Here is a 57,297-nt window from a genome sequence, read left to right as displayed (position 1 = left end):
CCATCAGGAACAGCTCGATGCAGAGGAACAGCGCCACGCCGTAGGCCGAGCCCTGGGTCAGCAGGGGTTCCATGGTGAATCCGGAGAGGATCGCCAGTAGCGTGCCGCCGATCAGCACCGGCTTGCGCCCGAAACGATCGCTGAGCCAGGCGGATATCGGCGTCGCGAGGGCCATGAAGAGCACTGCAAAGCAGAGCAGGGCGAGGAAGGTCTCGCGGCTGTAGCCCAGGGTGGACACCCCGTAGCTCAGGGAGAAGACCGTGGAGATGTAGAACAGTGCGTAGCACACCACCATGGCCAGGGCGCCGAGAAGCACGGGCCGCCAGTGTCCGGAGAAGGTGTCCAGCAGTGGCACGCGGGATTTCTCCTGGCGGGCCATGGCTTGGGCGAAGACCGGCGTTTCTTCCAGCTTCAGCCGCACATAGAGGCCGACTACTACCAGCACGGCGCTGAGCAGGAAGGGAATGCGCCAGCCCCAGCTGCGGAACTGCTCGTCATCGAGCCCCATGGCCAGACCGAGGAACAGACCGTTGGCGGCGAGGAAGCCGATGGATGGGCCGAGTTGTGGGAACATGCCATACCAGGCTCGTTTCCCGGGCGGAGCGTTTTCCGTGGCGAGTAACGCCGCACCACCCCATTCGCCACCCAGCCCGAGGCCTTGGCCGAAACGCAGCAGGCACAACAGGATGGGCGCCCAGGCACCGATGCTCTCGTAACCGGGTAGTACGCCGATCAGGGTGGTGGACACGCCCATCAGCAGCAGTGAGGCGACCAGGGTGGACTTGCGCCCGATGCGATCGCCGAAATGGCCGAACAGCGCCGAGCCCAGCGGGCGGGCGAGGAAGGCTATGCCGAAGGTGAGGAAGGCCGAAAGCATCTGCGCGGTGCTGGAGGTCTGCGGAAAGAACACCGGACCAATCACCAGCGCGGCGGCGGTGGCATAGACATAGAAATCATAGAACTCGATGGCGGTGCCGATGAAGCTGGCGGTCGCTACCCGCACCGGGGAGTTGGCCGGTTGGGTGCCCGGGGTGTCGCTCAGGGCGGCGCTGGTCATCTGTGGATATCCCTTTGCATGGGCCGGACGTGCTCCTTGCGGGATGCCCGGCGGGTCTCTGGAGCTGGCGATCGCTGAGGGATGGGCTGATGGCGCTGTGTCGCCATCGAATCCCGGGCTGCAGGCGGGTGGCCGCGGCGGATGGTTCTCAGGTGGTCGCAGAGTGCGGCCGGTGGCGCGGCGTCGCGGGTGGCGACTGTGGCCGGAGGAGGGCGGGTAAGCCCGGGTCGATTATAGGAAGGGGCCCCGGCCGGGACTACTAGGCCTTTGGCGTAAGTCCGGCGCGCCAGGCGAGCACACGCTGTACGCGGTTGTCGCCGGACTGGAGGATTTCCAGGCGGTACGGGCCGACCTTCAGGCACACGCTTGAGTCGGGAATCTGCTCCAAGGCTTCGGTGATCAGGCCGTTGAGGGTCTTCGGCCCGTCGCAAGGGAGGTGCCAGCCGAGCACCCGATTCAGTTCGCGCAGATGAAGCGCACCGTCGAGCTCGTAGTGGCCGTCATCGCGCGATTGGATGCCGGGATTGGGAGCGAAGTCTTCCAGGCTGCCGAACTCGCCCACCAGCTCCTGGAAGATGTCTTCCAGGCTGACCAGGCCCACCACATCGCCGTACTCGTCGACCACGATGCCGAGGCGGCGCTTCTGCTTCTGGAAGTTCACCAGCTGCGTCAGCAATGGCGTGCTTTCCGGCACGAAGTAGGTTTCCCGGCTGACTGCCAGCAGCGATTCGGCGCTGGGCCTGCCCTCCGCCAGCAGGCGCGGTAGCTGGCGCAGGTGGAGGATGCCTTCGATCTGGTTGATGTCTTCGCGATACAGCGGCAGGCGAGTGTGGGTGGCGTTCTGCAGTTGGGCGATGAGCTCGTCTTGCGACGTGTCCAGGTCGATCCCCTGGATTTCGCTTCGGGGAATCATGATGGAACTGATACTGACCCGTTGCAGAGCATCGGTCACAGCAACCGGCAACCGCGATTGCGGCTGGATCTCCACGCCATGGCGGCGGCGTGTCGTCAGCCATGCGACCAGCGCGCCGGCTACCAGGGAGAGAGTGATTCCGAGGAGGAGGCCGGCGAGCAGTCCGTGCATGGGATAGTCAGACGTGAAGGATGAATTCGCGGACCAGCTTGCTGCCGAAATACGCCAGCATCAGCAGGCAGAAGCCCGCAAGGGTCCACCGTATGGCCTTGTGCCCGCGCCAGCCGAGCTGGTGGCGGCCCCACAGCAACACCCCGAACACGACCCAGGCGATGCAGGAAAGGATGGTCTTGTGCGCCAGGTGCTGGGCGAACAGGTTGTCCACGAACACCCAACCGGAGATCAGCGACAGCGACAGCAGGCACCAGCCGGCCCACAGGAAGCCGAACAGCAGGCTTTCCATGGTTTGCAGGGCAGGGAAGTTCTTTATCAGTCCGGAAGGATGCTTGTGCTTGAGCTGGTGGTCCTGCAGCAGCAACAGCAGCGCCTGGAACACCGCCATGGTCAGAAGGCCGTAGGCCAGGATGGACAGCAGGATATGCGCAAGGATGCCCGGCTCTTCATTGATGGCCTGGGACGTGCCGCCCGGCACCAGTACCGCCGCCAGCACCGTCAGGGTGCCAAGAGGCAGCAGCAGGAGCAGCAGGTTCTCGATGGGAATCCGCGCGACCGCCACGATGGTCAGCAGAATCACCGCTGCGGCGATCAGGCTGGCGGCATTGAAGAAGTCCAGGTAGAGCCCGGCAGGGGTTATCAACTGGAGGAAAAGTGCAGTGCAATGGGCGAGCAGGGCCAGGCCGCTGCCGAGGATCAGCAGACGTTTGTCCGGCGTAGTGCGCTGGCTGAGGCGAAAGCCGTGGTAGCCAGTGGTGCCCATATAGAGGAATGCAGCCAGGAGGCTGGGCAGCAGAGGGTGCATAAGTCCTTGTAAGGCAAGCCCGAAAGGCAGTGAGTGTGGCATACAAGGCTTGACGGTGAAAGACCGCTGGCGGTGTCGGCGGCGCCGACTCTTCGTTATACTCCGCCGCCTGCAGCAAGCTCAGCCGGGGCCCATGAGAGCCCGAAAGGAACGCGCATGTTTGAAAACCTAACCGACCGCCTCTCACAGACGCTGCGCCATGTCACCGGCAAGGCCAAGCTGACCGAGGACAACATCAAGGACACCCTGCGTGAAGTGCGCATGGCCCTGCTCGAGGCCGACGTCGCCCTCCCGGTGGTGAAGGACTTCGTCGCCAAGATCAAGGATCGGGCGGTCGGTACCGAGGTTTCCAAGAGCCTGACCCCGGGCCAGGCCTTCGTGAAGATCGTCCAGGCTGAACTGGTGGAGCTGATGGGCGCCGCCAACGAAGACCTGGCGCTTAACGCCGCGCCGCCGGCGGTGATCCTGATGGCCGGCCTGCAGGGCGCGGGCAAGACCACCACGGTCGGCAAGCTGGCGCGCTTCCTCAAAGAGCGCAAGAAGAAGTCGGTGCTGGTGGTTTCCGCGGACGTCTACCGCCCGGCGGCCATCAAGCAGCTGGAAACCCTGGCCAACGACATTGGCGTCACCTTCTTCCCGTCCGAAACCAGCCAGAAGCCGGTGGCCATCGCGCAAGCGGCAATTCAGGAAGCGAAGCTGAAGTTCATCGACGTCGTCATCGTCGACACCGCGGGTCGTCTGCACGTCGATACCGAGATGATGGATGAGATCAAGCAGGTCCATGCCGCCATCAAACCGGTGGAAACCCTGTTCGTCGTTGACGCCATGACTGGTCAGGATGCCGCCAATACTGCCAAGGCCTTCAACGATGCCCTGCCGCTGACCGGCGTGGTACTGACCAAGGTCGACGGCGACGCCCGTGGTGGTGCCGCGCTTTCCGTGCGCGCGATCACTGGCAAGCCAATCAAATTCCTCGGCATGGGCGAGAAGACCGAAGCCCTTGACCCCTTCCACCCGGATCGTGTCGCTTCGCGCATCCTCGGCATGGGTGACGTGCTTAGCCTGATCGAGCAGGCCGAGCAGAACATGGATCGCGAGAAGGCCGAGAAGCTCGCGAAGAAGATCAAGAAGGGCAAGGGCTTCGACCTCGAAGACTTCCGAGACCAACTGCAACAGATGAAGAACATGGGCGGTCTCGGCGGTCTGATGGACAAGCTGCCCATGCTCGGTGGCGTCAACCTGGCGCAGATGGGCAACGCGCAGAACGCCGCAGAAAAGCAGTTCAAGCAGATGGAAGCGATCATCAATTCCATGACCCCTGCAGAGCGTCGCGATCCCGATGTGATCAGCGGCTCGCGCAAGCGCCGCATTGCGCTGGGCTCCGGCACCCAGGTGCAGGACGTCGGTCGCCTCATCAAACAGCACAAGCAGATGCAGAAAATGATGAAGAAGGTCACCGCCAAAGGCGGCATGGCCAAGATGATGCGCGGCATGGGCAGCATGTTCCCCGGTGGCATGCCGAAGATGTGAGCCCTGGCCGCCGATCGGTGGCCGCCAAAAAGAGATTTGCAATCGGCCGCATAATCCTTAGAATATGCGGCCTTTCGGGCCCATGGCCCATGTGTGTGCACAGCTTGAAAAGCACCGACTATAGGAACGAAGTTCAATGGTAACCATCCGTCTTGCCCGTGGCGGCTCCAAGAAGCGCCCCTTCTACCACCTGACCGTGACCAACAGCCGCAATGCGCGCGACGGTCGCTTCGTTGAGCGCGTTGGCTTCTTCAACCCGGTTGCCCAGGGTGCAGAAGTCAAGCTCTCCGTAAATCAGGAGCGCGTCAGCTACTGGCTGAGCCAGGGCGCCCAGCCGTCTGAGCGTGTTGCTCAGCTGCTGAAGGAAGCTGCCAAGGCTGCTGCCTAAGCATCTTTATGAGCACGACGCCGGCTCCCGCCGATGAACTGATCGTTCTCGGCAAGATTTTCTCGGTGCATGGCGTACGTGGCGAGGTGAAGGTCTACTCCTTCACCGATCCGCTGGATAACGTGCTCGATTACCGCCGTTGGACGCTCAAGCGTGACAACGAGGTAAAGCAGGTCGAAGTCGCCAGCGGACGTGTGCACGGCAAGGTCCTGGTAGTAAGGCTGAAAGGGTTGGACGACCGCGAGGTTGCACGAACCTACGCAGGTTTCGAAGTCTGCGTTCCCGTCAGCGAACTGCCGGAACTCGACGATGACGAGTTCTACTGGCACCAGTTGGAAGGTCTCAATGTGATCAACCAGGACGAGCAACTGCTCGGCCGAATCGATCACCTCCTCGAGACCGGTGCCAACGATGTGATGGTGGTCAAGCCCTGTGCTGGCAGCCTCGATGATCGTGAACGCCTGCTGCCCTATACGGACCAGTGCGTGCTCTCGATTGATCTGGACGCCGGCGAGATGCGGGTGGATTGGGACGTTGATTTCTGAGGGCCTGACATGAAAAGCATGCAGGTCGAAGTCATCAGCATCTTTCCCGAGATGTTCGCTGCCATCAGCGAGTACGGCATTACCAGCCGTGCGGTGAAGCAAGGGCTGCTCAAGCTCAATTGCTGGAATCCGCGGAGCTTCACCGAAGACCGCCACCAGACGGTGGATGATCGGCCGTTCGGCGGTGGCCCCGGCATGGTGATGAAGATACAGCCCCTGGAACGGGCCCTGGCAGCAGCCAAGGCCGCGACGGGGGAGAAGGCGAAGGTGATCTACCTCTCGCCGCAAGGGCGTCAGCTGAAGCAGGCGGCCGTGCGCGAGCTGGCGAACGAGGAAGCATTGATCCTCATCGCCGGTCGTTACGAAGGCATCGACGAACGCTTCATTGAAGAGCACGTCGATGAGGAATGGTCGATTGGCGACTACGTCCTGTCCGGCGGTGAGCTGCCGGCCATGGTGCTGATCGATGCGGTGACGCGGTTGCTGCCCGGTGCGTTGGGCCACGCGGACTCCGCCGAGGAGGACTCGTTTACGGACGGCCTGCTCGATTGCCCGCATTACACCCGACCGGAGATGTATGCAGGCAAGCGTGTTCCCGAGGTGCTGCTCAGCGGCAACCACGAACACATCCGGCGATGGCGTTTGCAGCAGGCGCTTGGGCGCACCTGGGAACGTCGGGCCGATCTTCTGGATTGCCGCTCGCTTTCTGGAGAAGAGAAAAAGCTGCTGGAGGAATATGTCCGCCAGCGGAACGATAGTTAACGTATCGATGGCACGCCCAGAAGGCCTGCCTTAGGAGCATAGCGATGACCAACAAAATCATTCAGCAGATCGAAGCTGAACAAATGAACAAAGAGATTCCGGCTTTCGCCCCGGGCGACACCGTAATCGTTCAAGTGAAAGTGAAGGAAGGCGACCGTGCGCGTCTGCAGGCCTTCGAAGGTGTGGTCATCGCCAAGCGTAACCGCGGCCTGAACAGCGCTTTCACCGTACGCAAGATCTCCAACGGCGTAGGCGTTGAGCGTACCTTCCAGACCTACTCCCCGCTGGTCGACAGCCTGAGCGTCAAGCGCCGCGGTGACGTGCGCAAGGCCAAGCTGTACTACCTCCGCGACCTGTCCGGCAAGGCAGCTCGTATCAAGGAGAAGCTGGTCTAATCGCCAGAGTTTCTCGAAAAACCCGCCCAGGTTCGCCTCGGCGGGTTTTTTCTTGCCTGTGTGCAAGGGATAATCCGTGCCCCGCTGGCAGCGCCAGCCAGGAAGATTCCTGCCTACCAGGTAGCGCATAGAAGAATCACAAGAGTCGCCGCACGAGTGGCAGCCACATGGGTTCGATTCAGGTAGTAGTGGCATGACCCCGAGAGAGCAAGAGATAGCCCGCCGGACCGAACTGTCCGAGAGCCGGGTGACCAAGGCGGTGTTTCCGCCCAGCACCAACCATCACAACACCCTGTTCGGCGGTACCGCCCTGGCCTGGATGGACGAAGTTTCCTTCATCACCGCCACGCGCTTTTGCCGCCTGCCGCTGGTGACGGTGTCCAGCGACCGCATCGACTTCAAGCACCCGATCCCGGCAGGTTCCATCGTCGAACTGGTGGGACGCGTCGTGAAGGTGGGCAATACCAGTCTCAAGGTGGAGGTCGAGGTGTTCGTCGAGGACATGTACTGCGCCACTCGCGAGAAGGCCATCACCGGCCTGTTCAGCTTCGTCGCCATCGACGGGGAGAAGCGACCGGTGCAGGTTCTGCCGGACCATCCGCGGACCGCCAGCGCCGCATGAATGCAAAAGGCACCCGTCGGGTGCCTTTCTCGTATCCCGCCTGGTTCAGTTCCGCATGCTGATCTTCAGGGATGCCTGCGACAGATCGATGTTGTTCAGGGTCAGGCTGCCGAAACTCTGGTCCCGTGGTGCGCCGGCCACACGGATATTCTCGAAGCGCAACTCGCCGATCGAACTGGGCAGGCGCAGGTTCACCGAACCATCCGGGTTGACCACCGAGGTCATCTTGCTGGTGTCGTAGGCCACATCCTTCATCGAGGTCTCTGCGTCCAGGCCGTCCAGCACTGGCATCACCAGCCGCGCCAATTGCTTCACTGCACCCAACCCATCGCCCTGCTCCGCTTGCAGGAAAAGGCCCTGCAGAACGTCGTCCAGGCCCTGGGCGCTGACATTGCTCATCTCCAGGTCGCTCAGCGGACGCAGGCCCTGCGGGGTCTCCTGGCGGCTGATACTGGCCGGCGGCTGCAGGCGCTGGATATCGGCGCTGGCCATCTGGAAGGGGCTCATCAACGCAGCCACAAGGGTAGCTGCCAGACGCAGATTGCTCTGTTTCTTCAGGGCCTTGGTCAGTTGCTTCTGGGTTAGCAGGCCTTGCGCTATCAGTACTTCACCCAGCCGCATCTTGCAGGTGAGTTGCATCTTGATTGCGGCATCCAGCTGCTGGGAGTTGATCAGACCCTTGTTGATGAGGATCTGCCCCAGGCGGGAGTTCATTTGGTTGGCCATGGTCCGGTACCGGCGGTGGGTGATAGCAAGATGAAATCATCCACGGCCAGCCCAATCCTGTCACCAGACTAAGGATAGGCTGGCCGTGCCGCCCGTCAGTGTGTTTGCGCCAGAGTGCGATCAGCGGTAACACCGGGTTGCGCTTCGGTTTCGATCAGGGACACGAGGGTCCAGTCCTTCTCGGGTACGAAGTCCGTCGGGTTGCCGATCAGGTGCACCCAGCCCCGTGGGTCTTGTGCCAGCAGCAGGGTCGCGCGGTTACCGTGCAATGCCTGGTATTCCTCCCAGCCGAAGGCGGCGGTCAGCGTAGTGGTCCGAACGTCGGCGCCCTTGGCCAAGTAGCTGGCGAATTGCGGAAAGGTCAGCGGCTGGTTGCCCAGCGGTCGGCCCCGGACCGTTTCACCGGCACGGTGCTTCTCGCTGCGTCGACTTTCATGGCCGCTGGGCAGGGTGAAGCGACGCTGGGCACTGAAGTCATGACGGAAATGCATGCAGGCCAGGGCATTGAGTTCACTGGAAGGTGATAGGGCCAGCAGATGGCCGAGGCCCACCAAGTCGAGGTGCGCTTCGGCGTGTTGCGATGTGGGATTGCCGAAGTAGGTGGGCAGGTTGTCCATGCGCGCGGCACGAATGTTTTCCCAGCTGGAGTCGGTTAGCAGCACACGGCTGCCCAGGTTCTGCAGCGCCTTGCCGACCTCCCGGGCCACAGGATTGGCGCCGATGATGAGAAAGCCCGAGGGGGCAGGTTCGGCAACCTTCAGGAGTCGAGCCAGCGGACGCGCGGTGGCGCTTTGCAGTACCACGGTGCCGATGATCACCAGGAAGGTCAGAGGGACCAGCAGTTGCGCTTGCTCGTGGCCAGCCTCGATCAGACGTAGGGAGAAAATCGCCGACACCGCCGCCGCGACTATCCCGCGCGGAGCGATCCACGCCAGCAGCGCCCGCTCGCGCCAATTGAGGCTGGATCCCCAAGTACTGACTGCGACGTTCAGCGGTCGTGCGATGAACTGGATCACTGCCAGTAACAGCAGAGTCGCCGGCCCCATGGCGATAAGGGCGGCGAAGTCCATGCGCGCGGCAAGGAGGATGAACAGTCCTGAAATCAGCAGCACGCTGAGGTTTTCCTTGAAGTGCAGGATCTGCCGTACATCCACGCCACGCATGTTGGCCAGCCCCATGCCCATCACGGTCACCGCCAGCAGCCCGGACTCATGCACCAGTAGGTTGGCAATGATGAACACCCCGAGTACCGCCGCCAGGGCTGCAAGGTTCTGCAGGTACTCCGGCAGCCAATGGCGCCGCATGACCACGCCGAACAGCCAGCCTCCAACAGCCCCCAGCAGGCAGCCACAGGCGATAACACTGGTAAAAGTAGAGAGGCTCGCGATCCAGCCGCCGTCGTCGCGGCTGACGATGAAGCTGAACACCACTACCGCCAGCAGCGCTCCGATGGGGTCGATGACGATGCCTTCCCAGCGCAGGATGTTGGCGATCGACGAGCGCGGTCGCACGACGCGCAGCATCGGAACAATCACAGTGGGACCGGTGACCAGGGTCAGGGTGCCGAACAGCAGCGCCAGTTCCCAGGAGAAATCCAGCAGCCAGTGCGTGGCGATCGCGATCACCGCCCATGTCAGAAGCGCGCCGACAGTCACCATTCGCCGCACCACGCTGCCGATTTCGCGCCATTCGGAGACGTGCAGGGTGAGGCTGCCCTCGAAGAGGATCAGTGCCACCGACAGGGAAATCAGCGGGAACAACAGCGGGCCGAACAGCGCCTCGGGGTCCAGTAGGCCGGTCACCGGTCCGCTGAGTATGCCGGCCACCAATAGGAAGAGGATCGCCGGCAGACGCAGGCGCCATGCCAGCCACTGGCTGAACAGCGCAGCCGCGCCTATACCGCCCAGGCCCAGCAAGATGTGGTGTTCGCTCATTGGAAGTCCTTGTCGGGGATGAATCGTATACAGCGCTATGAAAGACTAGCGTTTCGTACAGTCAAGGCCGCCATTCATGCCCGCGCTAGACCATCCCCTGATCGACCGTTTCCTCGATGCCCTCTGGCTGGAGAAGGGACTTTCCGAACACACCCGCTCGGCTTATCGCAGCGACCTCGCGCACTTCAACAGCTGGCTGGACGATCGCGGTCTGGCGCTGGATAAAGCCGGACGCGATCTCATCCTCGATCACCTCGCCTGGCGTTTGGAACAGGGCTACAAGGCACGCTCCACCGCTCGGTTTCTCTCCGGCCTGCGCGGTTTCTACCGTTTCCTGCTGCGGGAGAACCTGATCATCGAGGACCCGACCCTGCAGATAGACTTGCCACAGCTGGGGCGACCGTTGCCCAAGTCGCTTTCCGAGGCCGATGTGGAGGCGCTGCTGGAGGCGCCGGAGCTCGACGATCCCATCGGCATGCGCGACCGCGCCATGCTCGAAGTGCTCTACGCCTGCGGCCTACGCGTGACCGAACTGGTTAGCCTGACCCTGGAGCAGGTCAACCTGCGCCAAGGCGTACTCAAGGTCTTCGGCAAGGGCAGCAAGGAGCGTCTGGTGCCCCTGGGCGAAGAAGCAATTGCCTGGATCGAACGCTACCAGCGCGAAGCGCGGCCCTTCCTGCTCGACGGCAAGCCCAGCGACGTGCTCTTCCCCAGCCTGCGTGGCGAGCAGATGACCCGCCAGACTTTCTGGCACCGCATCAAGCACCAGGCCCGGGTGGCCGGTATCGGCAAGTCGTTGTCGCCGCACACCTTGCGCCATGCCTTCGCCACTCACTTGCTCAATCACGGCGCTGACCTGCGCGTGGTGCAGATGCTACTTGGCCACAGCGACCTGTCCACCACCCAGATCTATACCCACATCGCCCGTGCCCGACTGCAGGAACTGCACGCCCGCCACCACCCGAGGGGGTGAGCCGGATCAAGCGACGCATGCGTCGCCCCGGCGAACGACCGGCCATGGATGGCCGGGCCGGGGTTGAACCGGGCAAAAGGGCGACGACAGGGATGTCATGTACAAGCGCTGGACCTCGCGCATGCGTCGCCCCGGCGAACGACCGGCCTACGCAGCACCAGCCAGCAGCCTACGCAATCCGCCGGGCGTCAGACGACTGCGTGTTGGGCCTTCTGTGGTAGGCTTGAGCGGTTTCCGTACGTCCGCCGCTCGACAGGAGTACCCATGCGCGTGACCCGCCTTATCGCCGGCCTGGCCCTTGGCCTCGCCAGCACCATCAGCCTCGCCGACGATCCGGACCAGGCCATCCGCAAGACCCTCGATGCCCTGGAACTTGGACTGCCCATCGAATCCATCGGTGAAAGCCCGATGAACGGCATCTACCAGGTGCAACTCAAGGGCGGTCGCATGCTCTACACCAGCGCCGACGGCCAGTACCTGATGCAGGGCTACCTGTATCACGTGCAGAACGGCAAGCCGGTGAACCTCACCGAGCAGGCCGAGAGCCGCTCCATCGCCAAGGAAATCAACGCCATCCCTGCTGGCGAGATGGTGGTGTTCTCGCCCAAGGAGCCGGCCAAGGCGCATATCACCGTGTTCACCGACACCGACTGCGGCTACTGCCAGAAGCTGCACAGCGAAGTGCCGGAGCTGAACCGTCGCGGTATCGAAGTGCGCTACGTCGCCTTCCCGCGCCAGGGCATCGGCAGCCATGGCTACAACAGCCTGGTCAGCGTCTGGTGCAGCAAGGACCGCCAAGCTGCCATGAACACGGCCAAGTCCCGCAAAGAACTTCCGGCTGCGACCTGCGATAACCCGGTGGCCAAGCAGTTCGAACTGGGCCAGATGATCGGCGTCAACGGCACCCCGGCCATCGTGCTCGGCAACGGCCAGATGATTCCGGGATACCAGCCGGCTCCGCAGCTGGCCAAACTGGCCCTGGAAGCCAAGTAATCCGGGCGCCCAGCTTGATTGACCAATAAACAGCCGCTTCGTAAAGTGCGGCTCTTTTCCTCGGCCGGGATACACCCGGCCGTTTTCGCAGTGATGATGGGGAGTTCAGCGTGAAGCCGGTAAAAGTAGGCATCTGTGGCCTTGGGACCGTCGGTGGCGGCACCTTCAACGTACTCAAACGCAACGCCGAGGAAATTGCCCGCCGTGCCGGGCGTGGAATCGAAGTTGCCCAGATTGCCGCTCGTCGCCCCAACCCGAAGTGTGAAACCGGCGCCACCCCCATCACCGCCGACATCTTCGACGTGGCCAACAACCCGGAAATCGACATCGTCATCGAGCTGATCGGTGGCTACACCCTGGCCCGTGAGCTCGTAATGAAGGCCATCGAGAATGGCAAGCACGTGGTCACCGCCAACAAGGCGCTGATCGCCGTGCACGGCAACGAAATCTTTGCCAAAGCGCGCGAGAAGGGTGTCATGGTCGCCTTCGAGGCTGCCGTTGCCGGCGGCATCCCGGTGATCAAGGCGATCCGCGAAGGACTCGCTGCCAACCGCATCAACTGGCTGGCCGGCATCATCAACGGCACCGGCAACTTCATCCTCACCGAAATGCGTGAGAAGGGCCGCGCCTTTGAGGACGTGCTGAAGGAAGCCCAGGCGCTGGGTTACGCAGAAGCCGACCCGACCTTCGACGTCGAAGGCATCGACGCCGCTCACAAGCTGACCATCCTTGCATCCATTGCCTTCGGCATCCCGCTTCAGTTCGACAAGGCCTACACCGAAGGCATCTCGAAGCTGACCAGCGCCGACGTCAACTACGCCGAGGCCCTGGGCTACCGGATCAAACACCTGGGTGTGGCACGTCGCACCGATAGCGGCTTCGAGCTGCGCGTGCATCCGACCCTGATTCCGGCCGACCGCCTGATCGCGAACGTCAATGGCGTGATGAACGCTGTGATGGTCAATGGCGACGCCGCCGGCAGCACCCTTTACTACGGCGCTGGCGCTGGCATGGAGGCCACTGCCTCTGCCGTGGTCGCCGACGTGGTGGACGTGGTCCGCGCGCTGACCACCGACCCGGAAAACCATGTGCCGCACCTGGCGTTCCAGCCGGACTCCCTGTCCGACCACCCGATCCTGCCGATCGAAGCCTGCGAGAGCGCCTACTACCTGCGCATTCAGGCCAAGGATCATCCGGGCGTGCTGGCACAGGTCGCGACCATCCTCTCGGAGCGCGGCATCAACATCGAATCCATCATGCAGAAAGAAGTCGAAGAGCAGGACGGCCTGGTGCCGATGATCCTGGTTACCCACCGGGTCGTCGAGGCGCGCGTCAACGACGCCATCGCCGCGCTGGAAGCTCTGGAAGACGTGGTAGGCAGCGTAGTGCGCATCCGCGTCGAGCAACTGAACTAAGCAGCCACCGGGCGCTGGTGCCGCCGCGAGGGGCGATCCCCCGGAGCGACGCACCAGCCCCGGCCGCTCGAAACCAAGGTTTTAAGACATGCGCTATATCAGTACCCGCGGCCAGGCTCCGGCCCTGAACTTCGAAGACGTGCTGCTGGCTGGCCTGGCCAGTGACGGTGGCCTCTACGTACCGGAAAACCTGCCGCGCTTCACCCAGGAAGAAATCGCCTCCTGGGCCGGCCTGCCGTACCACGAACTGGCCTTCCGCGTGATGCGCCCCTTTGTTGCCGGCAGCATCAATGACGCCGACTTCAAGAAGATCCTCGAGGAAACCTACGGCGTCTTCGCCCACAACGCCGTGGCGCCGCTGCGCCAGCTGAATGGCAATGAGTGGGTGCTCGAGCTGTTCCATGGTCCGACCCTGGCGTTCAAGGACTTCGCCCTGCAACTGCTGGGTCGCCTGCTCGACCACGTGCTGAGCAAGCGCGGCGAGCGTGTGGTGATCATGGGCGCCACCTCGGGCGACACCGGATCGGCTGCGATCGAAGGCTGCAAAGCCTGCGAACACGTCGATATCTTCATCATGCACCCGCACAATCGCGTGTCCGAAGTGCAGCGCCGCCAGATGACCACCATCCTCGGCGACAACATCCATAACATCGCGGTCGAGGGCAACTTCGACGACTGCCAGGAGATGGTCAAGGCGAGCTTCGCCGACCAGGGCTTCCTCAAGGGTACTCGCCTGGTCGCGGTCAACTCGATCAACTGGGCGCGGATCATGGCCCAGATCGTCTACTACTTCCACGCAGCCCTGCAGCTGGGTGGCCCGGCGCGCTCCGTGGCGTTCTCCGTGCCCACCGGCAACTTCGGCGACATCTTCGCCGGCTACCTGGCGCGCAACATGGGCCTGCCGATCAGCCAACTGATCGTCGCCACCAACCGCAACGACATCCTGCACCGCTTCATGAGCGGCAATCAGTACGTCAAGGACACCCTGCACCCGACCCTGTCGCCGTCGATGGACATCATGGTGTCGTCCAACTTCGAGCGCCTTCTGTTCGACCTGCACGGTCGTAACGGTGCTGCCATCGCCAACCTGATGGACACCTTCAAGCAGGGCGGCGGCTTCAGCGTCGAGGAAGACCGCTGGACCGAAGCGCGCAAGCTGTTCGACTCTCTGGCCGTGGATGACGCAGCTACCTGCGAAACCATCGCCGAGGTGTACAAGGAGTGCGGCGAACTGCTGGACCCGCACACCGCGATCGGCGTTCGCGCTGCCCGCGAGTGCCGCCGCAGCCTGGCCACCCCGATGGTCACCCTGGGTACCGCTCATCCGGTCAAATTCCCGGAAGCGGTGGAAAAGGCTGGCGTTGGCCAGGTCCCGGCCCTGCCGCCGCACCTCGCCGACCTGTTCCAGCGCGAGGAACGCTGCACCGTGCTGCCGAACGACCTGAAGCAGATCCAGGCCTTCGTCAGCCAGCATGGCAACCGCGGCAAGCCGCTGTAATCCAGGCGCCAGAACGAAAAGGCCGGCTCCCGAAAGGGGCCGGCCTTTTTTATGGCATTGCGTCGAGACCTCGTAGGGGCGAACTCATTCGCCAAGGGATGTGTAGCATCCCCCTTAGGTATCGCAGGGCAACTCTTCGACCTGCTTGGCGAATGAATTCGCCCCTACAGGAAAATCGGCTCCGTTCCAGCGGCGATCAGATCGCCCCATTTCCCTTCAGCGCCGTAACCTGCTCGGCGTTGTAACCCAGGGCGGCCAGCACCTCTGCGTTGTGCTCTCCAAGTTCCGGACCGATCCATTCGGTCGAACCGGGCGTGTCGGAGAGCTTGGGGACGATGCCCGGCATCTTGAATGGCTTGCCATCCGGCAGCTTTGCCGAGAGGAACATTTCCCGGGCGAGGAACTGCGGGTCGGCAAACATGTCTTCGGCAGAGAAGATGCAGCTGGCCGGCACTTCGGCGCGGTTCAGCACGGCCAGCACCTCGTCCAGCAGTAGCGAGCCCACCCAGCGGTCGATCACCCCATAGAGTTCATCGCGACGTGCGTCGCGACCGTCGTTGCTGGCCAGGGTCGGATCGTTGGCCAGGTCCTCGCGGCCGATGGCCAGCATGAAGCGTTTGAAGATGGCATCGCCGTTGGCGCCGATCTGTACATGACGGCCATCGGCGGCGGTGTGGATAGAGGAGGGGGTGATGCCGGGCATGATGTTGCCGGTGCGTTCGCGAATGAAACCGAACACGTCGAACTCCGGCACCATGCTTTCCATCATGGCGAACACCGCTTCGTAGAGCGCCACGTCCACTACCTGGCCCAGGCCGCCATTCACCTCGCGGTGGCGCAGCGCCATGAGCGCGCCGATCACGCCCCAGAGGGCGGCGATGGAGTCGCCGATGGAGATGCCGGTGCGCACCGGCGGGCGATCCTCGAAACCGGTGATGTAACGCAGGCCACCCATGGACTCACCCACCGCGCCGAAGCCCGGTTGGTCCTTGTAGGGGCCGCTCTGGCCGAAGCCGGATAGCCGTACCATCACCAGCTTGGGGTTGAGGGCATGAATCACGTCCCAGCCCAGGCCCAGCTTCTCCAGCACGCCGGGGCGGAAGTTCTCGATCAGGATGTCCGCTTCGGTCAACAGCTTCTTGAGGATGTCCCGGCCATCGGGGTGTTTCAGGTTCAGCGTCAGCGACTTCTTGTTGCGCGCCTGTACGAACCACCAGAGCGACGTGCCTTCGTACAGCTTGCGCCACTTGCGCAGTGGGTCGCCGCCATCGGGGGATTCGATCTTGATGACTTCGGCGCCGAACTCCGCGCACAGGCGCGAGGCGAAGGGACCGGCGATCAGCGTGCCGAGCTCGATTACTTTGAGGCCGGCGAGTGGTTTGGCGGGGGCGTTCATCGGGATGTCCATGGGCCAGGCAATGGCGGCGACTCTACTCCCTTGGAGGTTGTTGCGAACAGCCCGGATTGTCGCTGGCGCGCCATTCCCGGGCGACTTAAAGTTCTTGGCAGGCCCCCGATTCGAACGCGTCGACGACCATGCCAGATCGCCTTGCCAGCCGCAGCCACTTGTCGCCCGGAACGTATCGGGAGGAGGGTGCATGCAACTGAATGTCCCCACGCTGGTGCTTGTGGATATTTATGTCCTCGCCCTGGTCGGCCTGCTCATGCTGCACGCCTGGCGTCGTGGTCGTCGCGAACCGACGCTCGGTTACCTCGCCGCCATGCTGCTGCTCGGTGCCCTGGGCACGGTGCTGGGCAGCCTGCGCGGCATGGGCATGGACTTCGTTCCGCTGGTGCTGGGCAATGTGGTGCTTCATTTCTGCGCGGCCATGAACTGGACCGCCATGCGCGTGTTCGCCGGGCGCCAGCCGCACCTGTTGGGTATCTGCGCCGGCTCGCTGGTCTGGATGCTGCTCTGTCTAAACCCGGCGTTCTACGAATCCCTTACCGTGCGCGTTGCTGTCAGCTCGCTGATCACAGTCTGTTACTGCGGGCTGAGCGCCCATGAGCTGTGGCGCAGTCGCCAGTCGCTGGAAGTGGCCTACATGCCTGCTTTGGTACTGACCCTCTTCCACATGGTTTTTTACAGCGCGCGCATTGTGATCGATCGCGGCATGCCGTTCGATGCAGCCATGGCCAGCAGCGGCCAGGGCACCAGTTTCTTCTCCCTGCTGGTATTCGAGACCCTGCTGTACGCCATCGGCATTGCCTTCGTCACCCTCGCGATGGTCAAGGAACGCGCCGAACTGAAGTTTCGCGCTGCCGCCTATTGCGACCCGCTTACAGGGGTCGGCAACCGGCGCGCCTTCATGACCACTGGGGAATACCTGCTGGAAAGTTGTGAGCACCGGCGCGAACCGGTTGCACTACTGCTCTGCGACCTCGACCACTTCAAGCGGCTGAATGACAGCTACGGCCATGCTGCCGGCGACGAGGCCCTGGTCGCGTTCACCCGTATTGCCGTCGGCAGCATGCGCAAGCAGGACGTCTTCGGCCGCATCGGGGGCGAAGAATTCGCCTGCCTGCTGGCCGATGCCGACGACGAAGCCGGTGCCCAGGTGGCCGAGCGCATCCGCCGCGAGTTCGCCGAACTGCCATTCCAAGAGCCGGGGGAGCTCAGCGTCAGCATCGGAATCGTCAGCTCCAAGGAAGCAGGTTACGACCTGTTCCGCCTGCTCTCGATGGCCGACGACGCCCTCTACGCGGCGAAAGACAAGGGGCGCAACCGCATCCAGCGCTACCCCGCCGATTAGCTGGAAGCCCCAGCCAAGGCAATGGAATCAGGGTAGACTTGCGCCCCTCCGCGAATCACCAAGAAGCCCGTCATGGCCCTCCAAGCGACCCCCTACAAAGTCGAACTCAACCTCACTGACCTGGATCGCAGCGTCTACGAGAACCTGCGTTTCACCGTCGCCAAGCACCCCTCGGAAACCGAGGAACGCCTGGCCGTGCGGTTGATCGCCTACGCGCTGTGGTACCACGAGCAGCTGGCTTTCGGCCGTGGCCTGTCGGACGTAGACGAGCCGGCTTTGTGGGAAAAGAGCCTGGATGACCGCGTCCTGCACTGGATCGAGGTGGGGCAGCCGGACGCCGAGCGCATCACCTGGTGCTCGCGCCGTACCGAGCGCTTCAGCCTGGTGGCCTATGGCAACCTGCGCGTCTGGCAGACCAAGGTCCTGGACGGCGTGCGCAGCCTGAAAAACATCAATGTCGTCGCCGTCGGCCAGGAAGCCCTGGAAGAACTGGCCCGCGACCTCCCGCGCTCGATCAGCTGGAGCGTGATGATCAGCGACGGCGAGCTGTTCGTCACCGATGAGCGCGGCCAGCACGAAGTTCCCTTGGAGTGGCTGGCCGGGGAGCGCTGATCGGAAATCCGGAAGATTTCCGGGGCAGGGCGCCAAGCCCTCGCCCCAAGGCCCTTTCCCGGGAGGGAGAGGGGAAGTCGATTCAAAGATTGGACCTTTCATGCGTATCGAACACCGCGTCCTACCCGATGTCCTGCCTGACCTGGGCGAGCTGCCCCCGCTGCTGACCCGCCTCTACGCTGCCCGTGGCGTACAGTCCGTGGCGGAGCTGGACAAGAGCCTGGCGCGGTTGATTCCTTACCAGCAGCTCAAGGGCATCGACGCTGCGGTGGAACTGCTGGTCGAGGCCCTGGAAAAGCGCCAGCGCATCCTTTATGTCGGCGACTTCGATGCCGACGGTGCGACTGCCAGCAGCGTTGGCGTACTCGGCCTGCGCATGCTCGGTGCCTTCCATGTCGATTACCTGGTCCCCAACCGCTTCGAGTACGGCTACGGCCTGACGCCAGAAATAGTTGCCGTTGCCCTGACCCGCCAGCCGGACCTGCTGGTGACGGTGGATAACGGCATTTCCAGTGTCGAAGGCGTGGCAGCCGCAAAGGCTGCGGGGCTCAAGGTGCTGGTCACCGACCACCACCTGCCGGGGCCGGAATTGCCCGCGGCGGACGCCATCGTCAATCCCAACCAGCCTGGCTGCGACTTCCCGAGCAAGTCTCTGGCCGGCGTCGGCGTGATCTTCTACGTGTTGATGGCGCTGCGCGCTCGCCTGCGTGAGCTGGACTGGTTCAATCGTGCCGGCCTCAAGGAACCCAACCTCGGCGACCTGCTCGACCTGGTGGCGTTGGGCAGCGTCGCCGACGTGGTGCCCCTGGACGCCAACAACCGCATCCTCGTGCACCAGGGCCTGGCGCGCATCCGCGCCGGCCGTGCCCGTGCCGGCCTCAAGGCGATCCTCGAAGTTGCCGGGCGTCCGGCAGGGCGCATCACCTCGACCGACCTCGGCTTCATCCTCGGTCCCCGCCTGAACGCTGCCGGCCGCCTGGACGACATGAGCCTGGGCATCGAATGCCTGCTTTGCGAAGACGAGGCCCTGGCCCGCGACATGGCCGTGCAACTGGACCAGCTCAACCAGGACCGCAAGGCCATCGAGCAGGGCATGCAGCGCGAGGCGCTGGCGCAACTGAAGAACCTGCCTATCGAAGACATGCCATTCGGGCTCTGCGTATTCGAGCCGGACTGGCACCAGGGCGTGATTGGCATCCTCGCCTCGCGCCTGAAGGAGCGCTACCACCGTCCGACCATTGCCTTCGCCGATGCTGGCGACGGTCTGCTCAAGGGCTCGGCACGCTCAGTGCCGGGCTTCCACATCCGTGACGCGCTGGATGCCGTCGCCGCCCGCCATCCGGGTCTGATCAGCAAGTTCGGTGGTCACGCCATGGCCGCTGGCTTGTCCCTGCCTGTGGAAAACTTTGGTGCCTTCGCTGCCGCGTTCGACGCCGAGACCCGCCGGCAGCTCGATGAAGACGACCTCACCGGCCGCCTGCTTTCCGACGGTCAACTGAGTATCGAGGAGTTCCACCTGGAGCTTGCCCGTGCCCTACGCCTGGCCGGCCCCTGGGGCCAGCACTTCCCCGAGCCGCTGTTCCATGGCGTATTCCAGATCGTCCAACAGCGCCTGGTCGGCGAGCGCCATCTGAAGCTGGTGCTGAAAAGTGAATGCGGTTCGGTGCAACTGGACGGCATCGCCTTCAATATCGACCGCGAGCAATGGCCCAACGCCAGCGTTCGCTGGGCGGAAGTGGCCTACAAGCTGGACGTCAACGAATACCGTGGCCAGGAAAGCGTGCAACTGATGGTCGCCCACATCGCCCCACGCTGAGCGCCCACGTAAGCAACTCGTAGGTTGGCGTTGAGCGAAGCGCAGCCCAACTTGGCGCGCATAGCGTGCCCGGTTCGTTGGGCCTCGCGGGCTCGGCCCCAACCAAAGGGGCCGCTGCGCTGCCCTTCGCGATTGCAATCGCCCCCACAAGAACAGTCTCCGTTCGTCCGTCACCCCGTCCGCGCAAACCTCCGATCCGGGTCTACGCTGATCCAGTCCTGCGCCCCCGAGAAAAAAATTTCGGCCTGTTGTCGATCTCGTCGATTCCCCATCGACCATTAAGCACAGTCAGCAGGCAACGGTCGCAGGCTGATGTTCATGCAACCCAACAGGAGAACAACAATGCGCTTCATGGTGATTGTCAAAGCAACCAAGGAATCGGAAGCGGGCATCATGCCCAGCACGGAACTGCTCACGGCCATGGGCCAGTACAACGAAGAGCTCGTCAACGCCGGCATCCTGCTTGCTGGTGAGGGACTGCATCCCAGTTCAAAAGGAGCGCGAGTCGTGTTCAAGGGCAAGGACCGCACTGTCATCGACGGCCCCTTTGCAGAAACCAAGGAACTGATCGCCGGCTTCTGGCTGTTCAAGGTCAATTCCCTGGAAGAGTGCGTCGAGTGGGTCAAACGCTGCCCCAACCCCATGATCTCCGAGTCCGAGATCGAAATTCGCCAGGTGTTCGAGGCCGAGGACTTCGGCGCGGAGTTCACTCCTGAGCTGCGCGAGCAGGAACAGCGCGTTTTCGAGAAAGCCCGGCAGCAGTGACCGCCATCCACCACGGACAGGAGACCATCATGAAAATCGATCCCTACCTCACGTTCGATGGCCAGTGTGGCCCCGCCTTCCAGTTCTACGCCAAGGTGCTGAACGGCACCCTGGAAGCCTTCCTGAGCTTCGCCGAAAGCCCAGCCTGCGAGGATGTGCCGGAGAACTTCCGCGACAAGATCATGCATGCCCGCCTGGCTGTGGGTGATCAGGTGATCATGGGCTCGGATTGCCCGCCTCAAGCGCCTTTCAAGGGCATCAGCGGCATCAGCGTTTCAATCAACGTCGACCGCATAGTCGAGGCCGAGCGGGTCTTCAATGCGCTGGCCGAGGGCGGTCAGGTACAGATGCCCCTGGCGCAGACTTTCTGGGCCGCGCGCTTTGGCATGCTGGTGGACCGCTTCGGAGTGCCCTGGATGATCAACTGTGAGAAGGATCATTAGTTCTCAAAAGTGACTGCGGCGCCGGGGTCTCCCCGGCGTTGTGGGCCTAAGCTTCTGGAGTCATCTGAAGCGGACGGTTCCAATGTTCCTGATCCACAGGCTGCGTGATCACGTCAGCCGTTTCCACTATCGCCGCGATTGGCTGCGCGCCGATCTCACGGCCGGCCTGTCAGTCGCCGCCGTGCAGATTCCTACGGCCATCGCCTATGCGCAGATCATCGGCTTTCCCGCTCAGGTCGGGCTCTACGCCTGCATCCTGCCGATGCTGATCTACGCTCTGGTGGGCGGCTCCCGGCAGCTTATTGTCGGGCCGGATGCCGCCACCGCAGCCATGGTGGCCGCCGCTATTACCCCGCTGGCGGCAGGCGATCCACAGCGTCTGGTACACCTGTCGATGATCGTCGCAGTGATGGTTGGCCTGCTGTCGATCGTGGCTGGCTTCATCCGCGCCGGTTTCATCGCGAGCTTCCTCTCACGGCCCATCCTCGTGGGCTACCTCAACGGTATCGGCCTCAGCCTGCTGGCTGGCCAGCTCGGCAAACTGCTGGGTTACCAGAGCGAAACCAGCGGCTTCATCGCCGGCCTGCTGGCGATGATCCGCAATCTGGCAGACACCCATCTGCCGACCCTGGCCTTGGGCGCCGCGGCGCTGCTGCTGATGATCGTCCTGCCGCGGCGCTGGCCACGGCTGCCGGTCTCGCTGGTGGCCCTCGTGCTGGCTTCGCTGGCGGCCGCCTGGCTCGGGCTCGACCGTCACGGAGTGGCCCTGCTGGGCGCCGTCCCGGCCGGGCTGCCCGAACTGAGCTGGCCGCGCGCCAGCTACCAGGAGCTGCTCAGCCTGCTACGCGACGCCACCGGTATCACGATCGTCAGCTTCTGCAGCGCCATGCTCACCGCTCGCAGCTTCGCCGCCCGTCACGGCTATGCCATCGACGCCAACCACGAATTCATTGCCCTGGGCCTGGCCAACGTCGGCGCCGGGGTGTCGCAGTCCTTCGTCATCAGCGGCGCGGACTCGCGCACCGCGGTGAACGACCTGGTGGGCGGCAAGACCCAGATGGTCAGCGTGGTGGTGGCGCTGGTGATTGTCGCGGTACTGGTGTTCCTCCATGGTCCCCTGGCCTGGGTGCCCATTGCGGCCCTTGGCGCGGTGCTGATGCTGGCAGGGTGGGGGCTGATCGATTTTCGTACGATCAAGGCCTTTTGGCGCCTCAGCCGCTTCGAGTGCGGGCTCTGCCTGCTGACCACCGTGGGGGTGCTGGGCGTCGGTGTGCTGCCCGGCATCTTCGTTGCCATTTCCCTGGCCCTGCTGCGCCTGCTGTATCTCACCTATCGCCCCACCGACGCGGTGCTTGGCTGGGTGGAAGGCGTGGATGGCCAGGTGGAGCTTGGGCGTTATCCACAGGCCACCACCTTGCCGGGGCTGATCATCTACCGATTCGACGCGCCGCTGCTGTTCTTCAATGCCGATTACTTCAAGCAGCGCCTGCTGGCCGTGGTGGAGCGGTCGGAAGCCCCGCGCGCGGTGTTGCTCAACGCCGAAACCATGATCAACCTGGACGTCACGGGCCTGGCCACCTTGCGTGAGGTGCAGGAAACCCTCGCGGCCCGTGGCGTTTTTCTCGGCTTTGCCCGTCTCTTCGGTCCGGCCCACGACCTGTTGCTACGCTCCGGGCAGTTTGGCGAGCTGAAACCGCCGCTGGTATTCAGCTCGGTACGTGCCGGCATCAATGCCTACCGTATCTGGCTGGCGAAGCAGGCCTTGCAGGAAAAGCAGCCTGTCGCGTAAACCACAGGATCAACCCATTGGAAACCAAGGAACGACCATGGACCCTTTCATGCAAGCCGCCATCGAAGAAGCCCGCCAGGGCCTGGCCGAGGGCGGGATTCCCATCGGCTCGGTGATCGTCCACAAGGGCCGCATCATCGGTCGGGGTCATAACCGCCGTATCCAGGAAGGCAGTGCGATCAAGCACGGCGAGATGGACGCCTTCGAGAACGCCGGCCGCCAGCCCGCCAGCGTCTACCGGGAGGCGGTGCTCTACACGACGCTGTCGCCCTGTTCCATGTGCAGCGGCGCCATCCTGCTCTATGGGATTCCCAAGGTGATCATCGGCGAGAACCGCACCTTCATGGGCGAGGAGGAACTGCTGCGCTCCCGTGGCGTGGAGCTGGAGGTGCTGCAGGATGCCGAATGCGTGAAGCTCATGGAGGATTTCATCGAAGCCCGGCCGGAGTTGTGGAACGAGGATATCGGCGAGCCGGCGGCCTGATCCCAAACCAACGCCACAACCGCATCGTCCCCCCTGGCGCCCGCCAGTGGGACCCCTTGCGAGAGCCCCTCTCGCAAGGGGACTACCAATCGTCGAGTAGCGACTATGCTGGTATTCAGCCGATCCAGCAGCGGATCGGAGACGTCGCTTTAGGCCCGACACGATAGGGGGGTCTAGGCTGGAAGCCGGCAGAAATGACGATCATTGAACAGAAATGACTTGGATCAGACTCCAGTGCGGCTTGAGGATCTTGCGCCGTACGTCCGTTGGATCGCTGCCAAGCAGTAGGAATGTCCGACTGGTTTTGCCTGATTGCTACAGCAGAAGGAGAGCTCAATGCTGTCAAGTTCCGTTTCGGAAAGGATCCTGTCTCGCGGCCTGATGGACGTGCTCATTCGAGCAGGCCTGGTCGCGATCCTCGCCATTTCCTGCTACCAGGTTTTCCATCCCTTCCTCAACCTGATGCTCTGGGCATTGATCCTGGGGGTCACTTTCTATCCACTGCATCAGAGTCTGAAGGCCAAGCTGGGCATGCGTGATGGCCACGTGGCCACGCTGATCGTTGTGGTTTCCCTGATTCTGCTGATGGTGCCGGTCTACCTGCTGGCATCTTCCATGGCCGAGTCGGTGCAGGGGGCCATCGAACTGTTCAAGGGCGGTGAACTGAATATTCCATCACCCAACGCGTCCGTTGCCAGCTGGCCCCTGATCGGCCAGCCGTTGTTCGACTTCTGGCAGCAGGCGTCGGTCGACCTGACCAGCCTGATGAAGAAGTTGCTGCCCCACCTGCGCGGCTTCGGCATGAGCATGTTCGGCAAGCTGGCCGGCGTAGGGGCGGGCTTTCTGCTGTTCATCGCCGCATTGATCGTGGCAGGCATCTTCATGGCATTTGGCGAGAATGGTCACCGCAGTGCCATACAGATCGCTTCACGCATCTCCGGGCCGGACCGTGGCCCGCAGATCGCCGAGCTTTGCACGGCGACCATTCGTGCAGTGGCGCAGGGCGTGGTCGGCATTGCCTTCATCCAGATGCTGCTGGTGGGCATCGCCTTCGTGCTGATGGGAATCCCGGGCGCTGGCCTCCTGGCGCTCGGCGTGTTGCTGCTGGGCATCATGCAACTGCCCGCACTGCTGATCACCATTCCGGTGATCATCTTCGTGTTCGCCAGCCAAGGAGCGACCGCCGGAGCCATCATCTTCGCCATCTACACCTTCGTTGCCGGGATGTCGGACAACGTCCTGAAACCCCTGTTGCTGGGGCGTGGTGTCAACGTACCGATGCCCGTGGTGCTGATCGGCGCCCTGGGCGGCATGGTCACCGGCGGCATCATTGGGTTGTTCATTGGCCCGGTCATGCTGGCCGTCGGCTACATGCTGTTCTGGCACTGGGTCGACGACCAGCCGGAAAGCGCGGCGGTGACAACCACTTCGGAAGAAGAGACGACGACCTGACGCTCCGACTTCCCCATGTACATGGCCGGCAGATCTACCTGGCTGTTCCTGTTCGGAGCCCTTGGCCTCAGTGGCTGCGTGCGTCTGGGACCGGATTTCCAGACGCCGCGCGAACCCTGGATCGACCAATGGAACAGTCCGGCCATCGCGCAGGCGAGCCTTGATCGCCCGCAGCCGGACTTCCGCCAATGGTGGCAAGTGTTCACCGACCCGGTCCTCGATGCCCTGGTTGCCGAAGCCGACGCGTACAACCCAAGCCTGGAAATTGCCGGCCTGCGGGTGATGGAGGCGCGCGCGCAGCTCGGCATCGCCATGAGCGGCCGATATCCGCAGGTGCAGCAGGTCAGTGCTGATGCGCTGTACCTGGACCGCAACCAATCCGGGGGGCGCAATCCGCAAGACAGCCATTCCTGGCAATACGGTGCGGGCTTCGACGCGGCCTGGGAGCTGGATTTCTGGGGACGATTCAGCCGCGCCATCGAGTCGGCCGACGCGGCCTACTTCGCCGCCTATGCCAACTACGAAGACGTGCTGGTGCTGCTGCGTGCCCAGGTGGCGGACACCTACTTCTCACTGCGCACCTTCGAGGCTCGCCTGCGCATCGCCCGTGACAACGCCGAACGGCAGCGGCGCAGCTTCGAGATCACCGAGCGGCGCTTCCGCAGTGGTGACAGCGACGAGCTGGACTTCCAGCAAGCCAAGACCCAGTACCTCGGCACCCTGGCTACCATCCCTGACCTGGAAAGCCAGGTGCTTCGCACGCGCAATGCCCTGGCCGTGCTGGTGGGCCGGCCGCCAGGTCCACTGCCGGAGCTGCGCGAACGAGAGGGCCTCATTCCATTGCTGGATCGCGCGGTGCTGCAGGACGTTCCCGCCAACCTGCTGCTACGTCGTCCCGACGTCCGCGCAGCCGAGCTCGCGGTTGCCGCCCAGTCGGCGTTGATCGGCGTATCCGAGGCGGATCTCTATCCTTCCATCACCCTGCTGGGCAGCATCGGCTGGAGCGCCTCGACCCTGGATGGCGCTTCCGACAGCCTGGACCTGGCCGCGGGGCCGAGCCTGGTGTGGAACGTGTTCGACCATGGTCGGATCAAGAACGATGTGCGCGTCCAGGATGCGCGCCTGCAACAGCTCATCGAGGTTTACCGTGACGGCGTGCGCCAGGCCGCGCGCGAGGCCGACGACGCCGCCACCGGGCTGATCAAATCGCTCGAAAGCGAACGCATCCGGCGCGAGGCTGCCGAATCGGCGGAGCGCTCCCTGACCCTGGCAATGGCGCAGTACCGCGAAGGCTTCGCAGATTTCCAGCGGGTGCTGGATGCCCAGCGGGAGCTATTCCAGCAGCAGGACAGCTATCTGGTCAGCCGCAGCAACGCAGTGGCCAACCTGATCGGACTGTACAAGGCCCTGGGCGGTGGCTGGTACAGCACGAGACCGTTGATCGACGACAGTACGCGCCAGCAGATGCAGCAACGCACCGATTGGGGTGACCTGCTGGACGAGCCCGATGCGCCGTCCGACTCGTCTCCGATCGAACAAGGTGAACGACCATGACCGATTCTCTTCAGGCCAATCCGCAGCCACCGGCCCAGCCCGCTCCCGAGAAGGCTGCGGACGGCGCGAAGAAGGGGACCCGCTGGGTCGCCCTGGTCATCGTCCTGACGCTGGTCTGGTACCTGCTGGCCGATCGTTTCACCCCCTATACGCAGCAGGCGCGACTGCAGGCCTTCGTGGTGCCGGTGGCCGCTGAAGTAGCCGGCCGGGTCACCAAGGTGCACGTTCGCAACAACCAGGACGTCAAGGTGGGCGAGGTGCTGTTCGAAGTGGACCCGACGCACTACCAGATTGCCGTCGACCGCGCCCGTGCCGACCTGGAAACCGTACGCCGGCAGGTGGGGGCGAGCACTGCCGCCATTGATTCGGCACTGGCTTCCCAGCGGGCCGCCGAGGCCAACGAACTGAAGGCGCGCCAGGACAGCGAACGCCTTGAACGCCTCTACCAGCAGGACCCGGGCACTCTCTCCGTACGGCGCCTGGAAGGGGCGCGGGCATCCCGCGAGCAGGCCATCAGCCAGGTAGCGGCAGCGCGGGCCGAAGTGCAGCGTGCGCGGGAGCAGCAAGGTGGCAGCGAAGCGGAGAACGCGCAGTTGCGCAGTGCCGCCACCGCCCTGGAAAAGGCCGAACTGGACCTGGCCAACACCCAGGTCAGGGCACGCTCGGCCGGCCTGATCACCGACCTTCGCACCGACATCGGGCAGTACGTGGGGGCGGGTAACCCGGTGATGACCCTGATCGCCATCCACGACCTGTGGATAAGCGCCGACTTCACTGAAAACAACCTGGGCCACGTCCAGCCGGGGGCTCCGGTCGCCATCGTGCTCGATGCCCTGCCTGGGCGAGTTTTCAAAGGACGGGTACGCAGCGTCGGCTATGGCGTCAGCGTTGGTCAGGCGCCGGCCCCCGGTAGCTTGCCATCGGTGGAGAACAGCCGTGACTGGCTGCGGCCCGCCCAGCGATTCCCGGTCATCGTCGAGCTCCTGCCGGGCGAACTCGACGAACTGCGCGGCCTGCGTGTTGGCGGCCAGGCCGAAGTCATGGCCTTTCCCCGCGAAGGCAACGTCCTCAATCCGCTGGGCCGACTGTTCATTCGCATGATGAGCTGGCTGTCCTATGCCTACTGAGCACGACCCACGCAGTCAGCGCGCCCTGCGCCTGGCCAGTGGTACGGCGCTGGGCTTGGCGATCAGCTTCGGCCTGGCCCTGCCGATTCCCTTCCTGGCGCCGATTTTCGTCCTGGTCCTGCTGACCGCCGGCAATCGTCCCCTGCCTTTGAAGGCCGGACCGGGACTGGCGCTGGTGATCATGCTCAGTACCGGAACTGGCCTGTTGCTGATTCCACTCCTGCGCCATGCGCCAGCGAGCGGTGTGTTGCTGGTCGCACTCTGCCTGTACCTGTGCTTTCGCTATGGATTGCGCGGCGGCAACCCGCTGGTGGCGCAGTTTCTGGTGATCGGCCTGACCATGATCAGCGCCGCCGGCACGGCCGAATTCGCGTTGGCACTGACGGTGATCCAGGCATTGGGCAAGGGTGTGCTGCTCGCTGTACTGGTGGTTTCGCTCAGCCATATGGTCTTTCCCGAGCCAACCGCGCCGCCGGCGCCCGCCGCGCGCCCGGTGCTGGAGGACGTGGAGGCTGCCTGGGTGGCGCTGCGCGCAGCGTTGGTGGTGCTGCCTGCTTTCCTCCTGGCCCTTATCGACCCGGCCAGTTACATGCCGCTGATCATGAAGTCGGTCAGCCTCGGCCAGCAGGTCTGCGGTGCCAGCGCACGCACGGCCGGTCGCGAACTGCTGGGCTCGACCCTGCTGGGCGGCGTGCTCGCCATGCTGTTCTGGAGCGCGTTGAGCCTCTTTCCGCACCTCTGGATGTTCTTCCTCTGGATGCTGCTGTTCGGCCTGCTGCTGGCCCGAAAGCTCTATCGTCTCAGCCCAACGGCGCAGACGCCGGGTTTCTGGGTCAACACCCTGATCACGCTGATCATCCTGCTGGGCCAGTCTGTGCAGGACAGCGCGGCGGGCAAGGATGTCTACACCGCCTTCGCCGTCCGCATGGGCCTGTTCATCGCCGTCACCCTGTATGCCTGCGCCGCGGTTTACCTGATCGATCGGCGTCGTTTCCGCCGGCAACGGCGCTCCACGCTCTGACGAGGTCGCTTCATGTTGCTCAATCTGCTAGTCGGAATTCCCGTGATGTTGCTCTGCCTCCTCATGCAGGCGTACTTCGTGGCGCTCTGCCTGAAATACTTCGTGCGTTATCGGAAGCTCTGGCAGGGGCATGATTCGCAATTGCGCAACACCGGATACCTGGCCGTGGTGATGCTTCTGATGCTGCTGGGCAATTTCGTGCAGATGGCGATCTGGGCGGCGTTGTTCCGGCTACTTGGTGAGTTCGATGACTTCGCAACCGCGCTTTACCACTCGGCGGTCAACTTCGCGACCCTGGGTTACGGCGACATCGTCATGTCTGGCGCCTGGCGCTTGCTGGGACCGCTGGAGGCCGCCAACGGCATCCTCATGTTCGGGGTGTCCACCGCCGTAATGACTGCGGCGGTGACCGAAGTCATCAAGCTCCACATGTCACGAGGGCTGCACAAGCAGGACGACTAGACTGTATCTGTCAGTCCGCCTTCGCCTGGAGGTGCAGCATGGCGATCCGCGAAGGTTTCATCGGCAGTGTCGGAAACACGCCGCTGCTGCGTCTCGAAAGCCTGAGCAACGAGACTGGTTGCGACATCCTCGCCAAGGCCGAATTCCTCAATCCCGGTGGGTCGGTAAAGGATCGCGCGGCGCGCTCCATCCTCGACGACGCCGAATGCCAGGGCTTGCTGTATCCCGGCGGCACCGTGGTAGAGGGCACCGCCGGCAATACGGGAATCGGCCTGGCACACATCTGCGCGGCGCGTGGATATCGCTGCATCATCGTGATTCCTGACAACCAGTCCCCGGAGAAGCTCGACCTGTTGCGTACCCTCGGCGCCGAAGTGCGTCCGGTGCCGCCCAGGCCTTACAAGGACCCGGACAATTACCAGAAGATCGCCGGACGGCTGGCCGCCGAGCTGCCAGGGGCGATCTGGGCCAACCAGTTCGACAACACCGCCAATCGGCAAGCCCACTTCGAAACGACCGGCCCGGAAATCTGGGCCGATACGGATGGTCGGCTGGATGCCTTTGTCTGCGCCACCGGTACCGGTGGCACTTTGGCCGGGGTGGCGCGGTTCCTCAAGGCGCGTGACCCGGGCATCCGCATCGTCCTCGCCGACCCGCTGGGCAGCGCGCTGTACAACTGGGTGAAGCACGGTGAACTGGTGGCCGAAGGCAGCTCCATCACCGAAGGCATCGGCACCACGCGTATTACCGCCAACCTCGAAGGCACGCCTATAGACGACGCCGTGCAGGTGGACGACCCCGCCTGCGTGGCCATGGTCTATCACCTGTTGCGGGAGGAGGGCCTGTTCGTCGGTGGCTCCTCCGGCATCAACCTCGCCGCGGCTGTGCAGGTGGCCCGCGCGTTGGGGCCGGGGCACCGGATCGTGACCCTGCTCTGTGATCGAGGCGGGCTCTATCAGGGGCGGCTGTTCAATCCGGCGTGGTTGGCGGAGAAGGGGCTGGCTGGTGCGGCTGGGTTCTAGGCTGTCGTTGCGCTGGGGCTTTCAGATCAGCCTTGGCACACGCTTGAGATGTTTCCCCCTCACTCAAGCCCCCTCCCTCTGGGGGAGGGGGGATTCGGCAGTACTGCGAGCCTCGGGGCATCAGGTGAGAGGGAAGGGGGAGAGGGTCACTCTGCTTCAGCTAGCCAGATCAGGATCGAACTGCAGCAGCAACGACCAGGGCGCATTGCAGTTGCCGACGAAAATCGGATGCAGCAGGCATATGGCGTTGCCGGCGCCCTTGAAGCGCAACGTCTGGCCATCGCGAATTGCACTGCGCGCATCGCCAGGAAGTTCGTTGGCCGGGGTGCCCAGCCGCTTCTCATTCGGGTGAGTCACGTAGTGGGCAGCGTTGGAAAGCAGCGCGTAGTGGCCGTTGCCGAACGGCTTGAGCTGGCTCAGACGCTCCTGAAGCTGTTGCAGGCTGTAGTCGGCACCAAGGATGCCGAGGAAGCGCCCGCCGGCCTGCATCGGGGTCATGAAGGAGGTCATCAGCACCGTGTTGCCGGCCACCGTGTACTCGTAGGGCTCCATGAACAGGTCGCGGCCTTTGCGCCGGGGTAATTCGTACCAGTCGCCGTCGTAGCCCACCAGGCACTCGCGCTGGATGGCGCCGGCGCCCCGGTTCCAGTAGGCCATGATGCGGCCGGTATGGTCGTGCCCCGGCTGGTTGGCGAACTCGCCGTCACGGCCGTCCAGGGCGTTGGGTTCGCTGGCACAGGCGAAAGCCAGCAGACCGGGGTTTTGCAGCAGGAATTGCTGCATCACGGCGTCGATCTGCTCGCGCTGCGGGCCGAGGCCCTGGGCATGCAGGCCGAGGATGAAATGCTTGAGGCCATAGAGCGCAGTAGCCATTACCGCAAACTGGTTCTGCAATTGCTGCGCCTCTCGGGCGAGCAGGACCGCAGCCGTCTCCGCCTTTGAGGCGCTTTCCGCTCGTTGCACCTGCTCGAGGGCCTTTTCGCTCTCCTGGCGGATGGTGGCGACCACGTTGCCAATATCGGAGGTGGCGTTGGCCGACTGGGTGGCCAGGCGCCGCACCTCGTCCGCGACCACGGCGAAGCCGCGACCGAGTTCGCCGGCGCGAGCAGCCTCGATGGCGGCGTTGAGGGCGACCAGGTTGGTATTCCTGGCGATCTGGCGGATCACGTCGGAAACCTTGCTGATCTCGTTCCAGCGGCTGTTCAGGCCGTCGATCAGCAGCTTGACCTGGTCGAGGGTGGAGTTGTCCTGGACGCCGTCGTCCGATATGGGCGCCTGGGGCTGTCGGGTACTGCTCTGCATGGTGGGCTACCGAAATGGATTGGGGCAGGAAGACGCCACAGGCAGTGGCGCGAAACCGGGGCCCGATCGCTCGTACCCCGGATGGCCTCGACCTGTCAGCCGAGTTCGCTGACCGCCCGGTGGGCTTCGTCTATGGCCGCGTGGGCATAGGCGCTCCAGGCCGAGTCGGAGTTTGCGATTGTCACGTTGCCTACCGGCTTGCGCGCCAGGAGCATGGTTTTCTCGCTCTCTTTTTCATCGTCGAACAGTGAGTTGGAGAAGTAGGCGTAGCCGTGGGACCAACGGTTCACGGTAATGGCGAGGATGTCTTTCTGGTGGTCGAAACCACCTGGACCGAGCATGCGCTGGAGCTGGTCGCGAAGCTGCGCTTCGAGCTGCTCGAAGGTCGTCGCATAGAGCTTGGCACGGCCAGTGCGGGCCTGGGTGCGGGCGTCCATGCCGGAGTTAGGCGACGTCGGCACGTAGACCATGTGCAGGCCGATGGGCTGCTTCGGATCCCGCGGGTGGTTGTAGCCACCGAGGTCTACCGGGTAGTCCAGTTTGATCCGGCTGTAAGGCTGCGTGGTCGCATAGATTTCGTGCACGCCGAGCTTCTGGAAACTCTCCCAGTTGCGGATCACCACCTTGGTGTACACCAGCGGGAACTTCACGTTCTGACTCAGAGCCTGGGCCTGGTCGGGGGAGAGGTCGGGCAGGAGATAGGGAATCATCATGTTGTAGCAGGCCATTACGCAGTGCTTGCTACGTACCCTGGCCAGCTGGCCGCCACGGCTGTAACCGATATCGACGCCGCCGGCGCGGTTCTTCACGTTCACCGCCGTGCTGTTGAGGCGCAGGCGTACGGGGCTGCCTGCGACGTCCAGCTGGCTGTAGTCGAACTGCGCCAGGACGATGTCGTCCATGCCCTTGCCGGGCGCTACGGCCGGGATCAGGTCGCGCACCAGCAGGCGTGCCACCGAGGCGTTGCCGTCGGGGAAGTGATAGATGTACGGCTCTTCCATCTCCGCCTTGGCTTCCTCGCCAATGGGCGGCAGCTGCATCGCCGCGAAGCCGGGGAAGCCGACGTAGTAGGCGTCGTAGGCAGCTACGGCATCGATGCTGAGGGCTGAGAAATCATTGGTGCGGCTCTGGAAGTACTTCACCGCACCCTCGGACAGGCCAACGTCCTTGAGCAGGAAGTCGCGGTAGCTGGTTTTGGCCAGGTGGGCTTCCTTCTCGTCGCTTGTCTTGCCGGCCAGGTAGTCGCGGGGCGCTTCATAAAGATCGATCAGCGCCTGGCGGTCTGCCTCGGGCAGCGGGAAGTCGCTGATGAATGCGCGCCAGGAGCGGGCATTGAGTTTTTCCGGGGCGATGTCGTCGGCCACCATGGGTGTCGGGTCGCCGCTCACCAGCTTGTCCACGCCGAAGTTCTCCTTGTCGAAGAACACCCCGCGGGACAGGCCGAGGTTGGGGTAGAAGTTGCGATCGAAGGCGGTCTCGAAGCGCTTGATGTCGACACCGAGCTTCTTCAGCAAGCCATTCACGGTCTCGCTGTAGAGGTGGTTGGGCGACTGGAAGGATTCGCTGCCGCCGTAACCGATGATCATGCGGCCACCGACCTCGAACTCGTTGCGCTTGGCGTGGCCGCCGAAGTCGTCGTGGTTCTCGATGATCAGGATGCGCGCATTGGGCTGCTTCTCGCGGTAGAACCAGGCGGCAGCCAGGCCGCTGATGCCACCGCCGACCACCACCAGGTCGTATTCCTCGGCTACCGGCATGCCATCGGTGTCGAATTTCTTCTTCTCCCAACCCATCTGGTGGGCCACTTCGAAGGCGCCGGGGTGGCTGCCGCGCAGGCCGGTGAGGGCCGGCGGGTAGTAGCGGCCGGACGGCGCTGCGCGCAGCAGCTGCGTGGGCGTGAGGCCGGCGGCGATGGTGAGGGCGACACCGTTGAGGAAATCACGGCGGGTGATGGTCATAGCGAATCCTTGCAAGGCAGTTGTTTTCGATCTTTGCAGCGACGCTGGCGCGAAGCCGGGCGGGAGGAGACCGGTGCCCCGCATTGGGGGCACCGGTGAAGGGGTTACCAGCCGAGTTGCTTGTTGAAACCGAGGGCATCGTAGTAGTCGCCCTGGTAGGTGATCTTGCCGTTCTTGACGCGTACGAAGCTCACGCCTTCGAACTTCAGCGGCTTGTTGGTGGCCGGGGTTTCGGCACTCCAGGCACCGCTGTTGGTACCCGCGAATTCCCACTGGAAGGCGATGCCTTCGGCGCTGACGATGGGCTCGCTGATCATTTTCCACTTCAGGTCCGGCACGGCGCCGATGAACACCTTGATGACGTTGTCGCGGGCAGCCGCACGACCTTTCTGCGGCGTGCCGACGGTGGCATCGAAGTATTCCGCGTCCTCGGCCAGGAAGCTGGCGGCCTTGTCGACGTCGTGGGCGTTCCAGGCAGCCATGTAGCCATCGACTATGGCCTTGGCATCGTCAGCCGCCTGGGCCATCCCGGCCATGGCGAAAAACAGGATGAAGCTGAAATTACGCAAGGTATTACGCATTGCTCGTTCTCCTGGTTGGGTGAGGCGTACTGCGGGTGGAACGTTCTTGCTTTGCTTGTCTGTGGAGGCGATTTCAATCGCTAAGGGCGGCGTAGCTGCCCCAAGGTTTCCCCGGGCAGGCCTGCGGCCTGCTTGGCGAATGAAATCGCCCCTACAGCAGGTGGCGCGAATCCGGGCGTCGCTCACGCCGCGCGGGCTAGGCGAGAAGAGCGGAGAACGCGGAATGTACTGTTGTACATGAGCATTTCGACGTTCTTCTCAACAACGCCCGAGCAAGCGAGCGGCGGCCGGATCAGTGCTTGAACATCACGTGGCGAATGGCGGTGTAATCCTCCAACCCATACATGGACATGTCCTTGCCGTAGCCGGAGTGCTTGACGCCACCGTGGGGCATTTCGCTGACCAGCATGAAATGAGTGTTGACCCAGGTGCAGCCGTACTGCAGGCGCGCGGACAGGCGGTGGGCGCGGCCGACGTCGGCGGTCCAGAGGGAAGAGGCCAGGCCGTAGTCGGAATCGTTGGCCCACTCCAGCACCTGCTCCTCGCTATCGAACTCGGTGACCGAGACCACCGGGCCGAACACTTCGCGGCGGACGATCTCGTCGTCCTGGCGGGCGCCGGCGAGCACGGTGGGCTGGAAGAAGAAGCCCGGGCCGTCGACACGCTTGCCGCCGGTGACCACCTGGATGTGCGGCACGGCGGCAGCGCGCTGGACGAAGCCCTCGACGCGTTCCAGGTGCTGCTCGGTGATCAGCGGGCCGAGTTCGGTATTCGGGTCGTCCTGCAGGCCGGTCCGGATGCTGCCGACGGCTTCGCCGAGCTTGGCGACGAACTTCTCGTAGATGCCTTTCTGCGCGTAGATGCGGCAGGCGGCGGTGCAGTCCTGGCCGGCGTTGTAGAAGCCGAAGGTGCGGATGCCTTCCACGGCGGCGTCGATGTCGGCGTCGTCGAAGATGATCACCGGGGCCTTGCCGCCCAGTTCCATGTGCATGCGTTTCACGCTGTCGGCGGTGCCGGCGATGATGCGCGAGCCGGTGGCGACCGAGCCTGTGAGGGAGACCATGCGCACCTTCGGGTGGGTGGTCAGCGGTTCACCGACGCTCGGGCCGCGGCCGAAGACCATGTTCACCACGCCGGCGGGGAAGATCTCGGCGATGAACTCGGCGAGCTTCAGGGCGGTCAGCGGGGTCTGCTCGGAGGGTTTCAGTACCACGGTGTTGCCGGCGGCCAGGGCCGGGCCGAGTTTCCAGGCGGCCATCATCAGCGGGTAGTTCCACGGCGCGATGGAAGCGACCACGCCGACCGGGTCGCGGCGGATCATCGAGGTATGGCCGGGCAGGTACTCACCGGCGGCGGAACCGCTCATGCAGCGGCTGGCGCCGGCGAAGAAGCGGAACACGTCGGCGATGGCCGGCAGTTCGTCGTTCAGCGCGGCGGCGTAGGGCTTGCCGCAGTTCTGCGATTCCAGGCGGGCCAGTTCTTCGGCGTGGGCGTCGATGCGGTCGGCGAGCTTGAGCAGGAGGGTGGAGCGGTCTTTCGGCGAGGTCTGCGACCAGGCCGGGAAGGCGGCGTCGGCGGCGCGCACGGCGGCATCGACCTGGGCCGGGCTGGCCTCGGCGATTTCCACCAGGGCGGTGCCCAGGGACGGGTTTAGCACGGCGAGGCTGGGGCCTTCACCAGCGACGAGCTGGCCGTTGATCAGGAGTTTGGTTTGCATGGGGTGATCCTCGTTCGGTTCTAGCCCCTCTCCCCCTGGGAGAGGGGTTGGGGTGAGGGAAAATCGGTGTGGCTCGGACCGCCCTCACGCCCGGCCCCTCTCCCGGAGGGAGAGGGGAGAAAGCGAGGGATAGGGAGCCGGCCTGAAACTGTTTACTTCCCGCTACCCGCCACGCTCTCGCCACCCTTGGTCAGGTAGTAGGCGGCGAGGATGGGCAGCATGGTCACCAGCATCACCAGCATGGCGACCACGTTGGTGACCGGGACATCACGCGGGCGGCTGAGCTGGTTGAGCAGCCAGATCGGCAGCGTGCGCTCGTGGCCGGCGGTGAAGGTGGTGACGATGATCTCGTCGAACGACAGCGCGAACGCCAGCATGCCGCCCGCCAGCAGGGCCGAGCCCAGGTTCGGCAGGATGATGTGGCGGAAGGTCTGCCAACCGTCGGCACCCAGGTCCATCGAGGCTTCGATGAGGCTATGGGAGGTGCGGCGGAAGCGCGCGATCACGTTGTTGTGGACGATCACCACGCAGAAGGTGGCGTGGCCGATGACGATGGTCAGCAGGCCGGGTTCTATGCCCAACTCCTTGAACGCCGAGAGCAGGGCGATACCGGTGATGATGCCGGGCAGGGCGATCGGCAGGATCAGCATCAGCGAGATGCCTTCCTTGCCGAAGAAGCTGTGGCGATACAGCGCGGCGGCCGCCAAGGTGCCCAGAACCATGGCGATCAGCGTGGCGACGACCGCGACCTGCAGCGACAGCTTGATCGCTTCCACCACGTCGGCGCGGCCGAAGGCGACGCTGAACCAGTGCAGGGTGAAGCCCTGCGGCGGGAAGCTGAAGGCGGCGTCTTCGGTGTTGAAGGCGTACATGAAGATGATCAGGATCGGGATGTGCAGGAATGCCAGCCCGCCCCAGGCGGCCGCTTTCAGGCCCCAGGACGCTTTCTCAGAGTGCATCGAAGGCCCCCAGACGTTTGACGATGGACAGGTACACGGCGATCAGCACGATCGGTACCAGGGTGAAGGCGGCGGCCATGGGCATGTTGCCGATGGCGCCCTGCTGGGCGTACACCATGCTGCCGATGAAGTAACCGGGCGGGCCCACCAGCTGCGGCACGATGAAGTCGCCCAGGGTCAGGCTGAAAGTGAAGATAGAGCCGGCGGCGATACCCGGAATGGACAGCGGCAGGATCACCTGCATGAAGGTCTGGCGCGGGTGCGCGCCGAGGTCGGCAGAGGCTTGCAGCAGCGACGGCGGCAGGCGCTCCAGGGAGGCCTGGATCGGCAGGATCATGAACGGCAGCCAGATGTACACGAACACCAGGAAGCGCCCCAGGTGCGAGGTGGAGAGGGTGCTGCCACCGACACCGGGCACGCCCAGCAGCAGTTCCAGCACGGGCTGCAGATGCAGCGCCTGGACGAACCACATCACTACGCCGCCCTTGGCCAGCAGCAGGGTCCAGGCGTAGGCCTTGACGATGTAGCTGGCCCACATGGGCATCATCACCGCGATGTAGAAGAACGCCTTGGTCTTGCCCGTGGTGTAGCGCGCCATGTAGTAGGCGATGGGGAAGGCCAGTGCGGCACTGGCGATGGACACGGCGATGGCCATGCTCAGCGTGCGCACGATGATGTCGAAGTTGGCGGCCTGGAACAGTGCGCCAAAGTTGACCAGGGTCAGATCCGTCGACACCGTCATGGTGAAGTCGTCGAAGGTGTAGAAACCCTGCCAGAGCAGCGTCAGCAGCGAGCCCAGGTAGATAGCGCCGAACCACAGCAGCGGCGGCACCAGCAGCAGCGAGAGGTACAGCGTCGGACGGCGATACAGCAGGCCCGAGAACCTGCGCATCAAGCCATTGGCGGCGCGCGGCCGCTCGGCGTTGAGGGTCAGTTCCATGTCACGCACCCTCGGTCAGCTGGACCATGGCATCGCGGGCCCAGCGAGCGGTGACCACCTGGCCCTGCTGGTGCAGCGGCGCGGCGTCCTGCCACTGGCTGTTGGCCAGGCTGACGCAGAGGTTCTGGCCGTTATCCAGGCGGATTTCGTAGCGGGTGGCGGCGCCCTGGTACTGGATGTCGTGGAGCAGGCCGCTGATTTCCACCTCGTGGCTGCCGACCTCGCCCTGGGCGAAGCGGATGTGCTCGGGGCGGATGGAGAAAGGTTGCTCTACACCGGAGAGCTGGCGGGCCAGGTCGCCGCGCAGCACGTTGGAGGTGCCGACGAATTCGGCAACGAAAGGCGTGGCCGGCTTCATGTAGAGGTTGCGCGGGGTGTCCACCTGCTCGATGCGGCCCTTGTTGAACACCGCCACGCGGTCGGACATGGACAGCGCCTCGCCCTGGTCGTGGGTGACGAAGATAAAGGTGATGCCGAGCTGGCGCTGCAACTTCTTCAACTCGCTCTGCATCTGCTCGCGCAGCTTCAGGTCCAATGCGCCGAGGGGTTCGTCAAGCAGCAGCACGCGCGGGCGATTGACCAATGCGCGAGCAAGGGCCACGCGCTGGCGCTGGCCGCCGGAAAGCTGCGCGGGCTTGCGGTCGCCGTAGCCGGCCAGGGCGACCATTCCGAGCGCTTCTTCGGCACGTGCCAGGCGCTCGGCGCGAGCTACGCCCTTCACCTTGAGGCCATAGGCGACGTTGTCGCGCACGTTCATGTGGGGGAACAGGGCGTAGTCCTGGAACACGGTGTTCACGTCGCGCTCGTAGGGCGGCAGGCCGGCGGCCTCTTCACCGTGGATGCGAATGGAACCCGAGGTGGGTTGCTCGAAGCCGGCGATCAGGCGCAGGCAGGTGGTCTTGCCCGAGCCCGAGGGGCCGAGCATGGAAAAGAACTCGCCGTCCTTGATATCGATGGATACCCGGTCGACGGCTTTGACCTCGCCGAACTGGCGGGAAACCTGAGTGAACTGGACAGCAAGTGTCATGGTGTGGTGCTCCGGTGACGCGAAAAATCAGGTGTGCAGGCAATAGCTCCCTCTCCCCCTGGGAGAGGGTTGGGGTGAGGGAAACGCCATTTGCAAGGTGTTTCAAAGGACTAAGGACAGCGCCCTCTCCCGTCAGGGAGAGGGCAGGACATGGGGTCAGCGACCGCCCATGATCGCGATGTAGTCCTGGGTCCAGCGGCTGTACGGCACGAACTTGCCGCCCTCGGCCTGCGGGGTTTTCCAGAAGGCGATCTTGTCGAACTGCTCATAGCCGTTGGTGGCGCAACCTTCGGCACCGAGCAGGGCGCTGGCCTTGCAGCCGGCGGGAACGGCCGGCAGGGCGCCGAACCAGGCGGAAACGTCACCCTGGACCTTGGGTTCAAGCGACCAGTTCATCCACTTGTAGGCGCAGCTGGGGTGCTTGGCGTCCACGTGCAGCATGGTGGTGTCGGCCCAGCCAGTGACCCCTTCCTTCGGGAACACGGTGTCTACCGGCTGACCTTCGGCCTTCAGGGTGTTGGCCATGTAGCCCCAGGTGCTGGAAGCGGCCACGCCTTCGTTCTTGAAGTCGCTCATCTGTACGGTCGCGTCGTGCCAGTAACGGTGCACCAGGCCATGTTGCTTGCGCAGCAGGTCGAGCACGGCGGTGTACTGCTCTTCGGTCAGTTGGTACGGGTCCTGAATGCCCAGTTCCGGCTTGGCGGATTTCAGGTAAAGGGCGGCGTCGGCGATGTAAATCGGGCCGTCGTAGGCCTGCACGCGGCCCTTGTTGGCCTTGCCGTCGGCCAGTTGCTGCGGCTCGAAAACCGCGCTCCAGCTGTCCGGGGCCTTGGCGAAGGCCTTGGTGTTGTACATCAGCAGGTTCGGGCCCCACTGGTAGGGGGTGCCGTATTGCTGGCCCTGAACGGTGAACCAGGGCGCGTCCTTCAGGCGCGGGTCGAGGTTCTTCAGGTTGGGGATCAGCTCCGGATTGATCGGCTGCACGCGCTTGCCGTAGATCAGGCGCAGCGAGGCGTCGCCGGAAGCGGTGACCAGGTCGTAGCCGCCCTTGGCCATCAGGCTGACCATCTCGTCGGAGGTGGCGGCGGTCTTCACATTGACCTTGCAGCCGGTGTCCTGCTCGAACTGGGTGACCCAGTCGTAGTTCTTGTCCGACTCGCCGCGTTCGATGTAGCCGGGCCAGGCGATGATGTCGAGCTGGCCTTCGCCCTTGCCGACTTGTTTCAGGGCTTCGGCGGCCTGCAGGCTGCCGCTGGCGAGGATGGCGGTGGCCACTGCGCTGAGCAGGGCGGTTTTGCGCACGGACATGTTGTTCCCTCTTTTTCGTTATTGGTCGGGGCAGATGAAGCAGGTACAGCCGGCCTTCAAGGCCGTTTATCTCTCTTAAAAGTCGTTCCCGTGGCGGGCCATGATGTGGCGCACCACGCTGTAGTCCTGGAGTGAATCGCTGGACAGGTCCTTGCCGTAGCCGGAGCGCTTGAGCCCTCCGTGAGGCATCTCGCTGGCCAGCATGAAATGGGTGTTGATCCAGGTGCAGCCGTATTGCAGGCGCGCGGCCACCTGCATGGCCTTATCCAGGTTCTGGGTCCAGACCGAGGAGGCCAGGCCGTACTCGGAATCGTTGGCCCAGTCCACGGCCTGCGCCAGGTCGTCGAAGCGGGTGACGGTGACCACCGGGCCAAAGACTTCGCGCTGGACGATCTCGTCCTGCTGCTTGCAGCCGGCCAGCAGGGTGGGCTGGTAATAGAAGCCTGCGCCTGAGTGCACGGCAGCGCCGGTGACCCGCTCGATGTGGGGCTGGCCCAGGGCGCGCTCGACGAAGCTGGCCACGCGGTCGCGCTGGCGGGAGCTGATCAGCGGGCCGATTTCATTGTCCTGATCGCGCTTGCGGGCGAAGCGCAGGCTGGCCACGGCTTCGCCCAGCGCGCTTACCAGACGGTCGTGGATACCGGCCTGGGCGTAGATGCGGCAAGCAGCGGTGCAGTCCTGGCCGGCGTTGTAGTAGCCATGGGTGCGCACGCCCTGGACCACGGCATCGATGTCGGCATCGTTGCAGACGATCACCGGCGCCTTGCCACCCAGTTCCAGATGGGTGCGTTTCAGGGTGCGCGCGGCGCTCTGGAGGATTTTCTGGCCGGTGACGATATCGCCGGTGAGCGACACCATGCGCACGCGGGGGTGGTTCACCAACTGGCTGCCGACGCTGTCGCCACCGCCGCAGAGGACATTGATCACTCCCGGTGGGAGGATTTCGGCCAATGCGGGGGCCAGGGCCAGGATCGACAGCGGGGTGTGCTCGGAGGGCTTGAAGATCAGCGTGTTGCCGGCAGCGAGCGCCGGGGCGATCTTCCAGGCCGCCATCATCAGCGGGTAGTTCCAGGGCGCGATGGAGGCCACCACGCCGACCGGATCGCGGCGCACCAGACTGGTGTGGCCGGGAATGTACTCGCCAGCGAGCTGGCCTTGCTGGCAGCGCACGGCGCCGGCGAAGAAGCGGAATACGTCGGCGGTGGCGGGAATGTCGTCCTGGCGCGCCAGATGCAGCGGCTTGCCGCAGTTCAGGGCTTCCAGGCGGGAGAGTTGGTCTGCGCGTTTCTCGATGGCGTCGGCAATGGCCAGCAGTGCGGTGGCGCGTTGTGCCGGCGTGGTGCGCGACCAACTGGCAAAAGCGCGATTGGCGGCAGTGATGGCAACTTCCACCTGTTCGATGGACGCTTCGGTGATGGTCACCAGGACCTCGCCGCTGGCGGGGTTGATGATCGGCTCGGCCAACCCTTCGCCGATGACGAGCTGGCCGTCGATCAGCAGTTCGGTGTGCAGGGTGGGTGTGCTGGCGGCGCCGGTCATCTTGCTGGCTCTTTTCTTCTCGGTTTTTTGTTCTTCGGTCATTCCGGTGCTCCCTGAATGGGCCCGGCATGCCTCTGCTTATGGAGACGAGAGACTAGAGGTCGGGCTTGAGGTCGACAAATTCTAAATATTGAAAGTGGCGTTCGATTAAATCGAAGGCTTGCGATTATTCGGCTGCTCTCGCGCCACGGTGAGGAATGGGTCCACCAGCGCCGGGCGTGCGGTGCCGCGGCGCCAGGCCAGGCCCACGTCCAGTGGGGCGCCCAGGTCCACCAGCGGACGGGCTTCGATGATGTCGCCCTCCAGCGACCAGGGGCGGTAGGTCATGTCTGGCTGGATCGACAGTCCGAGGCCTGCCGCCACGAGGCTTCGTACCGCTTCCACAGACGCGGTGCGCAGGGTGACCTGGGGCGTCAGACCCGCTCGGGACCAGATTCGCTGGGTGTGCAGGCCCATCTCGTCGGCATTGAGCTGGATCAGCGGTTCGCCCGCCACGTCCGCCAGTGCGATGCTGTCGAGTTCCAGCAGCGGGTGCTGGGCCGGCAGCCAGAGACGGTGTGGAGAGTGGGTCAGCACTTCGGTCTGCAGGGCATGGCGGTCTTCCAGGTTGGAGAGGATCAGCACGCCTACATCGATCTCGCCGCTGACCAGCAGATGCTCGATGTAGGGGCGTTCGTCCTCGACCACGCGGGTCCTTACGTTGGGGTAGGCGCGCTGGAAGCGCGTAATCAGGTCCGCCAGGTAGTAACCGGCTACCAGGCTGGTCACGCCAATGGTGAGGCTGCCGGCCACCTGGTCAGTGCTCTGCTGCAGGCTGCGCTTGGCGTTCTCGACCGTCGCCAGGATCAGGTGCGCCTGGCGCAGGAACTGGTGGCCCTGGTGGGTCAGAGACATGCCCTTGGCATGGCGATTGAACAGATTGACGCCGATTTCCTCCTCCAGTTGCTGGATGGCCAGGGTCAGTGTGGATTGGGATATGAACACTGCCTGGGCGGCGGCGGAGATGGAGCCGGTTTCGGCGACAGCAATGAAATGGCGGATCTGGCGGAGGGTCATCATGGGCGTGGCTCGCGTCTGGATGGCAGCCGGAGATTAGGGTTTATCGAAATCTGAACGGTTGATTCGCTTTTTTAGATGGTTATGCAGATTTCCGCCACTCTGCGGGCCCGCAGCAATATCTCGAAGCACTCTGTGAACTGCTGCGAGGAGTCCCTCCGGCTAGAGTCGGTCGATCTGTGAATTCGGACTGACCTGGAGGTTTCCATGAACACCCGCGGACTGCTCGACCAACTACTCAAATCCGGCCAGGACCTTCTGCAACAGAAAACCGCCGGTAAATCCGGCGGTTTTTCGGGCGGGAAGTCCAACTCCGGCGACCTCGGCAGCCTGCTCAAAGGTGCGGGTGGCGGAGCGCTTGCGGCAGGCGCCCTGGGGCTTCTGCTCGGCAACAAGAGTGCTCGCAAGCTGGGCGGCAAGGCGCTGACCTATGGCGGCCTGGCAGCACTCGGTGTGCTGGCCTACAAGGCCTACGGCAACTGGCAGGCCCAGCAGGCCGGTGCGCCGCAAAGCGAACCCCAGACCCTCGATCGACTGCCCGCTCCCCAGGCTGAACAGCACAGCCAGGCCATCCTCAAGGCGCTGGTGGCTGCGGCCAAGGCCGATGGCCATGTGGATGCCCGTGAGCGCCAGTTGATAGAAGAAGAATTGGCCAAACTGACCCAGGATGCAGACCTGCGCCGCTGGCTGGATGCCGAACTGAACAAGCCGCTGGACCCCATGGACGTGGCCCGCGCGGCCACAACCCCGGAAATGGCGGCCGAGATGTACCTGGCCAGTGTGCTGATGGTGGACGAGGAGCACTTCATGGAGCGCGCCTATCTGGAAGAGCTGGCGCGCCAGCTGCGCCTCGATCCGGGGCTCAAGGCCGAGCTTGAGCGTCAGGTTCGGCAAGAGCTGGCCTGAACAAGACGATCAACGAATGAAGTCGAGTCTTCTGTAGGAGCGAGCTTGCTCGCGAAAGATCGTGCTCGGGACTCTTCGCGAGCAAGCTCGCTCCTACAAATTCGGAATTCGCTCCCCACGCGCTTGCCCCGTCCATTCCCTTCCTGCAAACCGGCAACTTTCTGCCAAACTCCCAAAGCCACGCGCCGTCGGCTTTCTGGCGACGTAAATGTACGTCTTCCGGTGCTTGCGGGCGTTGGGGCGAGTCACTAGAGTCGCCGCCAATGGCGCTGCGCCGCCAAGATTCCGGGCATTGGTAACTGGGGAAGTTTTGTGAAGAACTGGACTGTTCGCCTGCGTATCCAGGCAAGTTTCGCGGTGATCATCGCCATCATGCTGTTGATGGCCGCCATGTCCTACATGCAGCTGAGAAACATCGAGCACGAAGGCGACCGGGTGCTGGCCGACTCCGTACCCGGCATGTTCATGATCAGCAAGCTGCGCAGCAGCTGGACTGACAACATGCTGCGGACCCAGGCGTTGCTGGGCGGCGCTGGTGCAAGCGACGTACTGGTTTATCCGGGCGACGAGAAGGCGCTGAAGGAAAGCAACGACCAGCTCGATGCCTTCATCAAGTCGTACGAAGAGACGATCTCCAAGACCGATGACCTGGACAACTACCGGCAATTCCTCGGTATCTACAAGGCCTATCGCGAGCACCAGGCACAAATACTGGTACTGGCGCGTGCCGGTAGCCTGGAGCAGGCTCGCCAGAGCTTCCGCGAAGGACTGATCGTGCAGTGGAACGGTGGGCGCCAACTGCTTAACGAAATGATCGATTTCAACAAGGGGACCGCCGAGAGCTCGGTCGGGGAGATCGTCAGCTCGGTGCGCAATGCCGAGCGCAGCATGCTCCTTGCCATGGTGCTGGCGGTTGCCGCCGCGGCCGTTTGCGGCTTGCTGTTGATGCGTGCGATCACCCGCCCGGTTGGCGGTATCGTCGATACCCTGCGGATCATGGGCGGCGGCGATCTGTCCGCGCGCCTGGATCTCAAGCGCCAGGATGAATTCAACGCCATCGAGACCGGCTTCAATAGCATGGCCGAAGAGCTCAAGGCCCTGGTTTCCCAGGCCCAGCGCTCCGCAGTCCAGGTGACCACTTCGGTCACCGAGATCGCCGCCACAAGCAAGCAACAGCAGGCCACCGCTACCGAGACCGCTGCCACCACCACCGAAATTGGCGCCACTTCGCGGGAAATCGCCGCGACCTCTCGCGACCTGGTCCGCACCATGAACGAGGTGTCCGGCACCGCGGAGCAGACTTCCATCCTCGCGGGTTCCGGCCAGCTTGGCCTGGCGCGAATGGAAGACACCATGCACCAGGTGATGGGCGCGGCCGAGTTGGTGAATGCCAAGCTGGCGATCCTCAATGAGAAGGCCGGCAACATCAACCAGGTGGTCACCACCATCGTCAAGGTGGCCGACCAGACCAACCTGCTGTCCCTCAACGCCGCGATCGAGGCGGAAAAGGCAGGCGAGTACGGTCGCGGCTTTGCCGTGGTGGCGACTGAGGTGCGGCGCCTGGCCGACCAGACCGCCGTTGCCACCTACGACATCGAGCAGATGGTGCGCGAGATCCAGTCGGCGGTGTCCGCCGGGGTCATGGGCATGGACAAGTTCTCCGAAGAAGTGCGCCGCGGCATCGCCGAAGTGGGGCAGGTGGGTGAGCAGCTGTCTCAGATCATCCAGCAGGTGCAGGCGCTGGCGCCGCGTGTGCAGATGGTCAACGAGGGCATGCAGGCCCAGGCCACCGGCGCCGAACAGATCAACCAGGCCCTGGTACAACTGGGCGAGGCCACTGGTCAGACGGTGGAGTCCCTGCGCCAGGCCAGCTCAGCCATCGATGAACTGAACCTGGTGGCCAATGGCCTGCGAACCGGCGTCAGCCGATTCAAGGTCTGAGTCGACGCCCATGTGCCCGAGTCGTACCCGCGCGCCGGCCCGCACTGTCAGGGGCCGGCTCTACCTGCAGTTCCGCATGGGCGGCGACCGCTATGCGCTGGATGTCCATGAAGTGGTGGAAGTCCTGCCCATGCGCCAGCTGAAACAGGTGCCCGAGTCACCGGGCTGGGTGGCCGGGGTGTTTTCCCATCGCGGCGTGCTGGTGCCAGTGCTGGACCTGGGCGTGCTCGCCTTCGGCCAAGCTGCGCAGGTGCGCACCAGTACCCGGCTGGTGCTGGTGGATTACCCATTGGAGGGGCGGACGCGCTGGCTCGGGCTGATCCTCGAGCAGGCTACCGACACCTTGCGCTGCCGCCCGGATGAGTTCCGCGACTACGGTCTGGAGCAGGGCGGGGCACGCTACCTGGGGCCTGTCTACCAGGGCGCGGATGGCCTGGTACAACGCATTCGTGTGGCCGAGTTACTGCCGGATGAGGTTCGCGCGTTGCTGTTTCCGGCCACGGAGGGTGCGGCATGATCGAACGCTTCGAGGCCCTGTTGAAGAGCCGCATCGGCCTGGAGGCGGAGTCCGTCGGCCGGGTGGTGATCGAACGTGCGCTGCGCCAGCGCATGAGCGCTTGCGGCAGTCGCGATGAAGAAGCCTACTGGGCCACCCTCAACGCCTCGCCGGCCGAGCAGCAGGCGCTGGTGGAAGCGGTGGTGGTACCTGAAACCTGGTTCTTCCGTTATCCCGAATCCTTCGCCGCCCTTGGTCGCCTGGCCTTCGAACGGCTGCCGACGCTGGCGGGTGGGCGGCCCTTGCGCATCCTCAGCCTGCCCTGTTCCACCGGGGAAGAGCCGTTTTCCATCGTCATGGCACTACTGGATGCTGGTCTTGCACCAGGACTGTTCCAGGTGGATGCAGTGGATATCAGCGAACGTGTACTGGAGCGGGCGCGCCAGGGGCTGTACGGACGCAACTCGTTCCGTGGCGAGGACCTGGGCTTTCGCGACCGTTATTTCATCCCCTCGGGCGAGAGCTATGTGCTGGCCCAGCAGGTAGCGTCGAAGGTGCGCTTCCTGCGGGGCAACCTGCTTGACCCCGGCCTCCTCTCTGGTGAGCCGCCCTACGACTTCGTCTTCTGCCGCAATCTGCTGATCTACTTCGACCGAACCACCCAGATCGCCGTGCTGGAGGTGCTCAAGCGCCATATGCTGAAGGACGGCGCCATGTTCATCGGTCCGGCCGAAGCCAATCTGCTTAGCCAGCAGGGCATGCAACCGCTGGGTTATCCACAGGCCTTCGTGTTCCGCAATGCGCCGCCCCAGGCTGCCGCCAAGCCGGCCAAGGCACGCGCTCCGGCACCCACTCCCGTCGTGACCGCCCCGCTGCCCAGCAGAGCGCCGGCCAGGCCGCGCGCGATGCTGCCGAAGCCCGAACTGCCCAGGGCCAAGGCCGATGGCGTGGGGCCCGACGCCGCCTTGGCGGCTATCGCCAGCCTGGCCAACAGTGGCCGAACCGAGGAGGCTCGCGTCGCTTGCGAAGCCTTCCTGTCAGCTCACGGCCCATCGGCCGACGTCTTCTATTGGCTCGGGCTGCTCAGCGATGTGGCCGGCAAGAGCGATGAAGCCCAGGACCACTACCGCAAGGCGCTCTATCTGGCGCCCCAGCATGCCGAGGCGCTGGCACACCTGGCGGCGTTGCTCGCCGCACGTGGCGATCGCGCCGGTGCAGAACGCCTGTTGCAGCGCGCCAGTCGCGGAGTGAACAGCCATGGCCGATAACCGCTTGCCCCTGATTGCCAGCGACCAGCTGCCCGCCGTGGACGACTGCTGGAATCGCATTGGCGTGCATGGCGACAAGTCCTGCGAGCGCCTGGCAGCCCATGTGCACTGTCGCAACTGCGAGGTTCACGCCGCCGCCGCCACCTTGTTGCTCGACCGCTACGCGCTGGTTCGCGAGGACATTGCCGCCGCGCCAGTGGCCGGCGTGGAAGAGGATGGCCGCGACTGCCGTTCCACCCTGGTGTTCCGCCTGGGCGAGCAGTGGCTGGGATTGGCGACGCGCAGTCTGGTTGAGGTGGCCTCGATCAACCCCATCCATTCCCTGCCGCACCAGCGTTCCCTGGCCCTGCTTGGGGTGACCAACGTTCGTGGGGCGCTGGTGGCCTGCCTGTCTTTGAGTGAGTTGCTGGGGCTGGAGAAGGGCGGCCTGGTGAATGGCGAGCGGCGTGTCGTGCCGCGAATGCTGATTCTCGCCAGCCAGAGCGGACCCTTGGTTTCGCCAGTGGACGAAGTGGATGGCATACACGGCATACCCGTGGATGCGGTGATCGATCCTGGCCGTACCCCGGATCTGGCGGCTCGCCAGTTCGCGTCGGGGGTGGTTCAGTGGCGTGGACGCAGCATTACGCTGCTGGACGAAAGCCTGCTGTTGCAGGCCATGGCAAGGAGCCTGGCATGACCCCGGACCAGATGCGCGACGCATCCTTGCTGGAGCTGTTCCGCCTGGAGGCGGATGCCCAGACCCAGGTGCTCAACGCCGGCTTGCTGGTGCTGGAGCGCAATCCGACCCAGGCCGACCAGTTGGAAGCCTGCATGCGCGCGGCCCACTCCCTGAAAGGTGCTGCGCGTATCGTCGGGCTGGATGCCGGGGTGCGCGTCGCCCATGTGATGGAAGACCTGCTGGAGGCTGCGCGGCAGGGGCATGTGCGGCTGCAACCGGACAATATCGATGCATTGCTGCAGGGGTCCGATCTGCTGCTGCGCATTGGCAGCGATGCCGATTGGGCGGAGAGCGCAGGCCGCGATGCCATCGCTGCGCTGATAGCCCGGCTGCAGGGTCGGTCCGCCGAACCTTCGCCCGTGGCCGAGGATTTCAACGAACCGGTCATCCCCGCGCCGACTGTATCTGCTCCCGCCATCCCTGCTGCACTGTCGTCGTCGCCGGAGTCCGCTCCCCGCGAAGTGGAAGCTCAGGTCCCTGTGGACAGCGGTGCCGAGGCCCGTGACCGGGTACTGCGGGTGAGTGCCGAACGTCTTGATCACCTGCTGGATATCTCCAGCAAGTCGCTGGTGGAGTTCCAGCGCATAAAACCCCTGAACGATGCCCTGCACCGCCTCAAACGCCTTCAGGCCAGTGCCAGCCGCGCCCTTGATGTGGCGCGGGAATCGGTGCTGGATGGCACCCTGGACCCGCAAGCCCAGGCGATGCTCGGCGAGGCCCGGCAGCTGCTCGGTGAGTGCCAGCAGATGCTCTCCGGCTACATGGCCGATTTCGATGAGTTCGGCTGGCAAGGTGGCCAGCGGGCCCAGTTGCTCTATGACGCCGCCCTGGCTTCGCGCATGCGTCCGTTCGCCGACGTGTTGGCCGGTCAGGCGCGCATGGTCCGTGATCTTGGCCGCTCACTGGGCAAGCCGGTGCGGTTGGAAGTGAGCGGCGAGACCACGCAAGTCGACCGCGACGTGCTGGAGCGCCTGGAGGCCCCACTCACACACTTGCTGCGCAATGCCGTGGATCACGGTATCGAGAGCCCGCAGGTGCGCTCGCGCCTGGGTAAGCCGGAAGAGGGCGTGATCCGCCTGCATGCCCGCCATCACGCCGGGATGCTCCTGTTGGAGCTGGCGGACGATGGTGCCGGGGTGGACCTGGAGCGCCTGCGCGATGCGGTGGTCGCCCGCCAGTTCGCCAATCCCGAAACCGCCGCGAGGATGACCGAGGAAGAGTTGCTGGCCTTCCTCTTCCTGCCCGGTTTCAGCATGCGCGAGCAGGTCACCGAGGTTTCCGGACGTGGCGTTGGCCTGGATGCAGTTCAGCACATGGTGCGCCAGCTGCGTGGCGGCGTACGCATGGAACAGCGCAGCGGAAAGGGCGCCACCTTCCGCATCGAAGTACCGCTGACCCTGTCGGTGGTGCGCAGTCTGGTGGTGGAGGTGGGCGGCGAGGCCTACGCCTTCCCGCTGGCCCATATCGAACGCATGACCCGCCTGCAGCACGAGGACATCGTCCAGCTCGAGGGTCGCCAGCATTTCTGGCACGAGGGCCGGCACGTGGGGCTGGTCTCGGCCAGCCAGATCCTCCAGTGCGCCGAGGGCAAGCGTGACGAGGCCGGCATCCCGGTGGTGCTGATCAACGAGCGTGACACCTGCTACGGCGTTGCCGTGGAGCGATTCATCGGCGAACGAACGCTGGTAGTGATGCCGCTGGACCCGCGTCTGGGCAAGGTCCAGGACCTGTCCGCCGGGGCATTGCTGGATGATGGCCGGCCTGTGCTGATCCTCGATGTCGAGGACTTGCTGAAGTCCGTCGGCAAGCTGCTGGGCAGTGGTCGTCTGGAAAAGGTCGATCGCGGCAGCCGCCAGGGAGTTGGTGCCCAGCGCAAACGCGTGCTGGTGGTGGATGACTCGCTCACGGTGCGTGAGCTGGAGCGCAAGCTGCTGGCCGGTCGTGGTTACGACGTGGCGGTGGCAGTGGATGGCATGGACGGCTGGAACGCACTGCGTTCGGAGCACTTCGACCTGCTCATCACCGATATCGACATGCCGCGCATGGACGGCATCGAACTGGTCACCCTGGTGCGTCGTGACAATCGCTTGCAGTCGTTGCCGGTCATGGTGGTTTCCTACAAGGATCGTGAAGAGGACCGGCGACGCGGCCTGGATGCCGGCGCCGACTATTATCTGGCGAAAGCCAGCTTCCACGACGAAGCGTTGCTGGATGCAGTGGTCATGCTGATCGGGGAGGCCCAAGGGTGAGGATAGGGATAGTCAACGATATGCCCCTGGCGGTCGAGGCGCTGCGTCGGGCCCTTGCCCTGGAACCGGCGCACCAGATCGCCTGGATAGCCGGCAATGGCGCGGAAGCGGTGGAGTGCTGCGGTCGGGATGTGCCGGATGTGGTGCTGATGGACCTGCTGATGCCGGTGATGGACGGGGTCGAGGCGACCCGCCAGATCATGGCTCGCAGCCCTTGCGCCATCCTCATCGTCACCGTGGATATCGAGCAGAACGTGCACCGGGTGTTCGAGGCCATGGGCCATGGTGCCCTGGACGCAGTGAATACGCCCGCGCTTGGCAGCGGCCAGGCCCAGGAGGCCGCGCTGCTGCTGCGCAAGATCCAGAATATCGGCTGGCTCGTGGGCCAGCGCGACAACCGCGGACGCGGGGCAGACGAGCCGCGTTCCCGGCACAGTGGCGGCCAGCGGCTGGTCGCCATCGGTGCCTCGGCGGGTGGTCCGGCGTCCCTGGCGCAACTACTCAAGCGGTTGCCGGCGGATTTTTCGGCAGCCGTGGTGTTGGTCCAGCATGTGGACGAAGTCTTCGCTGCCGGCATGGCCGACTGGCTGGCCAGCGAGTCCCGACTGCCCGTTCGACTGGCACGGGAAGGCGAGCCGCCACAGCCGGGAAGCATCCTCCTGGCCGGCACCAACAATCACCTGCGACTGCTGAAAAATGGCACGTTGGCCTATACCGCCGAGCCCACCAGCTTCGTATATCGTCCATCCATCGATGTTTTCTTCGACAGTCTGGTGGAGCACTGGAAGGGCGAGGCCATCGGCGTGCTCCTTACCGGCATGGGGCGGGACGGTGCTGAAGGCTTGAAACGCATGCGCGACCGGGGCTTCCTGACCATTGCCCAGGACCAGGCCAGCTGCGCGGTTTACGGCATGCCCAAGGCCGCCGCCGCCATTGGCGCGGCGGTGGAGATCCTCGGCCTGGAACGCATCGCGCCCCGGCTGGCCGAGGTGTTCGGATGATTTCTACCTCAGGCCTGCGGGCCCGGAGAGCGTTATGCAATACCCCTATCGCAACCCCATGGACATGACCCCGGTCGAGCCGTCGGCAATGGTGCTGCTGGTCGATGACCAGGCCATGGTCGGTGAAACGGTGCGTCGGGCACTGATGGCCGAACCGGGCATCGACTTCCATTTCTGCGCCGACCCGTTGCAAGCGGTCGCCGTGGCCCTGCAGATCAAGCCAACGGTCATCCTCCAGGACCTTGTGATGCCGGGAGTCGACGGTCTCAGCCTGCTTGCCGAGTACCGCGCGGTGCCAGCGCTGCGCGATGTGCCGATCATCGTCCTGTCGACCAAGGAAGAACCCACGGTGAAGAGTGCAGCCTTCGCCGCCGGGGCCAACGACTACCTGGTCAAGTTGCCCGATACCATCGAGCTGGTCGCGCGCATCCGCTACCACTCGCGCTCCTTCACCGCCCTGCAGCAGCGCGACGAGGCCTACCGCGCCCTGCGCGAGAGCCAGCAGCAATTGCTGGAAGCCAACCTGGTGCTGCAGCGGCTGATGAACTCCGACGGGCTGACCGGGCTGTCCAACCGGCGTCATTTCGACGAGTACCTGGACATGGAGTGGCGCCGCGCGCTCCGCGAGCAGAGCGAGCTGTCGATGCTGATGATCGACGTCGACCACTTCAAGGGCTTCAACGACAGCTTTGGCCATGTAGCGGGCGATGAGGCGCTGCGCCGGGTGGCGGAGTCGATCCGCACCTGCTGCAGCCGCGCCACCGACCTCGCCGCGCGCTACGGCGGCGAAGAGTTCGCCATGATCCTGCCAGGTACCGCCGCTGGCGGCGCGCGCCTGCTGGCGGAGAAAGTACGGCGCTCGGTGGAGGCCCTGGGCATCCACCACGACCTGCCGGTGGCGGGCTCGGTACTGAGCGTCAGTATCGGTGTCGCCACGCTCACTCCCAAGCCAGGCCAGGTTTCCCTGGTGCTGGTGGACATGGCTGACCAGGGGCTCTATCAGGCCAAGCACAATGGCCGTAACCAGGTGGCCATGGTGGCAACCAGCTCCACTCCGTGATCGGGACGGGCTTCATTGAGCCCGTGCGTCGCCGGCGTGGCGCAATTCGCGGCTGGCATGCTGCCGGCATCCAGTGACTCGGGTATACTCGCCGGCTTTTCCGAAAGTTTTGCCAGCGAGAGCTTCCCGTCATGGAAATCAACCCGATCCTGAACAGCATCAAGGACCTCTCCGATCGCACCCTGTCTATTCGGGGGTATCTTTGACTACGATCAGAAGCATGATCGTCTCGTCGAAGTAAACCGCGAACTCGAAGACCCCGCCGTCTGGAACAACCCCGAATACGCCCAGAATCTCGGCCGTGAACGTGCCCAGCTGGCGCAGATCGTCGAAACCCTGGACGACCTGACCAGCGGCCTGGCCGACTCCCGCGACCTGCTGGACATGGCGGTCGAGGAGAACGACGAAGGCGCCGTGAATGACGTCGCCACCGAAGTCGAGCGCCTGCGCACGATCCTCGAGAAGCTCGAATTCCGTCGCATGTTCAGCGGCGAGATGGACATGAACAACGCCTACCTGGACATCCAGGCCGGCTCCGGCGGTACCGAAGCCCAGGACTGGGCCAACATGCTGCTGCGCATGTACCTGCGTTGGGCCGACAAGCGCGGCTTCGACGCCACCATCATCGAACTGTCCGAAGGCGAGGTCGCCGGTATCAAGGGCGCCACCGTCCATGTGAAGGGCGAGTACGCCTTCGGCTGGCTGCGCACCGAGATCGGCGTGCACCGCCTGGTACGCAAGAGCCCGTTCGACTCCGGCAACCGTCGCCACACCTCGTTCACCGCGGTGTTCGTCTCGCCGGAAATCGATGACAACATCGAGATCGAGATCAACCCGGCCGACCTGCGCATCGACACCTACCGCTCCTCCGGCGCAGGCGGTCAGCACGTGAACACCACCGACTCCGCGGTGCGTATCACCCACGTGCCGACCAACACCGTGGTGGCGTGCCAGAACGAACGCTCCCAGCACGCCAACAAGGACACCGCCATGAAAATGCTGCGGGCCAAGTTGTACGAGCAGGAAATGCAGAAGCGCACCGCCGCGTCCCAGGCCCTGGAAGACACCAAGTCCGACATCGGCTGGGGCCACCAGATTCGCTCCTACGTACTCGACCAGTCGCGGATCAAGGACCTGCGTACCGGCGTCGAGCGCAGCGACTGCGACAAGGTGCTGGACGGCGATCTGGACGAATACCTCGAGGCCAGCCTCAAGCAGGGGCTTTGACGCGATTTCGCCGGCCGGGCTGCGTGTTGGCCGGCGCTCGCTAAGCTTTTGAGCCTTTGCAACGCGATTATTTTCAAACAGGCGATTCGACGCCTAACCGGGAACCACCAAGACCATGAGCGACCAACAACTCGACCAGCACGAACTGCAACAGGAAGAAAACAAGCTGATCGCCCAGCGCAAGGAAAAACTTGCCGCCGTGCGAGAAGCCAAGGCCATTGCCTTCCCCAATGACTTCCGCCGCGAAAACTACTTCGCGGACCTGCAGAAGCAATACGCCGACAAGACCAAGGAAGAGCTGGAAGCAGCCGCCATCCCGGTCAAGGTCGCTGGTCGCATCATGCTCAACCGCGGTTCTTTCATCGTTCTTCAGGACACCAGCGGCCGCCTGCAGGTCTACGTCAACCGCAAGACCCTGCCGGAAGAGACCCTGGCCGAAATCAAGACTTGGGACCTGGGCGACATCATTGGCGCTGAAGGCACCCTGGCCCGTTCCGGCAAGGGCGACCTGTACGTCGAGATGACCAACGTGCGCCTGCTGACCAAGTCCCTGCGCCCGCTGCCGGACAAGCACCACGGCCTGACCGACACCGAACAGCGCTATCGCCAGCGTTACGTCGACCTGATCGTCAACGAGGAAACCCGCAACACCTTCCGCGTGCGTTCCCAGGTGATCGCCCACATCCGCCGCTTCCTGTCCGACCGCGGTTTCCTCGAAGTGGAAACCCCGATGCTGCAGACCATTCCCGGTGGCGCCGCGGCCAAGCCGTTCGCGACCCATCACAATGCGCTGGACATGGCCATGTTCCTGCGTATCGCGCCGGAGCTTTACCTCAAGCGTCTGGTGGTAGGTGGTTTCGAGAAGGTCTTCGAAATCAACCGCAACTTCCGTAACGAAGGCGTTTCGACCCGGCACAACCCCGAGTTCACCATGCTCGAGTTCTACCAGGCCTACGCTGACTACGAAGACAACATGGACCTGACCGAGGAACTGTTCCGCGAACTGGCCCAGGCGGTGCTTGGCTCCACCGACGTGCCCTACGGCGACAAGGTCTTCCACTTCGGTGAGCCGTTCGCCCGTCTGTCCGTATTCGACGCCATCCTCAAGTACAACCCGGAAATCAGCGCCGCCGACCTCAAGGATGTCGAGAAGGCCCGTGCGATCGCCAAGAAGGCCGGTGCCAAGGTCCTCGGCCACGAAGGCCTGGGCAAGCTGCAGGTGATGATTTTCGAAGAGCTGGTGGAGCACAAGCTGGAGCAGCCGCACTTCATCACTCAGTACCCCTTCGAAGTGTCGCCGCTGGCGCGCCGCAACGACCAGGACCCGAGCGTCACCGACCGCTTCGAGTTGTTCATCGGTGGCCGCGAGATCGCCAACGCCTACTCCGAGCTGAACGACGCCGAAGACCAGGCCGAGCGCTTCATGCTGCAGGTCAAGGAGAAGGATGCCGGTGACGACGAGGCTATGCACTACGATGCCGATTTCGTAAATGCCCTGGAATACGGCATGCCGCCCACCGCTGGCGAAGGCATTGGTATCGACCGACTTGTGATGTTGCTCACCAATTCGCCGTCTATTCGTGACGTCATCCTGTTCCCGCACATGCGGCCCCAGGCTTGATGCAGGAGCAAGAATAAAACCGCCTTCGGGCGGTTTTTTCTTGGCCGCCGACCGGCATGCGAACCTTTTGCCCCGGCGCCGCTCCTACAAGGCGCTCGTCAGGGAGACAGAGCCTAAATCTCGCCAGCTCCTGCATTGATAAGCGGGATAAATGGTCAACACTTTCACCTTGAGTGAGTTCGGAGGGTTTCCTGTCTTGAACCAGTCGTCCCGCAGTGACAGCGCCGCCCGCGTGGCCAGCGCAGTTGCCGAGAGCGTGAAGTACCAGGGCCGCAAGGCCAGCCGCCAAGGTAGCGAGCAACGCCGCCAGGCGATCCTCGATGCCGCCATGCGCATCATCGTCCGCGACGGTGTGCGGGCGGTGCGCCATCGCGCCGTGGCCGCAGAGGCCCAGGTACCGCTATCGGCCACTACCTATTACTTCAAGGACATCAACGATCTCATCACCGATACCTTCGCCCAGTTCGTAGAGCGCAGTTCGGCGGTGATGGCGGCCTTCTGGGCCAGCGTGGAGGATGACCTGCAGGCCATGGCAGCGGTGCTCAGCCGCGACGGTGATTCGCGCCGGGCCATGACCGACCAGATCGTCGAACTGGCCATCCAGTACGTGCGCAGCCAGTTGGAGGAGAACCGCGACCAGTTGCTGGCCGAACATGCTTTCCGTCAGGAGGCGCTGTTGAATGCCGGTCTGCGTAATCTTGCTGACGCACATCGCAAGATACTCTCGCTGGGCGCGGAGCATTTCTTCCAGGTACTGGGTTCGGCCGAGCCCACCGAAGACGCCAAGGTGTTGACGGCCGTCATTCTGCGGATGGAATATCAGGGCCTCCTCGACGGCGTGGAAAACCTCGACATCGGCGAGATGCGAGCGGTCCTGAAGCGATACCTGTATCTGGTGATGGGACTCTGAGCGCGTAGATCAAACCCCGCTATCGCGGGGTTTTTCGTTATCACAAGGAGAGCGAGATGAAAGTCTGGCGTGCCGTGGTTGCCCTGTCCTTCCTGCTGTTGGGCGGCTGCCTGGTCACCTTCAAGGATCCTATTCCGGCCAACGAACCGGCCCCTATCCCCCTGCTCGGGGACTGGACCCGCAAGGACGAGTGGGGCGAACGCGAGTATCTGGAGATCAGCCGCTCCGGCTCCAACGTGTACAAGGCGCGCAGCTTCGAGGGCAGCAAAGACAACCTGGAGGGCATGGAGGAGTTCGGTTTCACCGTCGCTCACCACGGCCGCCGCTGGTATCTCTCTGCCGGGCTGCCGAAAAAACTGGGCGCGAACTTCGCCATCGTCGGTTTCGAGTTGACCACCGATAACGAACTGGTGGTCTACAACCTGGACGTCGAGCGCATCGAACAGGAAATGCAGGAAGGCAAGTTCCAGGGGCAGCCTGTGGAAATGCCGGACGGCGACGGCGTGCTCATCACCACTCCTCTGGATGTGGTCTTCGGCTGGCTGGATGATCCCGCGAACTCGGACGTCTTCGTTGAAGTGGCGCGTTACCAGCGCTCAGCCGAGGAGTGAGTCAACGATGACCCGTCGCAAGTTGCCTGACGATTACCAGAAAACCATTCGCGCGCTATCCGACCGCATCGTCCAGGCGCAGACGCCGATTCGCGTGCTCGACGCCGTGAAATGGGACGACAGCGTTCGCCAGGACTTCCTCAAGCACAAGGGCAAGTCCATGCCCCATGTGGACCGCGCCTACTACGAGAGCCGTCCGCTGGCCTTCGACTCGGTGGAGAAGAAGCTGGAGTTCCAGAACATCGAGCGCGATATCACCCGTCATCTGGGCCAGTTCAACCCGGTGGGGCAGATCATGCGGCGCATGTGCAAGGAATACCGCATGGTGATCCGCATGCTGGAAGCACGCGGCACCGCGGATTTCGGCCTGATTTCCCAGGAGCTCTACGGCGCGGCCTCAGATGCCTTCCATGCGGGCGATCCGACCCTGGCCGATCTCGGCCTGATGCTCTCGGACTACCTGAACAACATCGACCATCGAGGCGACCTCAAGGACGAGCCCAAGACTCTCACTGCCAAGGATGCCGTCAACCTGCTGCAGAGCCGGCTGGGAAACGTGTTCGGCGATGACACCATCCGCGTTTTCGAGTCCGACGGTATCGTCGCCGACGCGGCGGCCGGTGCGGACTACATCAAGATTCGCGCCGATGCCATGTTCAACGAGCGCGACGTGCGTGCCTTGGAAGTCCACGAGGGACTGGTGCACGTGGGTACAACCCTGAACGGCCAGAACCAACCGATCTGCACCTTCCTTTCCAAGGGCCCGCCGTCCTCCACCGTGACCCAGGAAGGCCTGGCGATCCTGATGGAAGTGATCGCGTTCGCGTCCTATCCGACCCGGCTGCGCCGGCTGACCAACCGCACCCGCG

52 protein-coding genes and 1 pseudogene (2 of these 53 only partly in view) are annotated in these 57,297 nt (G+C 63.9%); 36 read left to right on the top strand and 17 right to left on the bottom strand.

Annotated elements, in window-relative coordinates; translation table 11 throughout:
- The 3 genes from SA496_RS20570 to SA496_RS20560 form a co-directional block, all read right to left on the bottom strand.
- Window positions 1-1,057 carry the 5' portion of an MFS transporter gene (locus tag SA496_RS20570; RefSeq protein WP_153918606.1) on the bottom strand. The gene continues 257 nt to the left of window position 1, outside the view, so only the first 1,057 of its 1,314 coding nucleotides appear in the window; it begins with the start codon at window positions 1,055-1,057; its stop codon lies beyond the left edge, outside the window.
- Window positions 1,058-1,316: 259 nt separating this feature from the next.
- Window positions 1,317-2,141, bottom strand: a complete 825-nt coding sequence (locus tag SA496_RS20565; protein ID WP_120654773.1) for a transporter associated domain-containing protein — start codon at window positions 2,139-2,141, stop codon at window positions 1,317-1,319.
- Window positions 2,142-2,148: 7 nt separating this feature from the next.
- Window positions 2,149-2,949 carry a cytochrome C assembly family protein gene (locus SA496_RS20560; RefSeq protein WP_120654774.1) on the bottom strand — a complete coding sequence of 267 codons (801 nt, stop codon included), beginning with the start codon at window positions 2,947-2,949 and terminating at the stop codon, window positions 2,149-2,151.
- A 156-nt stretch (window positions 2,950-3,105) separates the two neighbouring features.
- Here SA496_RS20560 and ffh point away from each other — a divergent pair, with 156 nt between their 5' ends.
- The 6 genes from ffh (at window position 3,106) to SA496_RS20530 (ending at window position 7,191) form a co-directional block, all read left to right on the top strand.
- Window positions 3,106-4,479: a signal recognition particle protein gene (gene ffh, locus SA496_RS20555; RefSeq protein WP_120654775.1), complete on the top strand. Its 1,374-nt coding sequence runs from the start codon at window positions 3,106-3,108 to the stop codon at window positions 4,477-4,479.
- Window positions 4,480-4,615: 136 nt separating this feature from the next.
- Window positions 4,616-4,867: a 30S ribosomal protein S16 gene (gene rpsP / locus SA496_RS20550; RefSeq protein ID WP_069085410.1), complete on the top strand. Its 252-nt coding sequence runs from the start codon at window positions 4,616-4,618 to the stop codon at window positions 4,865-4,867.
- A gap of 8 nt (window positions 4,868-4,875) precedes the next feature.
- Window positions 4,876-5,412: a ribosome maturation factor RimM gene (rimM, locus tag SA496_RS20545; protein WP_120654776.1), complete on the top strand. Its 537-nt coding sequence runs from the start codon at window positions 4,876-4,878 to the stop codon at window positions 5,410-5,412.
- 9 nt (window positions 5,413-5,421) lie between these two features.
- The gene (gene trmD / locus SA496_RS20540) at window positions 5,422-6,174 is read left to right on the top strand and encodes a tRNA (guanosine(37)-N1)-methyltransferase TrmD (protein WP_153918608.1); all 753 of its coding nucleotides are present in this window, start codon (window positions 5,422-5,424) and stop codon (window positions 6,172-6,174) included.
- A gap of 44 nt (window positions 6,175-6,218) precedes the next feature.
- Window positions 6,219-6,569, top strand: coding sequence for a 50S ribosomal protein L19 (rplS, locus tag SA496_RS20535; RefSeq protein WP_120654778.1), 351 nt, complete (start codon window positions 6,219-6,221; stop codon window positions 6,567-6,569).
- Window positions 6,570-6,762: 193 nt separating this feature from the next.
- Entirely contained in the window at window positions 6,763-7,191 is a 429-nt protein-coding gene (locus SA496_RS20530) for an acyl-CoA thioesterase (RefSeq protein ID WP_120654779.1), read from the top strand.
- A 45-nt stretch (window positions 7,192-7,236) separates the two neighbouring features.
- Here SA496_RS20530 and SA496_RS20525 read toward each other — a convergent pair whose 3' ends face one another.
- A complete protein-coding gene (locus tag SA496_RS20525) occupies window positions 7,237-7,917 on the bottom strand; it encodes a hypothetical protein (protein ID WP_120654780.1) in 681 nt (226 codons plus the stop codon).
- A 95-nt stretch (window positions 7,918-8,012) separates the two neighbouring features.
- Window positions 8,013-9,851, bottom strand: coding sequence for a cation:proton antiporter (locus SA496_RS20520; RefSeq protein WP_120654781.1), 1,839 nt, complete (start codon window positions 9,849-9,851; stop codon window positions 8,013-8,015).
- Between the two features lie 76 nt (window positions 9,852-9,927).
- Here SA496_RS20520 and xerD point away from each other — a divergent pair, with 76 nt between their 5' ends.
- From xerD to thrC, 4 genes are all read left to right on the top strand, one after another.
- Window positions 9,928-10,824 (top strand): site-specific tyrosine recombinase XerD, encoded by an 897-nt coding sequence (gene xerD, locus SA496_RS20515; protein ID WP_120654782.1) that lies wholly within the window; start codon window positions 9,928-9,930, stop codon window positions 10,822-10,824.
- A 264-nt stretch (window positions 10,825-11,088) separates the two neighbouring features.
- The gene (locus tag SA496_RS20510; protein ID WP_153918614.1) at window positions 11,089-11,817 is read left to right on the top strand and encodes a disulfide isomerase DsbC N-terminal domain-containing protein; all 729 of its coding nucleotides are present in this window, start codon (window positions 11,089-11,091) and stop codon (window positions 11,815-11,817) included.
- A gap of 110 nt (window positions 11,818-11,927) precedes the next feature.
- Complete coding sequence (locus SA496_RS20505; RefSeq protein WP_077526769.1) at window positions 11,928-13,232, top strand: homoserine dehydrogenase; 1,305 nt, start codon at window positions 11,928-11,930, stop codon at window positions 13,230-13,232.
- A gap of 88 nt (window positions 13,233-13,320) precedes the next feature.
- A complete protein-coding gene (gene thrC / locus SA496_RS20500; RefSeq protein WP_153918616.1) occupies window positions 13,321-14,730 on the top strand; it encodes a threonine synthase in 1,410 nt (469 codons plus the stop codon).
- A 196-nt stretch (window positions 14,731-14,926) separates the two neighbouring features.
- Here the strand turns inward: thrC and SA496_RS20495 are convergent, their stop codons facing one another.
- Window positions 14,927-16,126 (bottom strand): CaiB/BaiF CoA transferase family protein, encoded by a 1,200-nt coding sequence (locus tag SA496_RS20495; RefSeq protein WP_330114383.1) that lies wholly within the window; start codon window positions 16,124-16,126, stop codon window positions 14,927-14,929.
- Window positions 16,127-16,328: 202 nt separating this feature from the next.
- Here SA496_RS20495 and SA496_RS20490 point away from each other — a divergent pair, with 202 nt between their 5' ends.
- The 13 genes from SA496_RS20490 to SA496_RS20430 all read left to right on the top strand — a co-directional run bounded on the left by SA496_RS20490 (window position 16,329) and on the right by SA496_RS20430 (window position 30,030).
- On the top strand, window positions 16,329-17,483 hold the full coding sequence (locus SA496_RS20490) for a GGDEF domain-containing protein (protein WP_330114382.1): 1,155 nt from the start codon (window positions 16,329-16,331) through the stop codon (window positions 17,481-17,483).
- Between the two features lie 72 nt (window positions 17,484-17,555).
- Entirely contained in the window at window positions 17,556-18,095 is a 540-nt protein-coding gene (locus SA496_RS20485; RefSeq protein ID WP_153917050.1) for a YaeQ family protein, read from the top strand.
- Window positions 18,096-18,195: 100 nt separating this feature from the next.
- A complete protein-coding gene (recJ, locus tag SA496_RS20480) occupies window positions 18,196-19,911 on the top strand; it encodes a single-stranded-DNA-specific exonuclease RecJ (RefSeq protein WP_120654787.1) in 1,716 nt (571 codons plus the stop codon).
- A gap of 342 nt (window positions 19,912-20,253) precedes the next feature.
- Window positions 20,254-20,676: a YciI family protein gene (locus tag SA496_RS20475; RefSeq protein WP_120654788.1), complete on the top strand. Its 423-nt coding sequence runs from the start codon at window positions 20,254-20,256 to the stop codon at window positions 20,674-20,676.
- A gap of 29 nt (window positions 20,677-20,705) precedes the next feature.
- Entirely contained in the window at window positions 20,706-21,119 is a 414-nt protein-coding gene (locus SA496_RS20470; RefSeq protein ID WP_120655364.1) for a VOC family protein, read from the top strand.
- A gap of 82 nt (window positions 21,120-21,201) precedes the next feature.
- On the top strand, window positions 21,202-22,908 hold the full coding sequence (locus tag SA496_RS20465; protein WP_330114381.1) for a SulP family inorganic anion transporter: 1,707 nt from the start codon (window positions 21,202-21,204) through the stop codon (window positions 22,906-22,908).
- A gap of 37 nt (window positions 22,909-22,945) precedes the next feature.
- A complete protein-coding gene (locus SA496_RS20460; protein WP_120654790.1) occupies window positions 22,946-23,392 on the top strand; it encodes a nucleoside deaminase in 447 nt (148 codons plus the stop codon).
- Window positions 23,393-23,728: 336 nt separating this feature from the next.
- Window positions 23,729-24,844: an AI-2E family transporter gene (locus tag SA496_RS20455; RefSeq protein WP_120654791.1), complete on the top strand. Its 1,116-nt coding sequence runs from the start codon at window positions 23,729-23,731 to the stop codon at window positions 24,842-24,844.
- A gap of 21 nt (window positions 24,845-24,865) precedes the next feature.
- Window positions 24,866-26,398: an efflux transporter outer membrane subunit gene (locus SA496_RS20450; RefSeq protein ID WP_442965094.1), complete on the top strand. Its 1,533-nt coding sequence runs from the start codon at window positions 24,866-24,868 to the stop codon at window positions 26,396-26,398.
- Window positions 26,395-27,525 carry an HlyD family secretion protein gene (locus SA496_RS20445; protein WP_120654793.1) on the top strand — a complete coding sequence of 377 codons (1,131 nt, stop codon included), beginning with the start codon at window positions 26,395-26,397 and terminating at the stop codon, window positions 27,523-27,525. Before SA496_RS20450 ends, SA496_RS20445 begins: the two co-directional genes overlap by 4 nt.
- Complete coding sequence (locus SA496_RS20440; RefSeq protein ID WP_153917060.1) at window positions 27,515-28,546, top strand: DUF2955 domain-containing protein; 1,032 nt, start codon at window positions 27,515-27,517, stop codon at window positions 28,544-28,546. The genes SA496_RS20445 and SA496_RS20440 overlap by 11 nt, the downstream gene beginning before the upstream one ends.
- Before the next feature lie 12 nt (window positions 28,547-28,558).
- Window positions 28,559-29,008, top strand: coding sequence for a potassium channel family protein (locus tag SA496_RS20435; protein WP_120654795.1), 450 nt, complete (start codon window positions 28,559-28,561; stop codon window positions 29,006-29,008).
- A gap of 38 nt (window positions 29,009-29,046) precedes the next feature.
- Window positions 29,047-30,030, top strand: coding sequence for a cysteine synthase A (locus SA496_RS20430; RefSeq protein WP_120654796.1), 984 nt, complete (start codon window positions 29,047-29,049; stop codon window positions 30,028-30,030).
- A gap of 156 nt (window positions 30,031-30,186) precedes the next feature.
- On the opposite strand, the gene SA496_RS29315 is transcribed toward SA496_RS20430, so the two are convergent.
- The 11 genes and pseudogenes from SA496_RS29315 to SA496_RS20380 all read right to left on the bottom strand — a co-directional run bounded on the left by SA496_RS29315 (window position 30,187) and on the right by SA496_RS20380 (window position 42,420).
- The gene (locus SA496_RS29315; protein WP_442965093.1) at window positions 30,187-30,687 is read right to left on the bottom strand and encodes a PDC sensor domain-containing protein; all 501 of its coding nucleotides are present in this window, start codon (window positions 30,685-30,687) and stop codon (window positions 30,187-30,189) included.
- A gap of 309 nt (window positions 30,688-30,996) precedes the next feature.
- Window positions 30,997-31,221, bottom strand: a pseudogene (locus SA496_RS29310) (methyl-accepting chemotaxis protein); the annotation flags it as partial.
- A gap of 206 nt (window positions 31,222-31,427) precedes the next feature.
- Window positions 31,428-33,290 (bottom strand): NAD(P)-binding protein, encoded by a 1,863-nt coding sequence (locus SA496_RS20420; RefSeq protein ID WP_330114378.1) that lies wholly within the window; start codon window positions 33,288-33,290, stop codon window positions 31,428-31,430.
- Between the two features lie 104 nt (window positions 33,291-33,394).
- Window positions 33,395-33,871 (bottom strand): ester cyclase, encoded by a 477-nt coding sequence (locus SA496_RS20415; protein WP_120654799.1) that lies wholly within the window; start codon window positions 33,869-33,871, stop codon window positions 33,395-33,397.
- A gap of 292 nt (window positions 33,872-34,163) precedes the next feature.
- Window positions 34,164-35,588: a gamma-aminobutyraldehyde dehydrogenase gene (locus SA496_RS20410; protein ID WP_120654800.1), complete on the bottom strand. Its 1,425-nt coding sequence runs from the start codon at window positions 35,586-35,588 to the stop codon at window positions 34,164-34,166.
- Between the two features lie 152 nt (window positions 35,589-35,740).
- Window positions 35,741-36,547: an ABC transporter permease gene (locus tag SA496_RS20405; RefSeq protein ID WP_120654801.1), complete on the bottom strand. Its 807-nt coding sequence runs from the start codon at window positions 36,545-36,547 to the stop codon at window positions 35,741-35,743.
- Window positions 36,537-37,487, bottom strand: coding sequence for an ABC transporter permease (locus SA496_RS20400; protein ID WP_120654802.1), 951 nt, complete (start codon window positions 37,485-37,487; stop codon window positions 36,537-36,539). The genes SA496_RS20405 and SA496_RS20400 overlap by 11 nt, the downstream gene beginning before the upstream one ends.
- Window position 37,488: 1 nt before the next feature.
- Window positions 37,489-38,514 carry an ABC transporter ATP-binding protein gene (locus SA496_RS20395; protein WP_120654803.1) on the bottom strand — a complete coding sequence of 342 codons (1,026 nt, stop codon included), beginning with the start codon at window positions 38,512-38,514 and terminating at the stop codon, window positions 37,489-37,491.
- Between the two features lie 156 nt (window positions 38,515-38,670).
- Complete coding sequence (ydcS, locus tag SA496_RS20390; RefSeq protein ID WP_120654804.1) at window positions 38,671-39,822, bottom strand: putative ABC transporter substrate-binding protein YdcS; 1,152 nt, start codon at window positions 39,820-39,822, stop codon at window positions 38,671-38,673.
- Between the two features lie 75 nt (window positions 39,823-39,897).
- Complete coding sequence (locus tag SA496_RS20385; protein ID WP_178123536.1) at window positions 39,898-41,403, bottom strand: gamma-aminobutyraldehyde dehydrogenase; 1,506 nt, start codon at window positions 41,401-41,403, stop codon at window positions 39,898-39,900.
- 105 nt (window positions 41,404-41,508) lie between these two features.
- Window positions 41,509-42,420, bottom strand: coding sequence for a LysR family transcriptional regulator (locus tag SA496_RS20380; protein ID WP_120654805.1), 912 nt, complete (start codon window positions 42,418-42,420; stop codon window positions 41,509-41,511).
- 204 nt (window positions 42,421-42,624) lie between these two features.
- Here SA496_RS20380 and SA496_RS20375 point away from each other — a divergent pair, with 204 nt between their 5' ends.
- From SA496_RS20375 to SA496_RS20315, 13 genes are all read left to right on the top strand, one after another.
- Window positions 42,625-43,323, top strand: a complete 699-nt coding sequence (locus SA496_RS20375; protein ID WP_153920788.1) for a tellurite resistance TerB family protein — start codon at window positions 42,625-42,627, stop codon at window positions 43,321-43,323.
- Window positions 43,324-43,635: 312 nt separating this feature from the next.
- On the top strand, window positions 43,636-45,264 hold the full coding sequence (locus SA496_RS20370) for a methyl-accepting chemotaxis protein (RefSeq protein ID WP_280358527.1): 1,629 nt from the start codon (window positions 43,636-43,638) through the stop codon (window positions 45,262-45,264).
- 10 nt (window positions 45,265-45,274) lie between these two features.
- On the top strand, window positions 45,275-45,781 hold the full coding sequence (locus SA496_RS20365; protein WP_153920790.1) for a chemotaxis protein CheW: 507 nt from the start codon (window positions 45,275-45,277) through the stop codon (window positions 45,779-45,781).
- Window positions 45,778-47,028, top strand: a complete 1,251-nt coding sequence (locus tag SA496_RS20360; protein WP_153920792.1) for a CheR family methyltransferase — start codon at window positions 45,778-45,780, stop codon at window positions 47,026-47,028. Before SA496_RS20365 ends, SA496_RS20360 begins: the two co-directional genes overlap by 4 nt.
- A complete protein-coding gene (locus SA496_RS20355) occupies window positions 47,018-47,707 on the top strand; it encodes a chemotaxis protein CheW (protein ID WP_120654810.1) in 690 nt (229 codons plus the stop codon). Before SA496_RS20360 ends, SA496_RS20355 begins: the two co-directional genes overlap by 11 nt.
- Complete coding sequence (locus SA496_RS20350) at window positions 47,704-49,998, top strand: hybrid sensor histidine kinase/response regulator (RefSeq protein ID WP_153920794.1); 2,295 nt, start codon at window positions 47,704-47,706, stop codon at window positions 49,996-49,998. The genes SA496_RS20355 and SA496_RS20350 overlap by 4 nt, the downstream gene beginning before the upstream one ends.
- Window positions 49,995-50,999 (top strand): chemotaxis response regulator protein-glutamate methylesterase, encoded by a 1,005-nt coding sequence (locus SA496_RS20345; RefSeq protein WP_120654812.1) that lies wholly within the window; start codon window positions 49,995-49,997, stop codon window positions 50,997-50,999. Before SA496_RS20350 ends, SA496_RS20345 begins: the two co-directional genes overlap by 4 nt.
- Before the next feature lie 34 nt (window positions 51,000-51,033).
- The gene (locus tag SA496_RS20340; RefSeq protein WP_153920798.1) at window positions 51,034-52,059 is read left to right on the top strand and encodes a response regulator; all 1,026 of its coding nucleotides are present in this window, start codon (window positions 51,034-51,036) and stop codon (window positions 52,057-52,059) included.
- 131 nt (window positions 52,060-52,190) lie between these two features.
- Window positions 52,191-53,286, top strand: a protein-coding gene (gene prfB / locus SA496_RS20335) for a peptide chain release factor 2 (RefSeq protein WP_120654814.1) whose coding sequence is annotated in 2 segments (ribosomal slippage) — window positions 52,191-52,262 and window positions 52,264-53,286 — 1,095 coding nt in all. Because the reading frame shifts where the segments join, the coding sequence is not laid out codon by codon here.
- Window positions 53,287-53,401: 115 nt separating this feature from the next.
- Window positions 53,402-54,907 carry a lysine--tRNA ligase gene (lysS, locus tag SA496_RS20330; protein WP_120654815.1) on the top strand — a complete coding sequence of 502 codons (1,506 nt, stop codon included), beginning with the start codon at window positions 53,402-53,404 and terminating at the stop codon, window positions 54,905-54,907.
- Window positions 54,908-55,103: 196 nt separating this feature from the next.
- Entirely contained in the window at window positions 55,104-55,817 is a 714-nt protein-coding gene (locus SA496_RS20325; protein ID WP_120655366.1) for a TetR/AcrR family transcriptional regulator, read from the top strand.
- Window positions 55,818-55,873: 56 nt separating this feature from the next.
- Window positions 55,874-56,428, top strand: coding sequence for a hypothetical protein (locus SA496_RS20320; RefSeq protein WP_120654816.1), 555 nt, complete (start codon window positions 55,874-55,876; stop codon window positions 56,426-56,428).
- A gap of 7 nt (window positions 56,429-56,435) precedes the next feature.
- Window positions 56,436-57,297, top strand: the 5' portion of a protein-coding gene (locus tag SA496_RS20315) for a flavohemoglobin expression-modulating QEGLA motif protein (protein WP_330114377.1). 428 nt of this gene lie beyond the right edge of the window; only the first 862 of its 1,290 coding nucleotides appear in the window; it begins with the start codon at window positions 56,436-56,438; its stop codon lies off the right edge, out of view.

It is taken from the genome of Pseudomonas sp. JS3066 (assembly GCF_036328175.1).
Classification (GTDB): Bacteria; Pseudomonadota; Gammaproteobacteria; order Pseudomonadales; family Pseudomonadaceae; genus Metapseudomonas.
Note: the sequence above shows the minus strand (reverse complement) of the source record. Positions and strands in the feature narration are given on the sequence as shown.

Coding starts and splice junctions, on each gene's coding strand:
- SA496_RS20565 (WP_120654773.1), bottom strand. CDS start 2,141: ATGCACGGACTGCTCGCCGGCCTCCTCCTCGGAATCACTCTCTCCCTG.
- SA496_RS20560 (WP_120654774.1), bottom strand. CDS start 2,949: ATGCACCCTCTGCTGCCCAGCCTCCTGGCTGCATTCCTCTATATGGGC.
- ffh (WP_120654775.1), top strand. CDS start 3,106: ATGTTTGAAAACCTAACCGACCGCCTCTCACAGACGCTGCGCCATGTC.
- rpsP (WP_069085410.1), top strand. CDS start 4,616: ATGGTAACCATCCGTCTTGCCCGTGGCGGCTCCAAGAAGCGCCCCTTC.
- rimM (WP_120654776.1), top strand. CDS start 4,876: ATGAGCACGACGCCGGCTCCCGCCGATGAACTGATCGTTCTCGGCAAG.
- trmD (WP_153918608.1), top strand. CDS start 5,422: ATGAAAAGCATGCAGGTCGAAGTCATCAGCATCTTTCCCGAGATGTTC.
- rplS (WP_120654778.1), top strand. CDS start 6,219: ATGACCAACAAAATCATTCAGCAGATCGAAGCTGAACAAATGAACAAA.
- SA496_RS20530 (WP_120654779.1), top strand. CDS start 6,763: ATGACCCCGAGAGAGCAAGAGATAGCCCGCCGGACCGAACTGTCCGAG.
- SA496_RS20525 (WP_120654780.1), bottom strand. CDS start 7,917: ATGGCCAACCAAATGAACTCCCGCCTGGGGCAGATCCTCATCAACAAG.
- SA496_RS20520 (WP_120654781.1), bottom strand. CDS start 9,851: ATGAGCGAACACCACATCTTGCTGGGCCTGGGCGGTATAGGCGCGGCT.
- xerD (WP_120654782.1), top strand. CDS start 9,928: ATGCCCGCGCTAGACCATCCCCTGATCGACCGTTTCCTCGATGCCCTC.
- SA496_RS20510 (WP_153918614.1), top strand. CDS start 11,089: ATGCGCGTGACCCGCCTTATCGCCGGCCTGGCCCTTGGCCTCGCCAGC.
- thrC (WP_153918616.1), top strand. CDS start 13,321: ATGCGCTATATCAGTACCCGCGGCCAGGCTCCGGCCCTGAACTTCGAA.
- SA496_RS20495 (WP_330114383.1), bottom strand. CDS start 16,126: ATGAACGCCCCCGCCAAACCACTCGCCGGCCTCAAAGTAATCGAGCTC.
- SA496_RS20490 (WP_330114382.1), top strand. CDS start 16,329: ATGCAACTGAATGTCCCCACGCTGGTGCTTGTGGATATTTATGTCCTC.
- SA496_RS20485 (WP_153917050.1), top strand. CDS start 17,556: ATGGCCCTCCAAGCGACCCCCTACAAAGTCGAACTCAACCTCACTGAC.
- recJ (WP_120654787.1), top strand. CDS start 18,196: ATGCGTATCGAACACCGCGTCCTACCCGATGTCCTGCCTGACCTGGGC.
- SA496_RS20475 (WP_120654788.1), top strand. CDS start 20,254: ATGCGCTTCATGGTGATTGTCAAAGCAACCAAGGAATCGGAAGCGGGC.
- SA496_RS20470 (WP_120655364.1), top strand. CDS start 20,706: ATGAAAATCGATCCCTACCTCACGTTCGATGGCCAGTGTGGCCCCGCC.
- SA496_RS20465 (WP_330114381.1), top strand. CDS start 21,202: ATGTTCCTGATCCACAGGCTGCGTGATCACGTCAGCCGTTTCCACTAT.
- SA496_RS20460 (WP_120654790.1), top strand. CDS start 22,946: ATGGACCCTTTCATGCAAGCCGCCATCGAAGAAGCCCGCCAGGGCCTG.
- SA496_RS20455 (WP_120654791.1), top strand. CDS start 23,729: ATGCTGTCAAGTTCCGTTTCGGAAAGGATCCTGTCTCGCGGCCTGATG.
- SA496_RS20450 (WP_442965094.1), top strand. CDS start 24,866: ATGGCCGGCAGATCTACCTGGCTGTTCCTGTTCGGAGCCCTTGGCCTC.
- SA496_RS20445 (WP_120654793.1), top strand. CDS start 26,395: ATGACCGATTCTCTTCAGGCCAATCCGCAGCCACCGGCCCAGCCCGCT.
- SA496_RS20440 (WP_153917060.1), top strand. CDS start 27,515: ATGCCTACTGAGCACGACCCACGCAGTCAGCGCGCCCTGCGCCTGGCC.
- SA496_RS20435 (WP_120654795.1), top strand. CDS start 28,559: ATGTTGCTCAATCTGCTAGTCGGAATTCCCGTGATGTTGCTCTGCCTC.
- SA496_RS20430 (WP_120654796.1), top strand. CDS start 29,047: ATGGCGATCCGCGAAGGTTTCATCGGCAGTGTCGGAAACACGCCGCTG.
- SA496_RS29315 (WP_442965093.1), bottom strand. CDS start 30,687: ATGGCCTACTGGAACCGGGGCGCCGGCGCCATCCAGCGCGAGTGCCTG.
- SA496_RS20420 (WP_330114378.1), bottom strand. CDS start 33,290: ATGACCATCACCCGCCGTGATTTCCTCAACGGTGTCGCCCTCACCATC.
- SA496_RS20415 (WP_120654799.1), bottom strand. CDS start 33,871: ATGCGTAATACCTTGCGTAATTTCAGCTTCATCCTGTTTTTCGCCATG.
- SA496_RS20410 (WP_120654800.1), bottom strand. CDS start 35,588: ATGCAAACCAAACTCCTGATCAACGGCCAGCTCGTCGCTGGTGAAGGC.
- SA496_RS20405 (WP_120654801.1), bottom strand. CDS start 36,547: ATGCACTCTGAGAAAGCGTCCTGGGGCCTGAAAGCGGCCGCCTGGGGC.
- SA496_RS20400 (WP_120654802.1), bottom strand. CDS start 37,487: ATGGAACTGACCCTCAACGCCGAGCGGCCGCGCGCCGCCAATGGCTTG.
- SA496_RS20395 (WP_120654803.1), bottom strand. CDS start 38,514: ATGACACTTGCTGTCCAGTTCACTCAGGTTTCCCGCCAGTTCGGCGAG.
- ydcS (WP_120654804.1), bottom strand. CDS start 39,822: ATGTCCGTGCGCAAAACCGCCCTGCTCAGCGCAGTGGCCACCGCCATC.
- SA496_RS20385 (WP_178123536.1), bottom strand. CDS start 41,403: ATGACCGAAGAACAAAAAACCGAGAAGAAAAGAGCCAGCAAGATGACC.
- SA496_RS20380 (WP_120654805.1), bottom strand. CDS start 42,420: ATGATGACCCTCCGCCAGATCCGCCATTTCATTGCTGTCGCCGAAACC.
- SA496_RS20375 (WP_153920788.1), top strand. CDS start 42,625: ATGAACACCCGCGGACTGCTCGACCAACTACTCAAATCCGGCCAGGAC.
- SA496_RS20365 (WP_153920790.1), top strand. CDS start 45,275: ATGTGCCCGAGTCGTACCCGCGCGCCGGCCCGCACTGTCAGGGGCCGG.
- SA496_RS20360 (WP_153920792.1), top strand. CDS start 45,778: ATGATCGAACGCTTCGAGGCCCTGTTGAAGAGCCGCATCGGCCTGGAG.
- SA496_RS20355 (WP_120654810.1), top strand. CDS start 47,018: ATGGCCGATAACCGCTTGCCCCTGATTGCCAGCGACCAGCTGCCCGCC.
- SA496_RS20350 (WP_153920794.1), top strand. CDS start 47,704: ATGACCCCGGACCAGATGCGCGACGCATCCTTGCTGGAGCTGTTCCGC.
- SA496_RS20340 (WP_153920798.1), top strand. CDS start 51,034: ATGCAATACCCCTATCGCAACCCCATGGACATGACCCCGGTCGAGCCG.
- lysS (WP_120654815.1), top strand. CDS start 53,402: ATGAGCGACCAACAACTCGACCAGCACGAACTGCAACAGGAAGAAAAC.
- SA496_RS20320 (WP_120654816.1), top strand. CDS start 55,874: ATGAAAGTCTGGCGTGCCGTGGTTGCCCTGTCCTTCCTGCTGTTGGGC.